Here is a 57,500-nt window from a genome sequence, read left to right as displayed (position 1 = left end):
GAGCATCGCCACCACCAAGATCACGCCAACGGCTTGCATGGCAACCACAATTGTGGCGGACAATAAAATAAGCAACCCATAATGCAAAACTTTGGGCGACAGTCCTGCCACACGAGCATGACTTGGGTCAAAGCAGTACAACAATAAATCCTTGCCTTTTAACAGCACCGCCCCCAAAATCGCCCCACAAATTATCATGGTCTGGATAAGCATTTCACGGCTGATACCAAGCAGATTGCCAAACAAAATATGCTTTAAATGCTGGTCGGTGTCTATTTTGGTAAACATAACAAGCCCTACCGCAAACATGCCTGCAAAGACAATGCCCATGAGCGTATCTTCCTTGATACGGGTGTTATTTTTTAAAAACCCCACCGATATGGCACAAAATAGCCCCGCCACAAATGCCCCAAGCGACATCGGCACCCCAAGCCAAAACGCCACAATCACTCCTGGGAACACCGCATGGCTAATCGCATCGCCCATGAGCGACCAGCCCTTTAACACCACATAGCACGACAGCACCGCACACACCGCCCCAACAACGACCGATGATAATAGGGCGTGTTGCATAAAAGGGTAAGATAGGGGAGTTAGGAGAAGGTCAGTTAGGGGCATTTTTCTTTTACTTTTAAAACATTCTAGAAAATATCACAAAGTTTCCAAAATAGGTGTAGCAGAATTTACAATTTGCTTTAATACCTTAATATAATCATCTTTTTGTTCTAATAATTCATCTTTGTGAGCAATAATAAGTTGTAATTTTTGTATTTCGGATTTTAATTGAATGATTTCTTTTTCTAATTTTTCGTTACCATTATAATCATTATTATTGCCGTGATAATTTTCGCCAATTTGATAGACAATATTTTGATTGTCCATTTTTAATAAATCAAATAATTCCACCCCAAAAATATTGGCGATTTCGTTTAGGCGTTTTAGATTTGGCATACTTTTGCCTTGCTCAATTTTAGCATAGCCATTACGAGTAATGTCCAGCTTTTCCGCCATTTGCTCTTGGGTTAAGTGGTGTTTTTCCCTTAATTCACGAATGTTTTCAAAATCAATCATCTTATGTTCTCAAAAAAATGTTCAAAAGCATACTGTCAGTTGGAAAATGCTAAGTTTTGGTTGGTTTAAAGATTGGTCAAATTATTGTATCATAGGGGAAAATTTTTGGCAAATTAAAAATCAAATACAGGTAAATCTTATGAAGAAGTTAATGTTATTAAGTTTATTGTTAGCAAGCAGTCAAGTGGCAATGACGGTAAATTGGGTGAACACAGGCGTAACAGGAGAGCAAAAACAAATAATTTGGATAGATATTGACAGCATATCAGGTTATTATTTTAATAACTATGATAAAAACAATTACTATGTAACTGCTTGGTTAAAATTTGATTACCCTACTTCTCAAAAACTAAGAGACGGTCGCTCATATCATCAAGTAAAGGAGCTTTGGTATTTTGATTGCTTAGCTGGTAAATCAAATTATGGTGATGTGGTATTTTATGCCAGTAATGGCAATTTGGTTGTTAGTGGTAAGAACAATCATCTATCTACTTATTCATCTAGTAATTGGGATAGGATTGTTCCAGATACAGTAGCAGACGGTTTATCAAAAACAACCTGTAATTTTTATAACATCAAATCAGCTTATCAAACCAAATAAGGAAGCATTATTAAACTTCCACATAATTTTATCTTAATACACCAGTAGAATTATTAGAATATATAAAATGGAATATTTATGAAAGATAATCCTTCTGCAAATCTTGTCGTAGCCTGCATATATCTCACTCCATTTATTGCTTTTTTATTGATTATTTTATATATATTTATCGGTTTGCCATTTCAAAATAAATATAATTTTGAGAAAGAAATACAAAAATATGAAAATATGGCAAAAAATGGAGATATATTAGCACACTTTGAACTGGCTCACTTATACAAACGCGGATATCCTTTTTTTCTTAGTTTAGATTCTGATGTGGATTTACAAAAATCCGCTTACTGGTATGAGCAAGCAGCCCTAAAAGGCGATGCGGAAGCTCAATACAAAATTGCCGAAATCTATCAAAACGGTATTGGTATTCCAACGAATTTAAAAAATGCAAGTTATTGGTATGAGCAATCTGCCATACAAAACAATAGCGATGCACAATTTCAACTTGCCGAAAATTGGAGAAATGGTGCTGGTGTTCCCAAAAATAACAATAACGCAATTTATTGGTACATAAAATCAGCCGAAAATAATAACACTCAGGCAATGGAAAAAATTGGTATCATCTATCACGACGGTTTATTGGGTGTGGCGAAAAATAAGGAATTGGCACTTAGTTGGTTTCAAAAACTTAGAGATATGCCCAATTATACAATAAATAGTGATATAAATGCGAGATTATACTTTCTTGAAAACCCAATAGAGATTGCAAAACCACAGCAACCAGAATTACAAATCCCCCAACAACAATACGCTAATAAAAACAAACACTATCCATCAGAACATTATGGATATAGCAAAGAGCCTACCGCTCAATGCTGGGACGATACTTATTATTACGGTTTTAGTAGGCGTGGTGCTTGCTCTTGGAGTGGCGGTGTCAAATATTGGTTTTAATCTTGCAAGCACCCCTACAAAATTCACTTTTATTTTATAATAAATGATAGTCTAAAAACTCCAACTATTGGTTGGAGTTTTGAATTTAAAAAAACGGCAGTGGTTCAAAAAGTATGCTGTAACAAAAACTAAAAAGACAACTTAACCAAACAGTGGTAATTTACGGTTATGAAGACGACAATTACCATTACTTGCCCAAGTTGCCTATGTCATAGTATAAAGAAAAATGGCGTAAAAAGCTATGGCAAACAAAATTATTTTTGTAAAAATTGCCACAGACAGTTTGTCCAACAGTCAGAACTAAGCTACAAGGGCTGTTATTCGCACATAGACAACAAAATACGCTTAATGCTTGCTCGTGGGTGTAGCATTGCAGATATTGTGGTAATTGAACAAGTGAGCAAAGCAAAGGTGCTAAGTGTACTCACAAACAGCAACCACAAAATCAAACCCAAACAACAACATTACGACACCTTAGAAGTGGATGAGTTTTGGACTTATGTTGGTAACAAGAAAAACAAAGTTTGGCTCATCTATGCTTATGACAAAGGCACAGGTGAGATTGTTGCTTTTGTGTGGGGCAAACGAAACCTTGCTACTGCCAAAAAACTCAAAATACAACTTACCCAACTAGGCATTACTTTCAACAAAATTGCTTGTGATGATTGGGATAGCTTTTTAACTGCCTTTAAGCACTCTTTAAAACAAGTTGGTAAACGCTTTACTGTGGGTATTGAAGGCAATAACACCAGACTGAGAACCTTCGTCAGGCGAGCATTTAGGAGAACTTGCTGTTTTTCTAAAAAGCTAGAAAACCATTTCAAAGCATTTGAGTTGGTGTTTCATTATATTAACTATGGTTGGGTTTAGCATACTTTTTAGACCAGAGCCAAAAAAACTTTTCCTAAAACAGTTTAACGCACTATTTTAGGAAAATCAATTTTCTTAAAATAAACATCATCGTTATTTTAGGAAAACTTATTTCCTTAAAATAAGCACCACTCTTATTTTAAGAAACCCTATTTTTTCTCAAAACCCCAAACTTCGGCGAAAACAAAAACGCCATCACAAACAACATCGTCTGCAAGGACACAATCACACCCCCTGTTGCCCCGTCCAGATAGTAGCTTAGATACACGCCAAGCCCACTTGTGGTTACGCCTAAAAATCCTGCGATTAGAATAAGCGGACGAAATCTGTCGGTCAGTTGATATGCCGTTGCCCCAGGGGTGATGACCATCGCAATCACCAAAATCGCCCCCACCGTTTGCAGTGCCGACACCACGCACGCAGACAACAGACTAAAAAACAGCACTTGATACACTTTGGGCGACAGTCCCACCGATTTGGCATGAATTTCATCAAAAAACACAAGCAATAAATCTTTCCAAAAAACGAGCAAAAAACCAAGCGACACCGCCATGACAATGCCCACTTGTATCATGTCGGTATCGCTAATACCCAAAATATTGCCAAAAATAATCTCTTGAACATTGACAGACGTGGGATTGATAGAGATGATAAACAGTCCCAAGGCAAAAAACGTGGTAAAAATAAAGCCAATCACCGCATCTTCTTTTAGGTTTGTCAAAGATTTAACCCACAAAATCGCCAAAGACGCCAATATCCCCGAAAAAAACGCCCCAATCGCATAAGGCAAGCCGAGAGCATACGCAATCGCCACCCCCGGCACGACCGCATGGGACAAGGCATCGCCAATAAGCGACCAACCCTTTAACATCAAATATGCCGACAAAAACGCACACACGCCACCGACCACAGACGACATCACCATCGCTTTTACCATATATTCATAGGCAAAAGGCTCGGCAAGCAAGGCAAACAGCTCACTCATGGCATATCCTTATTTGGGTTTGAATTTGGTGTGGGGCTGGGCGTTGTGGTGTCGGTTTTAGGGTTGTACAGTTGTACGTCGTCATTTTTTGCCCGTTTTTGATTCATATTGACCTGCCCCACACGGCTCGCCTGTGCGATCTCATCGCAGTGGCTACGCTCGGGCGTGCCGTCATGCACCCCATAAAACACCGCAGGCACTTCATCGTCCGCCAAAATCGTAACCGCACGACTGTCATCGTCATCGTGCAGGTCCTTGCCTGCCAAGCGAATTTGCCGTAACACTCCCCCAAACACCTTCTCCAAATTCTCTTGGGTAAATGTCTCTTTGGTTGTACCACTTGCCAGCACGGTGCGATTTATCATCACCACTTGGTCGCAAAATTCTGGAATCGTCCCCAGATTGTGCGTGGAGATTAAAATCAAATGCCCTTCGCTTCGTAAATCGTCAAGCAGAGCCATAATCGCCTTTTCGGTTTTGACATCAACGCCTGTAAACGGCTCATCAAGCAGGATAATTTTGCTTTCTTGGGCAAGCGAGCGAGCCAAAAACACCCGCTTTTTTTGACCGCCTGACAGTTCGCTGATTTGCCTGTCTTTTAGATGAGAAATATCCACCCGAGCCATGGCGTCTGCTACCTTTTGGCGGTCGATTGCCTTGGGCAGTCGCAAAAAATTCATATGGCCATACCGCCCCATCATCACCACATCATAAACCGACACAGGAAATTGCCAGTCCACTTCTTCGGCTTGGGGAACGTATGCGACAAGGTTTTGTTTTAGGGCGGTGTTAATGGGCAAACCACAGAGCAAAATCTGCCCTGATTGAGGTTTAATCAGTCCCATAATGGACTTAAACAGCGTGGATTTGCCAGAGCCGTTTACCCCCACCAAGGCACAAGTTGTCCCACCTGTTAAGGCAAAATTCATGTCAAAAAGGGCGTGATGACCGTTGGCGTAACGCACGGACAAATCCTGAACACTAATGCTGGCGGTTAAATCGTGAATGTATGTCATAATTGTGAAAAATTGATTTAAAAAAGATAGAAATTTTTGAAATTAGCACAATAAATCAATGGTGGATTTGTAGGGGTAAATTGCAATTTGCCCAATAAAACCCTTAGCATTTGGGCGTTGTATTCGCCCCTACCGCCTAATTTATAAACACTATATTCCCATATTTTGTAAATCAAAAATTTGGCAAGATACCGTATTTTATCTTGCCAAATCGCCTTGTCAATTATTTTTGAGCTTTTGCGTCTTCAAACCCTTTAACCACCGTGCTTGCCGTTACATTTAACAAGTCAAGATAAGTTGGCACTGCACCGTCTTTTTCGCTTAGGCTGTCCACATACAGCACACCGCCATAATACGCTCCTGCTTCTTTGGCGACTTGTTTGGCAGGTTTGTCCGAAATGGTGCTTTCGCTAAATACCACAGGAATTTTGTTGGTTTTGACCGTGTCAATAAGTGCCTTGACCTGCTGGGGTGTGCCTTGCTGCTCGGCGTTAATGTCCCACAGATAGGCTTCTTTTAGCCCATAATCTTTGGCAAGGTAGCTAAATGCCCCTTCAGAGGTAACCAGCCAACGCTCATTTTCAGGAATTTGAGCAAGTTTGGCACGAAGTGGCTCGTCCATGGCTTTGATTTTTTTGGCGTATTCTTCGGCATTTTTGATGTACACGTCTTTGTTTTTGGGGTCGTGTTTGATGAATGCGTTTTTGATATTTTCCACATAAATCAAGGCGTTAGACGTAGACATCCAAGCGTGCGGATTTGGCAAATCCTTATATGAGCCTGCCTTGATAGGTATGGGCGTGATACCGTCCGTTACCACCACCGCAGGAGTGTCTTTGGCATCGGCATAGAATTTTTCAAACCAACGCTCCAAGTTCATGCCATTCCACAAAATCAAATCGGCTTCTTTGACCTTGGCAATGTCCTTTGGGGTCGGCTCATAGTCATGAATCTCCGCCCCTGCTTTGGTAATGGAATGAACGTCTGCTGCGTCCCCTGCGACATTTTGGGCAATGTCTTCAATAATGGTAAAGGTCGTTACCACCGTCATTTTGTCGGTTTGGGCGGTGGGTGTGGGGGCTTGTTCGGTTTTTTGTTCGGCAGGCTTGTCGTTGCCACAGCCGATGAGAGCAAGGCTAAGCCCCAAGCAGGTCGCCCATTTTTTTAACTCAAAAGAAGGTATCATCATAAAATTTCCAACCACATCAATAAATTGAAATTACCCTTATTCCATTGGTTTAAACATACATCAAAAAACCATGTTATAAATAAGGAATTTAGATGATGATAATAATACTCATTAATTGTTAAAAAATCAAGGGGTTTGATAAAATAAATAGGGCGTGCCTGCCTTTTGTATTTGCAATGAAAATGAGGAAAATCGCCCGTTCTTCAAGGAAAAAGTGAAGTTTGATGGTCATTCTATCCAACGAGCTTTTATTATGAAAAACATCCGACCACTTAATCTGATAAATCTTAAGATTTTAACTTAATTTTAAAAATTGATAGTAGTCCAAAAAGTATGCTGAACTAGGTTTTCCGTTCGCCCTGAGCCTGTCGAAGGGTCGGAAAACCGTTATGGTTCGACAAGCTCACCACGAACGGTTTTCTTTGTAGCATACTTTTTGAACCAGAGCCTAAAAATTAAGTGGTCGGATAGCCATTTTTCATGCAAAAACATTGTTTTATTTCTAAAACATTTCTATATTTTAAATTGTGTTATAAAGGTTAGGCACGCCCTACACAAACCAAAAACCCTGCCAATATCATAGCAAGGTTTTTGTCAAATCAAAATTTAACATTTTAAAATGTCAATATTTTTTGATTAAATTATTTTTAATTATTTCACACGTTTTTTACCCGTGGCAAACTCATAGATGAACAGCACGATGATGGCACCAATCACTGACAGCACCAAGCCACCAAAACCGCCCTCAACTGACATGCCCAACACACTCGCCAAAAATCCGCCAACGACCGCCCCGACAATACCTAAAATAACGGTCATAATCCAGCCCATTGAGTCTGCCCCTGGTTTGATAGCACGTGCCAACAGTCCTGCAACCAATCCTACAATGATTGTCCAAATAATACTCATGATGTCTCTCCTATAACTGCCTAGCCCATAAATGCTTTGGCAAATCAATTAAACCATGGTTAAACAATGGTCTTAGAATACCTTTACCAACCTGACCAATTTGCTTTGTCTGCTTTTTACTTGATGTAAAAGTTAAACGAATTGTAAGCCAATCTTACCGCCCACACTACCCCAAAAACGTTAATAATGTAGGACGAATGTCAAATTTTAGGCAGATTTTTGATGATTTGGTTAAAATCTTAGCAAATATGCAATGATTGTGAGTGATTTTTGTAAAAAAGAGCAATAAAAAAGACCTGCCTAAGCAAGTCTTTGTGATGGTTAAGTCAGTATTTCCAAAATCCGCCCATGTATCCCTTCAAATCCGCCATTACTCATGACAACGATGGCATCGCCTGAGCGGACATTTGCCTTGATAAATGCCAAAATTTCATCAATGCTATCAAGTACGACTTGCCCACCCGTCTCGCCAACAGCTTCTTTTAGTCCCCATGACAAGCCTTTTGGCTCATACCAAATCACACCGTCCGCCAATGACGCAGACGGAGCAAGCTCGGCTTTATAAACACCCAATTTCATGGTGTTAGAACGTGGCTCAATGACCGCCCAAATTTTGCGACCTGTGAGTTTTTTCTTAGCACCGTCAAGCGTGGTGGTAATGGCAGTCGGATGATGGGCAAAATCATCATACACTTGCACCCCGCCAATATCGCCGATGAGCTCCATACGGCGTTTTATCCCTGCAAAGTTTGACAGAGCCTTGCACGCTGTCGCCACACTCACGCCCACGCTGTACGCCCCTGCGATAGCCACCAGAGCATTATTGACATTATGCACGCCACTCATGCCCCAAGTTACCGTACCTGTCTCATCGCCTGTTTGTCCGATATGTTTCACGTGAAACACCGAGCCGTCCGCTTGCTCCAAAGTCGCTTGCCAATCTGCTTCATCACCGACGCTTGTCCGCCAAACAGGTGTCCATACGCCCATTTTTAGGGTATCTTCTAAGCTCTCCACGCCTTTTGGCATGATGATTTGACCGCTTGGCGGTATCATGCGAATCATGTGATGAAATTGGGTTTGAATCGCCTTTAAATCAGCGAAAATATCAGCATGGTCGTATTCTAAGTTATTTAAAATTGCAGTCGTGGGACGATAATGAACAAATTTTGAGCGTTTGTCAAAAAAAGCACTGTCATACTCGTCCGCTTCAATGACAAAATAGTCTTGACCCAAATGCGAGCTGTGGGTAAAGGCAGATTTTAAGCGTTCATCATCGGTAGCCACAAGTGGTACGCCACCAATCAAAAAGCCTGTGTCAATCCCTGCATATTGCAAAATCCAAGCAAGCATGGTCGTGGTTGTGGTCTTGCCATGCGTGCCTGCCACCGCTAGGACATGGCGGTATTGTAGGACGTGTTCGGATAAAAATTGTGGAGCAGACGTGTAGCGAAGTCGCTTGTCCAGCATATATTCCACCGCCTCCATGCCACGTTTGCAGACGTTGCCCACCACCACCAAATCAGGGGCAGGGTCTAGGTGAGCTGACTTGTAGCCCTCCAAAATCTCAACGCCAGCGTTGTGAAGCTGGGTACTCATGGGTGGATAAATGGCGGTGTCCGAGCCTGTAACGGTATGCCCAAGCGAACGTGCAATCAGGGCAAGCGACCCCATAAACGTCCCACAAATACCCAAAAAATGAATGTGCATGATGGTGCCTTACTATGATAATTTGGCAAATTATAGCAAATTTTGGTAAAAGACGGTTTTTTTATTTCTTGAATCATCAAACTAACTGCAACACCTTTTGATAATAGACCTCATAAGGTGTTCGCCAATTTAAACATTTTCTAGGTCGCAGATTGAGTTTGGCGACCTTTGTTTGTATGTATTGATTGTCCCACTGGTTAATATCAGACCCTTTGGGGAAATATTCTGTTAATAACCCATTGGTGTTTTCATTGCTTCCTCTTTGCCAAGGCTGTCTTGGTGGTGGAAAGTGGATGGTTGCTTTTAAGTGGTCTGTTATTTTTCGATGTTTGGCAAATTCTTTCCCTCTATCTGGTGTGATTGTATGCACAGGCTGATTCACTAAGGCATTGATGATGGCTTGACTGACCAAGGTTGCTTTTTTGGCTTTGACGGTTGTGCAAATTAAAAAACGACTACATCTATCTACCAAAGTAACAAAACAAGCCTTGATACAAACCCCGATAGATGATTGCATAACTCACCGTTATTTGGCTACCTTCAAGGGCTAAGCGATGCTGTATTTGCTCAGGCGACCATTGATGGTTAAATAGCTTGTCTTGTACCAAGTTAAATACATACGGATTGGTGAGCTTTAAGCTCGGGCGACAGGCTTGTCTTCTTGTTTGGTAAAGACAAGTTGCTTTGATTGCCAAATAATTGTCAACACCGCCATTTCTCTTGATTTCACGGCAAATGGTGGACTTGGCTCTGTTTAATTGTTTGGCAATTATACCCATAGATTTACCCAAAGATAACAAAACCATTATCTTTTCACGCTCATCTATGCTAAGATGTTTGTAAGAAGTGTTCATGCTCTTTAATGCTTTATTTTGTGTGGTGACTTAATAATACATTAAATTGATGAACGCTTCTTTATGTTATTTGGTGTTGCGGTTGGGTTGTGAATTTAAGGCTAAAATAAAAAGACGGAAAAATTTTTCCGTCTTCTCTTTTACCTTAACCTTACATCTGCTTTTTTAGTATCCTGGCAAACCCAACACCCAGTATCACCAAAAACACCGCAAACATGGCAAGGGTCAGCTCAGGTATGCTAAACCCCAACATTTGCCAGTCTATCTCAGCACATTCGCCCGAGCCTTTTAGTACCTCTTGGAACACCTGCAAAATCGGCAAGGTATCGACCCAGTAGTTCAGCCCTGGGCCGCAGGCAGGCACTTCATCGGCAGGCAGGTGTTGAAGCCACACATGACGACCTGCCACCCCAAGCCCCCACAACGCCCCAAGAGCCATACCGCCCCATAGGGTAAGCTTAGCCCAAAGTTTTTTGGGGTTTACAAGCATGCCAACAAAGGCAAACACCCCCATTATCCACACGCCAATTCGCTGAAAGATACACAAAGGACACGGGTCAAGACCCAAATGCTTTTGAAAATAAAAAATCGCCACAAAGGTCGCCACGACCGACAAGGCAAATAAGCACGCACACAGCGTGCGAAAAGTTAGGTGTTTTAACATGGTGCTATCTGTATTGTTGTAAGTATTCATAAAAATCTTGGGTCTCTTCTCGCTCTAACTGCTGTTGGTCGGCAAAGGACTGTATGGCAATGTTGGCATAATTAAAGGCGTTTTCATTGCTGATGGCATAGCCAAGCAGTTCATTTTGGTGCTTTTGTGCCAAAAACTGCCCAAGTTTCCATGTACTGCCAAGCCGTCTTGAATCCGACTCAATCTGTGCCGACAGCGTAAAGTTTGGATTGGTTGCCTTGCCTTGCATGAGTGCCAATGCACTGCGATAGTCGTTGCCCTCGTGATATTCATCAAAAGCGTCCGCAATGGGCTGCATCTCGTTCAAAGTACGCATAATCCATTCATGTAGCTCCTGCTCGCCTTGCTCGGTCGTGATACGCACGCCTTTTTTGCGACCGTGATTGACAACCGTTTCTACATTGTCCGCCAAATACTGCTCTTCATCAGGTAGCAAATCAGGCGACTCGGACAGCAAGCAATACAACGCCAAAATCTCCAAAAAGCACGCCGTAGCGGTCGTGATACCGATGTCGCTATACGGGTCTAGGTCAATGGCACGAAACTCCACATAGGCAATCCCCCGACTTTGTAGGGCGTGCGTGGGTGTCTCGCCTGATTGGGTTACTTGTTTTGGGCGGATGGGACTATAAAACTCGTTTTCAATTTGCAAAATATGGTCGTTAATCTGCACAGGATTGCCGTCTTTGTCGTCCACCCCAATGTCCGTAAAGTCGGCAAATGGCGTACCAATGGCTCGTCTTAGTCCTTTGATGTATTCATCCAAATCGTTGTAGCGAATGTCCAGCTCTTTTTGAACGCTGTTGGTATAGCCCAATTTGCCCATGCGTAAGCTTGTGCCGTTGGGCTGATAGTAAGTGTGCTTGGCGTTGTCAAGCGGTAGAAGGTCATGCGTGCGACCTGTCAAAAAACATCCGCACACGCTCGGGCTTGCCCCAAGTAGGTATAAGACAAGTGGCGTTAGGCGTTTGAAGTTGCGAATTAGCCCCAGATATTTTTTGTTTTTAAAATCTTGTAAATCGGTGCAAACTTCCGCCTTTGCCCATTTGTTAAACAAGTCATCGCCCACCGATAGATTATAATGCAATCCTGCAATGGTCTGCATTTTGCGACCGTATCGCACCCCAAGCCCTGAGCGGTAGAGCGTTTTGAGTTTGCCGATGTTGGACGTGCCATAATCAGCAAGCGGAATGTCGCTGTCATCTGCCGACAACATACACGGCATGGATAACGGCCACATCAGCTCGCCATATTCTAGCGAGCGATGCACCAGCACATGAAGCTCACGAAGCATATCCAAGGCATCTTTGATGGTGGCTTTGGGTGTGGTGATGAGTTCTAATAAGTTTTCAGAATAATCGGTGGTGATGTAGGGATGGGTGAGTTTTGAGCCGAGTTTGGCAGGGTGGAAGACTTTGGAGGCGTGTCCGTTGGGCTGCATACGCAAACCTTCTTTTTCTATGCCACGCTTCATGCCCGCCACAAGGGCTGAGTTAAACCAAGTGGGCAGGGTAAAATGTAAAGATGGATTCATTATATTATCCGTATTAAACTATTAATGTGTCTAGGGGATGTTGAACCTTTACAACACAATTTAACATTTAGAAATTTTGTAGAAATAAAATGATGTTTTTGCATGAAATGGCTAAATCTTGCTTTTATTGCAAATACAAAAGTTCAACACTCCTATTATAATAGAGATGGGCGTATGACTGCAAAGAATTTTTGGAAAAGATGCTTATTCATTTGGTAAAATATATCAATAGAGAACCAAATCGATACATTTGATTGATAAATATTTGGCAATAAATCTCTTTCTAAACTAAAAATAAACCCTTATAAACACTGGGTTTGAAGTTTTTAAAGATCTATAAAAATCGGGGTTTGGAAAGAAGTCTAATAAAAACTCACCCGATATGTTATTATTGGGTGAGTTTTAAGTAGCAACTTAGAATGATAATAACAGAGCTACTAATTTCTCCATTCATCACCCATGCCACAGCTATTATCACGGCATTTTCTACCATTGGCGCTTAGAACAAGTGCACCATCTCTAGCTTGTGTACCAGCTGCACTTGGATTTGCTGTTAATACCCAGTTACCAGAGTCTAGGTCACCGATGGTTACATTATATAATGCAATACCTGAGCGAGGATAGCCCCCAAGCAAATCTTGGATGGCTTGGTTGTTGTTAGCTGCCAAAGCACGGTAACCGCCCCGTCCCACCGCCAGCTTTCTTGCCTCTAACTGCCTACCAATATTTTGTAATTCTGTCATCATGTCTGCACGCTTAGTACGCACAACATAATCTTGATAGCTAGGAATGGCAATGGCTGCCAAGATGGCGATAATCACCACCACAATGATTACTTCTATCAGTGTAAATCCCTGTTGTTTATTCATCACCAAGTCTCCTGCCCTGCAGCATTACAGGTCGTCGTAGCTAGACCTACCACAGTCGGATTAGCACCAGCGCTGGATTTACACTTAAAACCTGTGCTACGCAGTACAAAAGCACTGGCGTTATTAATGCTGCCATTATTGGGATTTGGCGTGGCATGCATCACCCAAGAGCGTCCCGAGCCTACAATGTTGGCATTAATGGCAGGATTTAGACCGACTGCTGTATTATCACCGTCTCTTAACTCAATACGATAGCGAAAGTTATTTTGGTTACTGCCTAACGGCACGAATATAACAGTACCGTTAGGGGTGTTATTATTATCACCGTAACTATGAATCAATCTTCCGTTATTATCGACATCTCTGACAGGTACAAAACCACGATAGGTCATGGCAGATGCTCGCCATCTATCTAAATCCACTTGGATTCTACCCATGGTAGACTGCACCTCTGACTCTGCATTGCGAACAACCATGTTGCGATAGTTAGGAAGGGCAATGCTGGCAAGTATCGCCACAACTATTACCACAATTATCAGCTCCAACAAGGTAAAACCCTGCTCGTGATGTTTAACGAAAAACCTCTGAGTCATATCATCTCTCCGCATTTTGGAAATCGTACCAACGATTCACTCGCAGGTTGTATCTTTCACTGTCAATCTGTGGCTGTGAGGGCAAATCAACACCGACACCAGTATTAACCGATGTACCTGCCGTATCAACGAAACGACCATCTGAACCACCACCTCGGGAAGGGCTAGTGTTTGCCATACTGGCTCTTTCTTGTACGGTTTGAGCACTTAGGAAGGTACGCAAGTTTGTGGTTGTATCACGCTCTGAAGTATAGGCGACGGTTGCCAACTCTTGGATGCCCATACCAGCCGTTGCATAACCTAACGTGCCATTTGCAGATGGTTTTTCGGCAGTATTGGTTGGGCAGACACCCCAAGGCATACAATACATTTGACGCTCTGTTGCACCTATGGTACGAGCTTCACACGTCCCACCACTACCAAACTGAAAATCAGGACTATAGACACTGTTATAGTACACGCCACCTGCAACCATGCCCGGTCCGACCGCTTTTAGGTTCTCAACATCAATACGTCCATCATAACGAATCATGTCATAATACCAACCCATGTGCTCATATACTGGCAGTTTGATGGTGGTATCACCCACTCTAACTTCTTTTTCTTCATTGAGCTTTTTGTCTCTCATGGTTTTGATGAGCGACTCACGGTATTGTTCTGTGTCTTGAGCTCCAGCAATCTCCTTGGTGTCCATTTTTCGTAAATTTGAATTATTTAGGTTGATGCTCATCAATCCATCTGCCCCAATCAACGAGTTGGTTACACGGGTGCTGGCGATATCACGATCGATAATACCATAGATACGGTTTGCGTCTGACAATCCACGGCGACGGCTTAGTGGCGAACTTCTGTCCCCTGAGGCGACATTGACCACCGCAAAACGCTGTGAATCATTAGGATCGGTATAAAAACTTGCAATCGGTGCTTCATAAAAACGATAAGGGATGTGATTTTCGCCCAAACCACCCTCGTTGGCGTTAAATACCCTGACCACACCTCTGGTTATCTTGTTGGTCAGTTCTGTCTCGTTATTTTCGCCTGATAGCTCAATTAAGTCAACACGAAACACCTGACCACCCAAATCGGCAAAATACAGATGGTCAATATAACCGTTATTGTTGCGGTCAAGTGCTGTAATGCCACTCACCACGCTGTGATTCATATAATCCAACCCGCTAGTGGTTGTAACACCTGTATTACCAATGTTCTCACCTTTTGTCCAGCGTCCAACCAGCTGTCCTGTCTCTGAGTCGACCATATAAACCGCATTACCTTTGGTCTCTGCTTTGTTAGCACACGTTGTATCCTTATTGTCAGCATCATTTAGTTTGAACAGGGTGTTCTCATAGCACATGTCATAGCCACCGCCAAAAATCAACACCTCACGCTCAATACTTTCACCTCTACTGCCAGTTCCGGTTTTGATTTTTGCCACAACAGGTTTCGCCCAAATTTGACCCATGCGTTCAAATCCAGCTGTTTTGCTGTCTATGCTAAATAGCATGCTAGGTGCCGATCTATCGGTCAAATCCAAGCCATAAAGACCCTCACCCCCCATACGCAGACCGCCGTAGGCATAGATATGACCTCGCCCCTGAGCTGTTGCATTATTCGAAGCGGCAATTGCATCGGTGGTAATCCGTGTGGGTGAAGCTGAAAAGTCATAGTTGTATTTAGCATTAATCACCCAAGGTGCATCGACCCCAAAGGCAGGCTCGCCAGAAGTGCCTGTTCCTGATGGGCTTAGAGCTCTACGCTGTTTGTCATCTTCAAACATTCTGCGAGGGATAAAACTAAACTCCTCTTCGCCAGTGCTGGCATTTGCCATAAGTAAAGAACCGCTCATGGAGCCATACAGCACGTAGTCCTGACGACCTTGTGTTGATGAGACGTTGCCTGTGCTGTCAAACTGACCTTGGTATGCCACCAATGCTGGTACAGAGTGATGTATACCACCCATGACCGGCTTGCCTACAGGTGCTTTGCTAAACTCACTTTGTAGTTTAGCATTCTGCTGTGCTGGCGTGCCTTGATAGTCTGATTCTAACAAAGACACATTACCAAAGCCCAGGTAATGCAGGATATACGCCTTATCTAAGGCACTGTAGCTCGCTGACAAGGTATCAAAGCCAAATAGCTGACCGTTTTGGACACCTACCTTCTTCATCTTACCAGCATCTTCTACATAGACTGTACGCACGGTATTCTTGTTGTTTGCCGTAGGCGTGGGCAAGCGTGCATAGCTACCCCCTGTGGTAATGGCACCATCGGCGGCATCTCCTTTTTGCCATATATCCAGAGCCCTAGGGTTGGTGGCATAGGGGAAGGTGGAGCCTCCTGCCGTCTGATAGAGTCTGGTCACCCCATCTCTACCATATAATGTGCCGTTTAGCGTGTGGTATTTTTTTAAGTTGCCCGGCCAGGTCGCAGGGGCGTCCGCAATATTCGCCTGTAGCATGGGCAGATAGGCATAAGGCTGCAAGCTGGCGATAGATAATGGGTCAGTTGGCACAGCCACCGTTCCTGAAGGAGCGGCTGAGATACTGCCCGTCACACTAGTTACAAATTCAACAATACTTCTGGCGACATCTTTCGAAGATTCGGCATAATAAAAACCGCCCTGACCATACCCATGACCACGCTCACCCAGATAACATAGGTTTTTCGCATCACGGTTTTTGATGCGAGAGCAGTCATAGATATTTCTGGTGCTTTTTTCACCTGTGAAAAGATCCACCACCTCCTTGTTGGTCTTATATCTACCTGCATCTTCGAAGACCTTACCAAAACCGACCGTGGCTGTCAAAATCGGCTTACCCACCTTGTTATCTTTACTGGTCAATACCTTGGCAAACTCGCCAATACACTCCCACTGAGGATGACCGATGGTGCTTCTAGCGCTGGCATAGCCACTACCAGCACTAATGATATCTCTAGGTTTGCCATTAATAGAGCAAAGTCCACCATTTAAAGACAGACGGTTCGCCCCCAAGGCAGCATTCATGATGGAAGTGGTGGCATTGTCAGCAACGCCATTACCGCTGGCGTTGTTGGGCTCACCATCTGTCAGAAAGTAGATGCCTTGACCGTCACATTGACTACTACCAATCGGGGAGGCATAAGTGTTGTCTTTGATGGCATTTGAGTGTGCCATGTTAAAACCACTGCCTGTAGCCCCCTTGGGTAGGGTTTCTTTTTTATAATAAAAAGTTGTCCGTCCATTACTATATTGATAATTCGCACCAAGATCAGCTAATAGCTGTCGGCTAAATGTTGCCCTCATAATACCATAATTCGGACATGTGGTGTCTAGCCGACCTTCTTTGGGCTGTGGTGCAGTACAGCGAATCATGGGAGTACCGTTCGCTGGGTTGTTACCATACGTTACCAAAGTATAAAAGTCCGCCATCTCTGTTGAGCCACTCGTGGTCGTCCCTAGCATATACGCCCCCGCTTCGGCATAGGCATGAGCGGTGGGTGTGTTGGTGCTGGCTGTCAGACCCGCGATGATTTTCGCCATCGCCAGTCTGTGCTCATAAGTCAGCTCAGAGACAGGATAAGAGATGACCCCGCCACCATCAACGTCACTTCTATAAAAAAAGTTACCCAGCCCGATCTTATACTGCATATAGTCAGCCCCAAAGCCTGTGGCTGGATCGGCCAGCAGTGGCATGATGGCATCTTTTAGACGTGCCATACGATCATAATACGCCGTCGAGGTGCAGTAGTTTCTTGTATAACTGACACGCTCGCCAGGACTGCCATCATCTTTTTTGACAACAACTGAGTTACTGTCAGACCGAATATATCGAGCATTGGGACATCCTTTACCAGGATAATCAACGCCCACACTGCCTGGACCCATCGATCCTGAGTTATCCAGCATCAGCATGACTGATGAGCCACCACCTGTAGGTGCTTCATAGATTTCTAGGTCGCCAATGCGTTTTTCGACAGTATTGGCATGAGATTGTAGTGTCGCTGCACTCATGACCGTCATGGTGGCGATAATGGCGTGACTAAGCTGTTTTATTGAAAATTTTTTCATCATATATTACCTTGGTATTTTAATAATAACTACTCTTAAGATTCTTATGGTGTAGGTGCCCGACAGGTGCCGTCTGCAGCAAGCTGAGCATTGTCGCAGACATCCGCCTCTCTTTCAAAGCGCAGAGTAGCTTCTTCAACGATGGCTTTGGCAGGGACACCTTGCTCTTGGAGACAAGTGGTTAAATTTCTTGTACCGAAGTTATTGCCATAGTTGGCATTCGTAATATCACCGACCGCCATATCCATACAATTCCTAATATCAGCACTGCCAGCACTGGACAAGCCAGGCAACATAGACACACTGTGCATGGCAATGCGAGAGCTGGGCGACGTTAAGCCTGCACCAGTCTGCTCGCCTTCTAATGCTAACTTAAAATTATCACTATCGGCAGTCTGACTGGTTAATCCACGGGTTACCACCTGAGTCATAACAGTGTTACGCCCCGATATATAGTCTTGGGCATTATTGGGGTTGCAAGCACCATCATTGGTACGCATGGTGCCGCCACCTGGCAGTAACACACGAGCTCTCTCGACATCAAAAAATGTCTGTGCATTGGGTGTGTAGCAAAAACGCACTTGATGGTCTACTTTCTCATTAGGGTCCGCATTGGCACCACCGATGGGAATGAAGTAGCCAAGCACACCTCTAGTCTGAGACATCATCTGGGGGCGAAGCACGTGATTATTATCGCCAGCTACCGTCTCGATATGAGCCAATACAGAGTCAGATGAGTTTAACATCAGCACGTCAGCTTGTTCATTGGTGGCAACACGTAAATCCAAACTACCCTGACGCACCGCTATCATGCCTGCAATCGCAATCAAAAGCAAAAATAAGAGCACAGCAATCAGTGCCACCCCAGATTCAGAGCGATTTACCATAGTACCACCTTTATTATATTGTTGTATTGTCATAGTCGCACCAAGACATGATTAAGAACGACCACGTGAATTACGTAGCATGATGTTAGTCTCATAGACACGACGAATAAATCTGCCTTGATCAGCTTTCATCCCAACTTGATTACCTAAAATAGTATAAGTTGGATTTTCTGGAGCATCAATCGATGAGACACTACCTTTAGTCAAAAGACCAAGCTGAATGGCGATGATTGCTGTGTTAGCTCCCATACCATTATATTCTGTCGGCGTCACATAATGAATACCGTCACCATTGGCAACACCAAATCTCACCTGAAAATCATCAATGCCTGAGACAATCAACGCCCCGTCATCGCCAAAGCGATGGATGTTATTCTGCTCGGTGGCACCCGTTAGAATGGTCGCATCTGCCGTCCCCTGACCACCATCTTCAACGATGACATCAGAGACATATAGACCAGCATCACAGCGAAGCTCTAAGGTATCGCCATTGGCTCGGACAAAGTATCGCTCGATAATAATCTGACCATCAATGGGCCCGACAGGGTTACCTGGCATTTCTAAAACACCCGTTCTAGGCCCTAACACCAAATTACCTTCACAGTCACGCATGTTCACAGGTGCTCTATACTGAATGGTTAGCTGATCACTACCACCACCATTGGTGTTTGTCGTGGTAGCATCTAATGCATCTCGACTAAGAAGATCAGTGGTAAGATTGCCTAACGCGCGAACAGCCTCAGCATTAGCGCCACCTGCTAATACGCCACTGTCCACAGCACTGGCCTTGGAAGCCTCTGACAGACCCAAACCCGCCATACGGATATTATTCTCAATATGTTGCAGACCAAATACATTGGCATCTAGGATACTAGAACCCGCTTCTTGGACAGTGGCTGTACGTACGCTGATCACATATACCTGACCAACTGCTGCGATGATAAGCAAAGCTAACACAAGAGAGATCATCAACTCTATGAGAGTAAAACCTTGTTGTTTATTCATCATTAGTAAGTCTCCAATACAACACAGCTTGAACCACGATTGTAGGTGCCTTGATCAGAAATACAGTCTTCATTGCCACCACCAACGGTCGGAGTTGTCTCTCCCCAGCTTGCAATCAGACAAACACGCACCAATCCTGCACCAGGACAGTCCAAAGCGTTTAGCATCATTTGGTTATCTGCAGCCAGTCTCATGGCTTGATGGGCAGTATAATCCACCTGCTGTGCTGCAGTGCAAGCGGATGTTGCACAGTTTGTGCCAGGTGCAGCTGGTATGGCTGCTGCATAAGTGGCAGGGTTTGCACTAGTGCCATGTGCAGCGATGGCATCACGATATCTTTGCTTCATGTCTGCGGTAGGATGCAAACGCATGTCCTCTGCAATATTACGTACTGCTACCATGGCATCGCTACGAATAAGCGTCTCATCTGTTGCCTTTACCGCTCTCATCTGCATGGCACTAAACCCAAGCACAGCAACAGCAAGCAGTAGTAATGATACTATAACCTCTACCATGCCCAAGCCATGTTGGCCAATACAGGTATTCTGTCTTAACATTGGCTATTCTCCGAACGTAAGCTAACATTACCATTAACATCAACCGCCACCACTCGTCCTGCACGAGTTCTTTCACTATCACAAGCAACCGTAAAGGTCGATGCTGGATTAACTCGCTTGTTTGCTAAAAATACCACCGTGGCAGCACCGCTTGATGTTGTTACTGGCGTTGAGGTGTTGATATTAAAATTCTTTAATGTGGTACCCGCTACCGTCAATGTCGCATTATTTCCCGTCAGAGTAAGTGTCACATCCTGTCGGCGCATCATACTCTCTGCACGTGCCTCTTTCATGGCAGCGACAATGGTTTGGGCGGTAGATTTATTACGCTGACTCTCTAATGACCTATTGATATTTGGAGCAGCAATAGTGGCTATGACACCTATAATTACAACAACAATGATTAGCTCAACCAAGCTAAACCCCAACTGTTTAGATGGTACCACATGACCACATCTAGATACTGAAAAGGACACGGTGTATTCCTTATAATTTTGCCGAATTGTCATACAATCTCAGCTTTTTAGGACAAAAATACAAATATAAATACAGATAAAAGAATTGTTGCAAAAATATTCCACATATCGCAAATTTTAGGGGAATAGGGCTTTTACTTTCATTATTCATACAAAAAACATACAAATACAGCCTGTTTATGCTAAAGCTCATATTATGCAACAATCCATTGACGGTCTGTAGGATTTTTATTTTTTGCGAATTTATTTTGTTATTATACAACTAGGGCACCCCAAAATACCAAATATAGCGACCAACCGACAAATAATTGGCATTATTGGCAAAGTGATTGTTTGAAAATAAAAAACACCTGCCAAAGACAGGTGTTTTTTAATCATTATCTTAATTCGAATTAAGAGAAGTCTAATTCAGTTTCAAAACCTTTTAGGCTGTGACGAGCCATTGCTAGATTTGATTTTTGACGATCAAGCACTAGGTACAAAAATAGATTCTCGTTACGTACTAGTGGACGGAGAAGGTGATATTGACCGCTTAGAGTAATCAGGATGTCTTCAATAGACTCGTTAAGACCCAATGCTTTTGCAGTTTTACGCTTAGCACGTACCACTTCAGTGTTACCAGCAGCAGCTAGTTCTAGGTCAACGCCAGTACCCAAAGCAGCTAGGGCAAGACCTGATTCGCTATCAACCAATGCTGCTGCGATGAAACCGTCGATGTCGCTTAGACCGTCAAGAGATAATTTAGCCATGATGCTATTCCTTAAAAAGCAAATTAATATTGAGATTAATGACGATTTAAGTAATAGTTATCAATAATTAAATATTTTAAAATTAACAAGTTAATTTAAAATTTTAATGACTATTAACAAATTTCTAAAAATCGTCATATCATAACAAAATCATGTATTAGCATTTTGTTATGTGTGTATTAAACCACACCAAGAAATAAAATGCAAGCATTATTTTGAAATTTTGTGCGGAAAAAATAGAAAAATCAATTTTTTAATAAAAATTTATATAAAAATCAATTACTTTTATAATGTACACTCTACAAAATGAAAAAGTGCTACGGTTTCCGTTCGTGGTGAGCCTGTCGAACCATGACGGAAAATAGCTCAGGGCGAACAGTTTCCGTGGTAAAATTCAATTTTGTTAGCTGTATGGTTTTTTTAAAAGATTATTTTTAATTTTTAAAACTATTGATTTAAGCAAACACCCAATATGGCTCAAGACATGCCTAATATAATAAATGATAATCATATACAATATCTTACCATCAATCCACCCTAACCCAAATCGGCATGGTCTGTGAATATTGGCTCGTGCCATAGCTCCCACGTGTGGTGTTGTCGGTGCGAATGTCGCCGATTTTTGTCCATTGTCCACGGTGTAGCATGATGTCATTGGATAGATTTTGGATGCTAAGCGTGCCTGTGCGTGCCGACTGGTGTAGACTTAGGCGGATTTGACCGTTTGGTGAGACGGTCGCTTTGGCAGAAAAACCATCTGTGAGCGCCACCCAAGACGCACCAAAATTCACCCACACTCTGCCATATCGCTGATGAGCTTGCCCACCTACAAGCCCGATGAGCGTGCTTTGAGTGATAGACACAGGCGAGCCTGACAGGGTTTGTACGGTGTAGTGCTGATTTGTGGTGCTTTGGCTTTGGGTGTTGTGATATTGCCCGTTTATCCACACCTGCCGAGAGATGCCGACATTGACATGACCGCCTTGACTGCTTTGGGCGGTTTGGTTGTTTAGGGCAAGCGAGATGTTAAGCTGGGTGGGGGCAACATCCACTTGACGGACAAGGGCGGAGATACGCTCATAGTCGGCAGGGGTCGCCTTGATGATGAGTTTGTCTTGATATAGCCGTGCCGTGCCACGATTGCCAAGCTCATCTTGGATGATGTCAAGTAGGGCAGGGCCGCCATAGGTGTGAATGACATACATTTGGGTGTTGGCGTGGGCGAGCGTGGCAAGAAAGCTTAAAATGATGAGTGGTTTTTTCATAAAAAATAAAAGGTTAAAATGGCTTTTTAAGTAACTTTTAGCTATTTTAACCTTTTTTAGAAAGGAGCTTGTAGGTTTATTGTGTGCAAAAATTACCAGTCAAACCATTTGACAAGCCATTTATTTCAACCCAAGCACGTCCTGCATGTCATACAGCTGTGCAGGTTGGTTATGGAGCCACAAGCCAGCTCGTACTGCCCCATTGGCAAAGGTCATACGGCTTTGGGTTTTGTGGGTAATCTCGACAATCTCGCCATTCATGATAAATTCCACAGTATGTTCACCGACAATCTCACCTCCACGCACCGCATGAATGCCAATCTCGCCATCGGTGCGTTTGGCTTGCCCTTGTCTGCCATAGACAGCGGATGTTTTGAGCGTTTGTCCACGGGCATCTGCCACCGCATTTGCCATCATGAGAGCCGTGCCGGACGGTGCGTCTAGCTTATGTTTGTGATGATGTTCGATGATTTCGACATCTGCGTCCATGCCTAGCACTTTGGCGGTGGTGGCAAGTAGATTTAACGACAAATTCACCCCTGTGGAGTAGTTGCCAGCATAGACGATAGGGATGTGTTTGCTTGCCTCATGCAGTTTGGCTTCTTGGGCTTCGTCAAGCCCTGTTACTCCCATGACAAGGGCGACTTTGTTGGCGATACACGCCTCTAACACCTCATCTAAGGCATCGGGCAAACTAAAATCGATGAGCACGTCCACCCCTGACAAATCTAGCGTAGAGAGTGTAACCCCACATTTACCCACGCCCACAAACTCGCCTGCGTCCACGCCGATAAGGCTAGATATAGAACGGACAAATGCTCCCGCTAGGTTGGCTTTGGGGTTGTCTAGTGTGGACTGGATGAGCATACGCCCCATGCGACCTGATGCACCCATGATTGCGATGTTTAGTGCCATGATGATTTTCCTTGGGATTAAAGTTTAAGATGATTTGATGATAACCAAAAATTTGCCAAAAGTAAATTTAAAAAATAAGATTTTGGCTCAAAAAGCATGCTACAAGGGAAAACTATTGCCTGCTCATAACGGTTTTCCGACCCGTAGGCATGGCTCAGAGCGAACGGAAAACCTAGTTTGGCATACTTTTTAGGCTACCACCAAAAATAAAAAACACGGTAAAATTTTACCGTGTTTTATTTGAAAGGTTAGGTTTAATCAAAAATGTCTTTAACTTCATCTTTGATTTTATCAAAAAAGCCTTTTTTCTTGGCACTTACTCCGTTGTCGCCATTTAGGGTTTTGGCGAATTGTTCGAGCAGGGATTTTTGTTCGCTTGTCAAGTTAGTGGGTGTCTCAACGATAATGCGACAAATTAAATCGCCCTGCATGCCACCACGCACGGTCGTTACACCCTTGCCACGCACACGCAGGAGCTTGCCACTTTGGGTGCCTTCGGCGACTTTGATTTTTAGGCGACCACCGCCTAACGTGGGGATTTCTACTTCATCGCCAAGTGCGGCGGTGGCGATATTGACAGTAATATCAAGGTGCAAATCCGCCCCATTTCTGATAAAGATGTCGTGCGGTCTGACATGAATCTCGACATATAGGTCACCATTTGGCATGCCACTGTCGCCCGCTTCGCCCTTGCCTGATAGGCGGACACGGTCGCCATTGTCCACGCCGGCAGGGATGGAGACTTCTAGGGTCTGAGATTTGTGCTGTTTGCCTTTGCCATGGCAGTTGTGGCAGGGGTTTTTGATTTTTTTGCCAGTGCCGCGGCAGTCAGGGCAAGTTTGCTGCATGACAAAAAAGCCCTGTTGGACACGCACCTGACCATGTCCGCCACAGGTAGGACAGCTGACGACATCGCTGGCAGACTTCGCCCCTTTACCATCGCAGGTCTCACAGTGAACGCTCGTGCTGTATGTGATTTCTTTTTTACAGCCAGCCACCGCTTCTTCTAGGGTGAGATTGATTTGGTAGAGCAAATCCGCTCCTTTGCTAGCACGAGAAGAGCCACGAGAGTTGCCAAACATATCACCAAAGATGTCGCCAAAACCGCCACCGCCACTAAAACCACCACGAGCCCCACCGCCAAAGAAACTGCCAAAGATGTCGTTTAGGTCATCGGCACTAAATCCGCCAGCATTGCCAAAACCACCGTTATTCATGCCCTGCTCAAAGGCACTGTGTCCCATGCGGTCATAAGTGGCACGTTTTTGAGCATCCGAAAGCACTTCATACGCCATCGTCGCTTCTTTAAACTTTTCTTCGGCACTTGGGTTGTCTGGATTTTTGTCGGGGTGATATTTCATCGCAAGACGGCGGTAGGCTTTTTTAATCTCTTTATCGTCTGCCGACTTGTCCACGCCCAAAATGGTATAAAAATCTTTACTCATGTGTTGTCCTGATTGGCTTTTGGCTACTTAGGCGACCCAAAAAGGTCACGATTTGCAAAAATAAAAACTTGCCTATTTATGGTGCTTTTATGCCATTTATCAAGCGTGATTGGTGTGATTTTTTACCAATTTTCAAAAATTTATGGCAAAATACCCCACATCATCCCTATTATCATCATGTGTTTATGAAAATCACCAAACTGCTCTTGGCACTTGTCATCATCGCCCTTGTCATCGTGGCAGGCTCGCCCTATTATAAGCTCTACACCCTAAAAAACGCTTATGACAATGGCGACTACGCCCCCATTATTAACAGTATAGACTTTGAGACACTACGCCCAAACCTAAAACATCAGCTCATCACCAAAACCGATAACTGGCTCGGCTCTAACGACGTGGTGCAGGGTTTGCCACTCTTTGGCGGACTGCTTGGGCTAGATGGTGCCAAGCTTAATACCATCGCCCACAGCTTTATCAATACTGCCGTGGATAAGGGCATTACCCCTGAGAATCTAACTCGGCTTGCCCAAGGCGACGTTCAGCCTGAGATTGAACCCATGCTTGTGGGCATTGCCTTATTTGGCGGTTATGTTGATACCGAACGACTGCTCACCGACTACATCAGCACAGGCGACATGAACATCGCCATCAATAATCAAAAAACCGCCATCGCTACCAAGGCAAGCGATAACATCGGACAGCCAACCCAGCCCAAGCTGTCGTACTGTGGTATCAACTGCTTTGAAGTTGATACCACCATCAAAGATAAGCCCTATACCATCATCATGCACCGCCATCAAGTGCTAGACTGGCAGATAGTTAATATTGTACTGCCTTGATTTGTCAGACTGAACGTGCAAAACAAAACCGCCATTAAGACGGTTTGATTGCTACCAATCCAAGAATCCTCAAACTAAATCGAAAAAGACGAGCCACAGCCACAGGTAGTCGTGGCGTTGGGATTGTCCACGACAAAGCGAGAACCTTCAAGCCCTTCGATATAGTCAATCGTTGAGCCGTGTAGATACTGATAGCTAAGACTGTCCACCACGAGCGTGGCATCGCCATTGTCAAAGGTGGCATCATCATCGTCTAGCTCATCGGCAAAATCAAAGCCGTAGGAAAAACCCGAACAGCCACCGCCTGTGACATAGACCCGAAGCATGAGCTCATGATTGCCTTCGGCATCTTTTAGTTTTTGTAATTTTTTGGCGGCATTGTCGGTTAGGGTCATGACATTTTGCATGGTTTTTCTCTTTTTAAAATTTTTACAATTCTTAGGGATGATTATACCATAATAAGCCCAAATTTTAGCGATACAAGGTATAATGGATAATTTTTATAATTTGCACAAAAAACCATGATAGAACTCTCCCAAGTCGCCGTCCGCCGAGACGGTCGCCTGCTGTTTAGCGGGGTCAATCTACAACTTCATCAAGGTCAAACTATCGGACTCACTGGCAACAACGGCACGGGCAAATCCACGCTGTTCGCCACACTCTTAGGCGAGCATGGCACGGACGCGGGCAGTGTGTCCATGCCAAAAAACTGGCAAATCGCCCACATGGCACAAGAAGTCCACGCCAGCGAGCAGACCGCCCTAGACTATGTATTATCAGGCGATGATGAATGGTATCGTCTTAACGACAAAATCCAAAACCAATCCGCCTTATCCGAGCATGACATCGCCCCCATTTACCAAAGGTTTGATGAGATAGACGGCTATCGCACGCCGTCTAAGGCAAGTCAGATTTTGTCAGGGCTAGGATTTGGCGAGCATGAACATACCCGTATGGTGCGTGAGTTTTCGGGCGGTTGGCGTATGCGATTAAACCTAGCTCGCACGCTCATGCACCGAGCAGACGTGCTACTGCTTGACGAGCCGACCAACCATTTAGACTTAGATGCGATTTTGTGGCTCGAAGATTGGCTTGGTAAATTTGACGGTCTCATCATCGTTATCAGCCACGACCAAGCCTTTATGGATACCATTTGTACGCACATCGCCCACATTGAGCAAGAGAGCATCACGCTCTACACTGGCAACTATGCCCAATTTATCCGCACCCGAGCCGAACGCTTAGCCCAGCAACAACAAACCTTTGAACGCCAAGAAGCGATTAAGGCTCACCTTGAAAACTTCATTCGCCGTTTTGGGGCAAAAGCCACCAAAGCCAAACAAGCCCAAAGCCGTGTCAAACAGCTTGCCAACATGACCGACATCACTCCCGTCATGGCGGACAGTGAGTTTAGTTTTGCGTTTTATCCACCTACCGCCTTATCATCACCGCTCATCAGCCTAGATAATGCGTCTATCGGCTATGATAAGCCCTTGATAAATAGGGTCAATTTGCAAATCACGCCCGACACACGGCTTGGCGTGCTTGGGGCAAATGGGGCAGGCAAAAGTACACTGATTAAGGCACTTGTGGGCGATTTACCGCTACTTTCAGGCACGCACCGAGCGTCTGATAATCTCATGCTTGGCTATTTTAATCAGCACCAAATGGACGCATTGGACGAATCTGCCACCCCGCTCATTTTGCTTAGGCGACTGGCTGGCACGACATCGGACGCGGATTTGCGGGCGTTTTTGGGCAGTTTTAATTTTCGTGGCGATAAGATTGACACACCTTGCCGTCTGTTTTCTGGGGGCGAAAAAGCACGGCTAACCCTCGCCCTTATCGTCTGGCAACGCCCCAACGTGCTGGTGCTGGACGAGCCGACCAACCACCTTGACCTATCCATGCGTAACGCTCTCATGCTCGCCCTACAAAACTTTGAGGGGGCGTTAATCCTAGTCTCGCACGATAGGGATTTGGTGATGAACGTCTGCGACAATCTCATGCTGGTGGCGGACGGACGAGCGGACGAATTTACAGGCGACATGGCGGACTATGCTGAGCATTTAAGACAGGCTCGCCTTGCCAAACTTGCCCAAAACAAGGCAGAAAATAAAGAGACCAAAGCCAACACCACCACGGCCGTCAGCGACAAACCTGCCCTATCCAAAGAAGAAATCCGCAAAAAAAATGCCGAAAACCGCCAAAAAACCGCCCCACTTCGTAAAGAGATTGAAAAACTCGAAAAAGAGCTAGATAAACTCACCAGCGAGCTTGGCGAGATTGAACACGCCTTATCCGACCAAAGTCTGTACGATGATGACAATAAGGATAAATTGCTAAATCTACTTGCCAAACAAAGCGAATGGCAAAAACAAGTGGCGGACATCGAAGAGAATTTACTGTTAAAAATGGACGAACTTGAAACGTTGGAGAATGCTTTGTCGTGAAAAAACAGCCCCCCAAACACGATTATTATGCCATTTTAGGCGTGCCAAAATCCGCCAGCACGGACGACATCAAGCACGCCTACCGTCAGCTTGCCAAACGCCACCACCCCGACCGTGCAGGCGAAGGCGGACAAATCGTACTAATAAACGAAGCCTACGCCACCCTAAAAGACCCCAAAAAACGTGCCGAATATGACGTGTATCACGCCGTCTATTTTAGTGCGGTAGGCAAATTGACCCAAAAAATCAACCAAGAAATCCAAAAATCGCCCACTGTTATGGCAAATTTGCAAAAATTTGAAACAAACGCCCAAAGATTTGCCAACTTTGCCGAAAAGCGTATCCACGAATTACAAAGAGATTGGCAAGCGGATAAGGGCATTTTTAAAAATGCCAAAGCCCTACTTGCCAAAGCCCAAACCATCATCGCCCAAACTGCCAAAGAAGCGAGCAAACCCCCAAAAGACACCTTCCCCACGCTCGTCATCAGTAGGGAGCTTAGTCAGCAGGGCGGACAAATCACCTTTACCCATCAAGGTCGCACCGTTCGCACCACACTCCCGCAAGGTCTAACAGACGGCTCACAAATCAAGCTCACGATTGGGGGTGTGGGGGTGTGGTTTGTGATACGGATTGCCAATTAACATACATGGATAGAAAAGTGCTAACGACTGGATTTTTACCCAAAAATTTTATAAACTAAACCAAATTCATCAGCACCCAAACCCCATGCCTTACATTGCCTACCTTGACCTAGAAATTGACACCCATACCAAAAAGATTATGGACATTGGGGCGGTTTTTGCCGATAAAAATCTACATACTGCCAAAATTAGTGAGATTATCAACCAAATAAAAGACGCAGATTTTATCTGTGGGCATAATTTTTTAAATCACGATTATACTTATATTCAATCGGATTTGCAAAGCATTAATAAAAATCCCACAGACATTATTGATACGCTCTATTTGTCCGCCTTATTATTTCCAAAAAGACCGTATCACGCCCTAAATAAAGACTATAAAACCGATTTTGAAAACTCCAACAATCCTCTAAATGATTGTATGATTATAAGAGAGCTGTTAGAACAAGAAATCATCGCTTTTCATCAATTATCAGAAAATTTAAAAATCATCTTTTATCAGTTATTAAAAGAAAAAGCAGGGTTTGCACCATTTTTTAAAATTGTTAATTTTAATCAAGAGTGCTCATCAATCGTTACGCTCATTAAAAATCACTTTCAACATAAAATTTGCGAGCATTCCATCTTAAATGAGTTTATTCAAAAATATCCGATTGGACTGTGTCATGTTTTGGCACTCATTGAGTGTGATGAACGCCATTCTATTAACCCAAGCTGGGTGTTATATAAACACCCAGAAATTGAGTATATTTTTAATGAACTTCGTGCCACACCGTGTCATAAATCCTGTGTTTATTGTGATGAGAAATTAAATGCCAAAAAAGCACTGGGTAAATATTTTGGTTATGATGATTTTAGAAGTTATGATGATAAGCCATTACAAGCACAGGCAGTACAGTCTGCCATTAATGGTGAGTCTTTATTAGCGGTATTTCCCACAGGGGGCGGAAAGTCCATTACTTTTCAAATTCCTGCATTAATGGCTGGAGAAAATAAAAAAGGCTTGACGGTTATTATTTCGCCCTTGCAATCTTTAATGAAAGACCAAGTGGACAATTTAGAAAGTCGTGGTATTACCGAAGCAGTTACCATTAATGGACTGCTTGACCCCATAGAACGCCAAAAAGCCATTACTCGTATTAAAGACGGCACGGCAAGTTTATTATACATTTCGCCTGAAAGTTTGCGTTCTCGCACCATTGAAAATTTAATTGCCAGTCGTACGGTTGCTCGTTTTGTCATTGACGAAGCTCACTGTTTTTCGGCGTGGGGGCAAGATTTTCGGGTGGATTATTTGTACATTGGCGAATTTATTAACCGCATTCAAAGCCAAAAAATGGTTGGGCTCAATATTCCTGTGTCTTGTTTTACCGCCACTGCAAAACCACAAGTCATTCTTGATATCAAACATTATTTTAAAGAACAATTGGATTTGGAATTAAAATTATTTTCGGCAAGTGTTGAAAGAAAAAATTTGCAATATCAAGTCATTCCCCAAAATAATGAAGAACAAAAATACCAAACACTGCGAGAACTGATTCAAATTTATGACTGTCCAACGATTATTTATGTTTCTCGTACCAAAAAAACTGCAGAGATTGCCACGCAATTATCCCAAGACGGATTTAATGCCTTGCCCTATCACGGCAAAATGGACAGCGAATTAAAGATATTTAATCAAAATAGCTTTATCACGGGCGAAACGCAAATAATGGTGGCAACTTCTGCGTTTGGAATGGGCGTAGACAAAAAAGATGTGGGCTTGGTGGTGCATTTTGAAATATCCGATTCTTTGGAAAATTATGTGCAAGAAGCAGGACGTGCAGGACGAGATGAAAATATACAAGCCAAATGCTATGTGTTATTTTCCAATGATGATTTGGATAAGCATTTTATTTTATTAAATCAAACCAAAATATCACAAAAAGAAATCGGGCAAATATGGCGTGCCTTAAAAGAAAAGTTTGCCAAAAATAAAGCAATGTCCATTTCCGCCCTAGAAATCGCCCGCCAAGCAGGATGGAATGATGAAATTAATGACATAGAAACTCGTGTTACTACCGCGATTAATGCCCTAGAAGAATCTGGTTATGTTAAGCGTGGGCAAAATATGCCAAAGGTTTTTGCCAATAGTATTTTGTCGCCCAATACCCAAACCGCCATTGAAAAAATCAACAATTCTACTTTAATTGCTTTTGATGATAAACAAACCGCCATTCGTATTATCAAAAAACTCTTTTCACAAAGAAGTCAAAGGCAATTAACCGATGAACAAGCAGAATCCCGAGTGGACTATATTGCTGATGTTTTGGGATTACAAACCGAAAAAGTCGTCAAACTCATTACTTTAATGAGAAAAGAAGAAATCTTAGCCGACCAACAAGATTTACAAGCCTATATTCCTAAAAATAGCCGAAGTTATCCGATTGTTAATAAAATTAATGAATTGTATGGCATTGAGCTTTTATTATTGGAACAATTTCAACTGGGCGAAGGGGTATTATGCACAAGCCTAAAAGCACTCAACCATAAATTTGCCAATCAATATCATCATGATAAAATCAGTCCAAAAACCATTAAATCTTTACTTACTTTTTGGAAAATAAAAAACTGGATAAAACGAGCCGAAGAGTCTTATCAAGAAATCAATTATGAGCTAAATCATTCTTATGATGATATTTTGGCTTTTATGCAAAATAAAAAAGAAAAAGCCATTTGGCTTGCAGGTTATTTATATCAACTGGCACAAGCACAAAATAAAGAAAAAAGCGATAAAAGTAATGAGACTTTGCCCGTTGATTTTTCATTGGGAGAATTACAATCGGCTTTTTATAATGGTCAAAAATCCAAAATTAGCTTTGATGAGTTAGAAGACGCTTTATTTTATATTTCCAGAATGGGATTAATTAAAATTGACGGTGGATTTTTGGTGATGTATCAACGGCTACATTTAACACGCCTAGAAATGGATAATAGAAAACAATACACCAAAGACGATTATAAAAAACTCTATCATTATTATAAAACTCGCCGTGAGCAAATTCATATTGTCGGTAAATATGCCAATTTAATGACCGAAAATCAAGAATCCGCCCTACAACTTGTCAATGATTATTTTAGCCAAGAGTATCAAAAGTTTTTAAAAACCTATTTTAAAAACAGCGATGTTTTAAATAAAAATATGACCGAACAACGCTTTAATGAGTGGTTTGGTAATCTATCAAGCGAGCAATTAGCTATTATTAATGACAATCAAAGTCAGCATATGGTGGTATTTGCAACCGCAGGCAGTGGCAAAACAAGGGTGCTGGTGCATAAATTGGCAAGTCTTTATCAAATGGAAGACATTAAACACGAGCAATTATTAATGCTCACCTTTTCTCGTGCCGCCGCCATAGAATTTAAATCGCGTTTGGTGGAGCTTTTAGGTAATGCAGGACGATTTATTGAAATAAAGACTTTTCATTCTTATTGTTTTGATTTATTGGGACGGGTTGGTGATTTGAAAGACGCCGATAAAATCATTAAACAAGCGATTGATAAAATTAACAAGGGCGAAGTAGAAGAAAGTCGTATTGCCAAGTTAGTGTTGGTCATTGATGAAGCCCAAGATATGAATAAAACCCAATTTGAGTTAATTCAAACTTTGATGGCAAAAAATGAAGAAATGCGAGTGATTGCGGTGGGTGATGATGACCAAACCATTTATACTTTTATGGGGGCAAGTCCTGATTATATGGGGCGGTTGTGCGATATGGGGGCGACACGCCATTATCTAACGCATAATTATAGAAGTCAAAAGCACATTGTGGATTTTTGCAATCATTTTGCTAAAAATATTCACAACCGTTTAAAAAGTGAAGAAATCATTGCTGTTAATAATGCACAAGAAAAAGTAAAAGGCGTACATTATTCTGGCGATGTTATGCCTTATTTAATAGAACAGGTAAAGCAAAAAATCTTGCTGGGTGGCAGTATTGGCATATTAACCCAAACCAATGAAGAAGCGATTTATATTGCAGGACAATTAAGACAGCACAATTTACCGTGTAAATTGGTGCAGTCCAATGACGGATTTAAGGTAAAAGATTTATTAGAAGTACGGGTATTTGACCATTATTTAAAGATTGCAGAACATCAATCTTTAATTGATGATACCACTTGGCAATCCGCCAAAGAAAAAACCAATAACGAGCGTTGCAAAAACAGTAAAAATCTATTTTTACTAAACAATTTAATCAATGCTTTTGAATTGGCAAATCCCAATCAAAAATATGTGTCAGATTGGCGTATTTTTATAGAAGAATCAAGATTGGAAAACTTTTATCACGTAGAAACGGGCGGTATTTTTGTTTCTACCATTCACAAAGCCAAAGGACGAGAATACGACAGTGTTTTTGTATATTTGGACAATCCTAAATACCAAACAGACGATGAAAAAAGGGTGCTATATGTTGCGTTTTCTCGTGCCAAACAGCATTTAAGTATTTTAAGCAATCAAAAAGGGCTATTTGAGTTATGCCAAAATATTGATATGGCAAATTATACGCATACCAAGAAAGAAGTAAAACAGTTAGCACTATATTTAACCCATGAAGATGTAAATTTGGGTCATTTTAAAGAAAAACAAGAACTGATTAAAAATTGCTTGAATGCTGGTGATGCCTTATTTGCAAATGATACTGGTGTATTTTATGACCAAAAACAATTGTTTGCTTTTTCTAAATCGAAGTTTATTCCCAAGCTAGGTAAATATTTAAAGAAAGGCTATTATGTTATTGGCAGTGAAATAAATTTTATTGTTTTATGGTATGATAAAAATACCCAAAAAGAATATCGTATTATTTTACCAATTATTTATTTACAAAGTTATTGATATTAAGCAATTAATTTTATACAAATCTTTAATTTATTTTACATTGAAAAATTATTACATTTGTACTAAAATAGCTACTTTATTAATCAGCCATTATTAATATGATGACAACCACCTTTCACCCACCCATTTGGCTTAAAAATCCCCACCTACAAACCATTTTGCCCCGCTACATCGTCAAATACACGCCCAATTATACACGCAAGCTCATCAAAGATTCTTTGAATGAAAGCGATGTGGCGTTTGATTACCTACTGACTGACGATGTCAAGGTGGACGGCAAATACCAAAAACCACTCATCGTGCTATTTCATGGCATGGAAGGGTCAAGCCAAAGCCATTATGCCAAGTCGCTCGCTTTTGCAGTACACGGGGCAAATTGTCATTTTGTGGTCGCTCATTTTCGCTCGTGTGGCGGTGTGGCGGTCTCAGGCAAGGTATTTTATAACGCAGGGGATACTGGCGAGATTCATCATAATTTGACACATTTACAAAACGAATTTGCCCACATCTATGCCGTTGGCGTGTCTCTTGGGGGCAATGCCCTTGCCAAATACATGGGCGAATATGGCACAGACGTGATTTGTCAGCGTGCGGTGGTGGTATCCGCTCCTGTGGACTTGGCAAGCAGTTCAGTGGCTATGGAGCGACTTTTAGGGCGACACATTTACACGCCATACCTGCTAAACCCCATCATTAAAAAAGCCCTAGACAACCATCTCACCACCGATGAGATGAATATTCTTAAATCCGCCAAACGCTTGGGTGATTTTGACAATGTTTTTACCGCTCCCCGTCATGGCTTTCGCTCCAAAAACGACTACTATCGTCAGTCGTCTGCTTTGCCTTTTCTTATCCACATCAACAAACCCACGCTCATCATCACAGCCCAAGACGACCCATTTTTGGGCGTAACTGCCGAACGCTCGGACGTGTCTGATGATGTGCGTCTATTGGACACCAGATATGGTGGGCATATTGGGTTTTTGGATTATGATTATCGCACTCGCTCGTTTGATACGGGCTTTATCGGTCGGCAGGTGATGGGGTTTTTTGGGGTGGGACAATGAGACGACTTTTCTTTTTAGCCACAACGATTTTACTCATTGAGCTGTTTACTTACATCGGAGCAAAGGGCATATTTTGGCTTATCAAACCTTATCTACCCAATTACCCAATGCCAAAACGGCGGTGTTTGTGGGTATGTTTGTCATCACGCATTTGTTTTTGGTTACGCTGTTTGTGGGCATGTTCCGCTTTGGTATGAGTTATATGGCGGTGCTGTGGCTTGGTGTGCTAAGTATCATCATGACCACACTGCTTGTGATTGCCATAAAACACATCTCATCTTTTGGTACTATCATGGGCGGGGTAGATGGGGTGATGGTGCGTACCTTTGGCGTGGCAAGCTTTATTGGATTGGTTGGCTTGTCCGTTTATAACGCCTACACGCCTGTGGTGCGACATCTATCCATACAGATTGACAAACCGATGAATCCTGTCAGGGTCGCTGTGGCAAGCGACACCCATTTGGGTTCTTTGGTCGGCAGTCGCCAGCTTAAACGTTTGGCAGACATTTTAAAACGTGAAAAAGCAGACGTACTGCTCATGCCGGGCGACATTATGGATGATGACACGCATGTTTATCATGGCGAAAAAATGCACACCGCTTTTGACAATTTGGTCAAATCAGTCAATGGCAATCTCATCGCAAGCCTTGGCAATCACGACCTGTATAACGCCAAAGAACGCCATGCCATCGTACAGGCGGTGCGTGATAGCGGAGCGATACTGCTTGATGACACCGCTCAGATGTTTATTATCAATGACGTGCCAATGACGATTATCGGGCGATATGATGACCATTACGCCGACCGTCTGCCCACGCACGAGCTCATGCGTGGCGTGGATACTCGCTATCCTGTGATATTGCTTGACCACAGACCAAGCGAGATTGTCCAAAATGTACAGCTACCCATAGACCTACAAGTATCAGGGCATACCCACAACGGACAAGTTTTCCCTGCCAATTTTATCGTCAAAGCCATCAACCGTGTGGCATACGGACACGAAAAAATCAACGGCACGCATGTGGTGGTCTCATCAGGCTATGGCTTTTGGGGCGTGCCGTTGCGCTTGGGCTCACAAGCAGAAGTATGGATAATTGACATGCGTGGCAAGTGAGAGTTTAAAACAAAAAGGGCATGACGCCCTTTTTTTTGATGGTTATGTTTTTAAATGCTAAATCTTACCATGACATTGCTTATACTTTAAGCCACTACCGCAGGGGCAGGGGGCGTTACGGTTGATATTGGCAGGGATAAAGACATCATCGATGCTTTGGGGTGCTGTGGTATCGCTCACATCTGCCATGCTTTGGTTGGTGTCAGTGCCAGTATTGGCGTTGGTATTAGTGTTGGTATTGACGTGACCGTTTGGCGAAAGGTTCGGCATGGATGCCGCACCGCCCAGACTGACCGTGATACGCTGAACGTTTTGGGTGGCTCGTGGGCGACTCTCATCGGTGACAATCTCGCCTTCTAGCCCCATGTCATTATGCTCGAAATGCAGTCGCATCATCTCGGCTTGACGGCGACGTTCTTCTTCCATTTGGGCAATCTCTTCTGGGGTTGCGATATGCACCCGTGCCAAGTCCTGCACCACGTCTGATTTAATCGCCCCAAGCATGGACTGGAACAAATCAAAAGATTCACGCTTGTACTCTTGCTCAGGATTCTTTTGGGCGTAGCTACGCAAATGAATGCCTTTACGGAGCTGATCCATTTGGGTCAAATGCTCTTTCCAATGGCGATCAAGGTTACGGAGCATAAAATCACGCTCCAATCGGGCAGCGTTTTGCTCGCCCATAGACTCACGTTTTTTCTGATAATGGGCGATGGCAAAATCAATAATCTTAGCACGCAAGCCCTCTTCATCAAGACGGCGGTCAGCATCTAGCCAATCATTAATCGGCATATAATAGCCAAAGGCGTCCTCAATCTCATCTTCTAGCCCGTCAATGTTCCACTGGTCATCGACCGAACCCTCTGGCACGAACTGCGTGATAAGAGCGTTATACACCTCATGGTGCATAGCTTTGATGGACTCTTGTAAATCAACCTCTTCTAGCAAGCCATCACGCTGTCCATAGATAACCTTACGCTGTTCGTTAGCGACATCATCATATTTTAGCAAGCTTTTGCGAGCGTCAAAATCACGAGCTTCTACCTTTCCCTGTGCGTTCTCAATCGAGCGAGACACCATTTTATGTTCAATGGCTTCGTCCTCTTTTAGCCCCATGGCACGCATCATCGACACCACACGGTCGCCTGCAAAAATCCGCATCAAGTCATCTTCTAATGACAAGAAAAAGCGAGACTGACCAGGGTCGCCTTGTCGCCCTGCACGCCCACGAAGCTGGTTATCAATGCGGCGTGATTCGTGGCGTTCAGAGCCGATGATGTGCAGACCCCCTGCCGCTTTGACCGCTTCGTTGCGAGCTTGCCATTGGCTTTGTAACTCGCTCTTTTGGGCATCGGTGAGTGCGTCCAAATCCTCTATCTCCGCCTGCCAGTTACCACCTAGGATAATATCCGTACCACGGCCTGCCATATTGGTGGCAATGGTTACCGCAGACGGTCTGCCTGCTTGGGCGATGATTTCGGCTTCTCGTTCGTGCTGTTTGGCGTTTAGGACGTTGTGTTTAATGCCAGCTTGGTCAAGCAAATACGACAGCTCCTCACTTGCCTCAATGGTTGCCGTACCGACCAGCACAGGTGCGCCCTTGGCAGTGATTTGGCGAATCTCACGGATAATCCCTTGATATTTGCCCAATTTGGATAAGAAAATTTGGTCGTTTAAATCCACACGAGCAATCGGACGGTGCGTTGGAATGATGACCACATCAATGTCATAAGTCGATTTAAACTCCGCCGCTTCGGTATCTGCTGTCCCTGTCATGCCAGAGAGCTTGTCATACAGACGAAAATAGTTTTGGAACGTGGTGGTCGCCATGGTTTGGTTTTCGGCTTGAATTTCCACGCCTTCTTTGGCTTCTACCGCTTGGTGTAGCCCCTCGCTCCACCGTCTGCCCGGCATGGTACGCCCCGTATTTTCGTCCACAATGACAATCTCATTATCATCAGAGATGATATAATGCACGTTTTTAATAAACAGATGATGAGCCCTAATCGCCGCCTGCACATGAGCCAGTAGAGGCAAGCGAGCAGGACTGTATAGGCTTTCGTTTTCGCCAAGCTCGCCCACTTCCACCAAAAAATGCTCAATTTTCTCATAGCCCTTTTCGCTAATCTCAATGGCTCGGTTTTTCTCATCAATCCAAAAATCCTCCGCCACGTTGTTTTTATTATCCTCTTCGTTGTCGGATTTTTTTAGGCGGGGAATGATGTTGTTAATCAAGGCATACAGATGAGCCGAGTCCTCGGCTTGCCCTGAGATGATGAGCGGTGTCCGAGCCTCATCAATCAAAATACTGTCAATCTCATCGATGATACAGTAATTGAGCGGACGCTGTTTTTTCTCATCTTTGCTAAACACCATGTTATCACGCAGATAATCAAAACCGTATTCGTTATTGGTGCCATAAGTGATGTCGGCACGATAAGCATCAAATTTCTCATGGGGGGGCTGTTGGCTATAAATCACGCCCACCGTCAGCCCCAAGAAACTAAACAGCCCACGGTTTAGCTCAGCATCACGCCCTGCCAGATAGTCGTTCACGGTTACGACATGCACGCCCTTGCCACTGATGGCGTTTAGGTACATGGCAAGGGTTGCCATTAGGGTCTTACCCTCGCCCGTTTTCATCTCGGCAATCTTACCCTCGTGCAAGGTCATGCCACCGATGAGCTGGACGTCATAGTGTCTCATGCCGTTCACACGTTTGGACGCTTCACGGCACACGGCAAACGCCTCGGGCAAGAGCTTATCAAGACTCTCACCATTGGCGTGACGGCTTTTAAACTCATCGGTTTTTTGGCGTAGCTCATCATCAGACAGTGCTGAGATTGTGGGTTCAAGGGCGTTAATCTTGTCCACCTGCCTTTGCATACGCTTTAATTCACGTTCGTTTTTGGTGCCGAATACAGCACTGATGGCTTTTGTTAACATGGTTTTTTTCCAAATTGCACAGGGCAAAATATTTTATAACAGCAACTTTAATTAGGGCGTGTTGAACTTTTATATTTGCAATGAAAAATGAGAAAAATCGCACGTTTTTCAAGGAAAAAACTTGAGGCTGTGAGTTTTCTATCAGGCAAGTTTTTATTATGAAAAACATCCGACCACTTAATCTGATAAATCTTAAGATTTTAACTTAATTTTAAAAATTAAGTGGTCGGATAGCCATTTTTCATGCAAAAACGATTAGTTTTTCTAAAATATGTCTATATTGTAAATAGTGTTATAAAGGGTAGGCACGCCCTAGTAATACAATCAAATTATATGGTAGTCAATTTTAAAAAATCAACCAATCAGCTCACCAAATGCCTTATCCGCACACACAAGTGTCCGCTCAATGTCGTCATCGGTATGGGCGATGGACATAAAGGACGCTTCAAAGGCAGACGGAGCAAGGTATATGCCCTGTTTTAGCATGGCATGGAAAAACTGGTTAAAGCGTTTGGTGTCGGCGCATGCCACGTCATTAAAGTTTTTGGGCAATTCTTTGGCAAAAAACAGCCCAAACATACCGCCCACATGACAGCTTGCAAAATCTATGCCGTGTTTGTCGGCAAGTGCTTGTAAGCCGTTTACCAGTTTGGCAGTTTTGGCGGTCAATTCTTCATAAAAATTCGGACGAGTTAATTCATCAAACATCGCCTTACCTGCACGCATGGCTAAGGGGTTGCCAGACAATGTCCCTGCTTGGTAAACACCGCCCAAAGGAGCGATACATTCCATAATCTCACGCTTACCGCCAAATGCTCCCACAGGCAAGCCAGCCCCGATGATTTTGCCAAAGGTGCTAAGGTCGGGGGTAATGCCAAAATGGTTGCTTGCTCCACGCAGTCCCACACGAAAGCCCGTCATCACTTCATCAAAAATCAACACCACCCCGTGCTTGGTGCAAAGCTCACGCAGGGTGTTATGAAATTCTTGGCTTGGGATAACCATGTTCATGTTGCCCGCTATCGGCTCTAAAATCACGCACGCAAATTCATCGCCAAATTTGTCAAAGGCAGAACGCAACGCATCAATGTCATTATAAGGCAAGGTTACGGTATGCTTGGCAAAATCAGCAGGCACGCCCTTGGATGTCGGCTCGCCAATGTCCAGCATACCAGAGCCTGCCTTGACAAGTAGGCTATCTGAATGCCCATGATAGCACCCTTCAAATTTGACAATCTTGTCTCGCCCTGTGTAGCCACGAGCCAGACGAATGGCACTCATGGTCGCCTCCGTCCCTGATGACACCATGCGAACGAGCTCAATGTGTGGAATAATATCGGCAATCAAATCCGCCATGGTCGTCTCAAAGGGTGTGGGAGCCCCAAAGGACAAGCCGTCATCACAGGCGAGCTTTACCGCATCGATGACCTTGGGGTGAGCATGTCCCAAAATCATGGGCCCCCACGAACCCACATAGTCGATGTATTCACGCCCTTCGGTGTCGTACATATACGCACCCTTGGCACGGCTCACGAACACAGGCGTACCGCCCACTCCTGCAAAAGCGCGCACGGGCGAGTTTACACCCCCTGGAATGTGGCGTTTGGCTTTTTCAAATAAGACTTGGTCGGCGGTAAGTGTCATGGCAGTTCCTATATTATTAATAAAAAGAAAATGAACAAATCAGCCTATTTTATCATTTTTTGGCATGACTGTCTGATTTGATTTTGCTTAATGGGTGTTTGGTAAGAGATTGGAAATATTCATTCGTTTTGTTAAAAATAGAAATTTACAAAAATACTGATGAATTTTACACAAAAATGCTATTTTTTATTTAAATTTTTCAAAAAAACCGATATAATAGTACAACAAATAACACAAAAAATATTTATCGTAATATTTATTTACATAAAATTACAATAAATTGAGCAAAAAGCAAACATCAGTACCACGGAGATTTGACATGGTCATGAGCATGAGCCCCAATGATTTTGTCAATAAGAAATCAGTTGCCCCCATGAACGACAACAAACACCCCACCAAGCAAGAGCTTGACACGCTGACCGTCCAAAATATGGACGACAAAAAGCACGACTCGCCCCTTGTGGCGTTTTTAAAAAAACACCAAACCTTTTTGACACTCCAATGCGTGCTACTTATTTTGCTTGGGGTAAGTTTTTTATTTTGGTGATTTAACACTGGCAAATCTACCCCAAAACCCTGCCCAGTCGCAGGGTTTTTTATAAAGCTAGATTTTGCTTTGATGTAAATTCCCACCGCTCGCCTGTGATGGGGTCGTTAAATACAAGGTGTTTGGCAAGTAGTTGCAAAGGATTGATAAAGTCATCTTTGGGTTTATGACGGACTGATGGATAATAAGGGTCATGACAGATGGGTATGCCAAGATGGTTTAGATGAACTCTTAACTGATGAAGTTTGCCCGTCGTAGGGCGAAGCTCGTATTTGGCAAGGTCGCCTTTGACCGCCAAAATATCAATGTGCGTGTGGGTATTGGCAGGTTTTTCAGCATTGACGCGCATGACATAAAACGGCTCGCCACGCTCCAAGTGCAAGCGAACATCTATCGGAATTATTAAGTTATGATTAACAGTGGCGATGGCGTGATACACTTTGGTAATGGCATGATGAGCAAATAAGGCTTGATACTGATGGCGTGTGGCGACATTTTTACTGATGAGTATCAGCCCTGCCGTCTCTCTGTCTAGCCTGTGAATGGGAGACAAATCGGCATTGCCCGTATCGGCTTTTAGGCGAGCAAGCAGGGTCTGTTTGACATAACTGCCCGATGGCGTTACCGCCAAAAAATGGGGCTTATCTACCACCATGAACTCATCATTTTCAAAGAGAATCTGATGATCAAACGGCACTGCAATCTCATCTTGTAGGGCTCGATAATAATAAATCGTCCATCCATGCACATAAGGCGTCTCTGCCGTCAAAGGGGCGACACCGCCTGTCATCTTATCTGAAATATCTCCCCAAACATCGCCACTGTCAAAGCGTGCCTGCCACTCATCAGGGCTGATATGGGGGAATTTTTGACATAAAAACGCCAGTAGGCTCTCGGGCTGATTGTTTAATTTTTCTAAATAAAGACGACTTGGAGAAATACCGTCTTTCATGGGCGGTGTGGTGTGGGGCATGGTGTGTTTTTTGATTACGTTATTTGGCATTGTTAAACTAAAATACATAATTCAAAGTTCCATTCCACTTAGCAAACAGTAAGTTCAAAGTGTTTTCTATCATTTTCTCGGATTTAGAATAACATTTTGATTTTCTTCTAAATCTTGCTGTGAAATGCCTAATGGGACTATTATAGCCCTCTATGGTAAAAGTTTGAGCTTTGCTTGTCATATGTTTTGATTTTGGAATGACTTCAAGGTAAGATTTCCAGTAGTCACTACAAAACAGTTGAATGTTATGGATGTTCAATTGATTGTAAAGCTGTTTAAAGGTGTTGGTGTCTCGTCTGCCACAAACAAAACCTAAGATTTGTTTTGTTGTTCTGTCAATGGCAAGCGGGGTCCAGCAAGCGTTTTTTATGCTTGGTGTAGCTATGAATCTCATCAAGCTCAACGATATCTATCGCTTGATTGCTATCTTGTTTGATTTGATGTTGTTCGCCAAGTTTTTTAACCCATTGATAGACTGTGCCATAACTAATACCTAATATGCGACCAATTGAACGAAAGCCCAAACCTTCTAGATACATATTGATTGCCATTTGCTTGGTTGCTTCGCTTTTATGATGCGTTGGTTTATGTACTGAAAAGTAATGATTGCAACCTTTGCACTTATAGCGTTGTCTGCCATTGTTAAAACCTGCTTTGACAAAGTGTTTGTGCTTACATTTAGGACAACTATCAAATGTTTCGTTCATTGGTTTTTACTCTATGGTAAAGTATTGAGTTATTTTAACTTATGTATTTGTTTTTAATAATACCCGTTATCTTAACGCCATTTTATCATATTTATGATAGCGTGATGAGCTTGATATATCTAAATTTATAGATATAGTGATATATTATTTTTAGATTATCTGTATTCATGAAATCCACCGACATTTTTAAAGTGCTTGCCAACGATGTCCGCTATCAGATTTTGCTGTGGCTCAAAGACCCTGCCACGCATTTTGGGGCGGACGCTTTACGCTGTGACGAAACGGGTTTTGACGGTGGGATTTGTGTGGGTGTGATTGCCGACAAATCAGGGCTTGCCCAGTCGGTGATTTCAAGCTACTTAAATAGCCTACAACAAACAGGGCTAATAGAGAGCAAACGCCTTGGCAAATGGACGTATTACCGCTACTGCCCAAGCGGTGTGGACGGCTTTATCCGCCAAGTGCGTGATGAGATTGGCAGGTTGTCTCATGAAAATAATTTGCCTTTTGCGGTGTGTTGATAATTGAGCGAATGTGATTTGCCCCTACACCCATCTTAATCAAATAACCCCAAAAATTTTGCCAAAACATATCTAAATTTTTATAAATGTAAAAGCGAGAAAAACCATGACCGATTTGTCTATTTTAAATCTAGCCCCCTTACGAGACGGCGAGACTTTTAACCAAGCGATTGATAATTTGGTAGAACTTGCACAGCTTGCCGAACGCACAGGCTACACTCGCTACTGGATTGCCGAACACCACAATATGCCCTATCTGGCAAGTTCCGCCACGAGCCTACTTATCCAGCGTGTGCTTGACAAGACAAGCACAATCCGAGTCGGGTCGGGCGGTGTCATGCTCCCCAATCATTCGCCCTTTGTCGTTGCCGAGCAGTATGGCACGCTGGCAAGCCTATATCCTGACCGTGTAGATTTGGGGCTTGGGCGAGCCCCTGGTACTGACCCTGCCACCGCCCGAGCCATTCGCCGTCATCAAGACGATTTTGCGATGAGTTTTCCTAGTGATATCAAAGAGTTGCAGTTTTATTTTGGCAATGACGACAGCGACAAAGTGCGAGCCTACCCTGCCAAAGGGCTAAACGTGCCACTGTATATCTTGGGTTCCAGCCCTGAGAGTGCGTATTTGGCGGCAGAGCTTGGTTTGCCTTATGCCTTTGCGTCTCATTTTGCCCCACGGTTTTTGGTGCAGGCGGTGGAGATTTACCGCAGGGAATTTAAGCCATCTGACGTGCTTGACAAGCCCAAAGTTATCGTTGGGCTAAATGCCATTGTTGCCGATACCGACAGCGAAGCGAAGCTCCTTTCTACCACCAGTTTGCAGTTTCTCTTAAACGTGGTAACGGGCGAACGCTCAGGCATGAAACCGCCTACCTCTGACATCGAGAGTCGTATTCCACCGCATATCCTATCTATGGCAAAGAGCATGACGGCATGTAGCGTGATTGGCTCGCCACAGACGGTCAAAGCTCAGTTAGAGCAATTACAAAGCCAAGTCAATGCCGATGAATTTATGGCAGTAAGCTATATTTATGACAAAGACAAACAAGCTCGCTCGTATGAATTGCTTGCTGATGTGGTAAAAGATTGATGTTTTAAATAAACTTCCTGTAAAACTAGTTTTCCGTCGCCCTGAGCTATGCCTGCGGGTAGCGGAAAACCATTATGGGCAGGCATAGCTCACCACGAACGAAAAACCGTAGTACTTTTTCATTTTATAGAGTGTATTTGGATAAAGAACCCAAAATCCAATACATGTTACAAGGGCGAATGTGATTCGACCCTACCGTTCAATTTAAAAACACCAATTTATCAATTAACCATTTTATTTTAAAGAGAAAAATTATGAATGACACCACCCCACTTTTTACCCCGTTTACCCTAAATAATGGCGTAGAAATCAAAAACCGCCTTGTCGTAGCCCCAATGACCCACCATGCGTCCAACCCTGACGGCACACTGTCCGATAAAAAGTGGGCGTTTTTGGCTTATTTATCACAGCGGCGACTTTGGTACACCCAAGCGGTAAAGCCTTTGTCAGGCAACCGTCCGCCTATAATGAGAGCCATTTGGCAAGCCTGACCGAAACCGCCAATATCATCAAAAAAGGCGGTGCAAAAGCGATTTTGCAAATTCATCATGGCGATTATCAGTCGCTTGCCCAGTTTGGCGAAGTCATCGCCCCGTCTGACACGGATAACGGCAAACAGTCCGCCAAAGCCATGAGCGTGGACGAGATACAGGCGGTCATCACAGGCTTTGGCATGGCAACCGACCTTGCCATACGAGCAGGGTTTGATGGCGTGGAGATTCATGGGGCGAATAATTATCTTATTCAGCAGTTTTTCTCACCCCAAGCCAACAAGCGAGATGATGAATGGGGCGGAAGCTTGGAGAACCGCTTGCGTTTTCAACGGTCAATGAAACAAAAGCCAAACACAACAAGGCAGAATTTATCGTAGGCTATCGTTTTTCGCCAGAAGAAGCAGGCGATGATGGTTTGACAATGGCGAACACGTTTGATTTGATTGATGCTCTGGTAGATGAGCCTTTGCAATATTTGCACGTCTCGTTGTGGGATTTTTATAAAAAGGCAAGACGTGGGGCGGACACCAATTTGACTCGCATAGAACAGCTCCATGCCCGCATTGGTGGCAAGTTACCGCTCATTGGCGTGGGTTGTCTGCTCTCTGCCGATGATGTGGTACGTGCGTATGATACAGGCTGGGCAGAATTTATCGCTGTGGGTAAGGCAGCGCTAACCAATCCCAATTTTGCCACACTATTAAAGACAGGCGACACCGACAAAATCGCCACGCACATCGACCCCGAGCGTAATAACGACATCTACAAAATCCCAAACCAGCTTTGGGCGTATCAGCAAAAAGGGCTTGCCTATCTACCGCCATTAAAGGGTAAAGAATGGCAACCTTTGGATATATAATCAAATAAGGGCGAAATGATTCGCCAATCCAATCTTTTATTTTTATAAACCCAACTCGGAGACACCCATGACAAATTCACAAGCAATTCATTTGGACGATTTAAACCTTGATGAGCTGGACTTTGATACCATGCTTGGCGATTTGGCGGACGTGAGCGTGGTCGGCGGATTTGATGGCGGCAATGATGACGGCTGTGAAGGCGGTGCGTGTAAGATTTAGATTACCCAAATCTTTTGACGATTTAATCAGGTCTTGGAATACAAGAGCTGATTAAATCACTTTAAAATCAACAATCATTACTTCCAAATACGCTACCCAAATGATAAAAACCTTGCTATACTAACCTTATGGCAATTATCATAACGTAAATCATGAGCGACAACACCAATAATCAAAACTGGCAAGAATTTCAAGAACTTAGCAATCAACGCATCTTATCAGAACAGCCTGATAATACAGTCACCACCAGCACAATCAAACCACACCAACTCACACCTTCGGAACAAAATACCGCAGTTTTTGATACGCAAGGCATGGCACTCATCTTTGGCATTGGGGCTTTTATCATTTCGCTTATCTGTCTTTATACTGTTCTTAAAAACTCCAAAAACAACCAACAAGACAAACCTAATAAACCAAGAATAAAACGCAAAAGCTCAACTCCGTTTGGCATTCGCCCAGAATTTTTGGAAGAAGCCAAAGGTGAAAGACAACACCGAATTACACAGCGTAAAAAATACGGAATATTTGACAAAGACGGGAAACGCTTAAAATAAATGCCTATTGTCACTTTTGATTGATTTTTCATTGATTATTTCCGTCATAACCCACACAAACAGCAACAAGCAAAAAACAGTAAAACCCCCATAAATTTGTTATAATATTCTTTTAACTTGAAGAATAACAACATGAAACTGACCAATTATAGCGATTATGCCCTGCGTTCTTTGATTTATCTGGCGGTAACGCCCAAAGATGGTGGGCTTGCCAACATTGACGACATCGCCCAAGCCTACGACATCTCAAAAAGTCATCTCACCAAAATCATTCATCAGCTGGGTAAATTGGGCTACATTGAGAGCGTGCGTGGCAAAGGTGGGGGCATTCGCCTAGCCAAAGACCCGAGCAAGATTAACATCGGGCGACTCATTCGCCATACCGAGAGCGATTTTGGCATATTAGAATGCTTAGATGACAACTCCAAAAACACAGACGGCAAAATCAGCTTAGTCAATATCGGCGATGATACCAACAGCTGTATCATCTCGCCTGCCTGCCTTTTAAAGGGCATGTTTTATAAAGCCATGCTTGCCTTTGTGGCGGTGCTAGATGGCTACACCCTTGCTGACGTGCTGGCCAATGACAAAGAGTTATTGACACTTCTGGATAAAAATATGGGATAGGTATTTGTAAGCATATGCTGACAAAACTTTGCGATTTTTGCGTATTTTCTTATGGTCGTCATTTTGGCATAATACATCCATCAGCAAGGAGATGGCAAATGGATAAGCCAACATGGATGAACGCTGATATTATGGATAAACCATGGAACACCGCAAGTAGCAAAACCACATAACAAAAGCCACAAATACCCCCATTTGTGGCTTTGTTTTTGTTGTTAGATTTGTACATGACAAAACAAAGGTGGGCAACCCCACCTTTATTCTTAATGACTAACCCAAACTATTTAAGCCCCGCCTGCTGTAACAACGCCCCAAAACTTCCTACTTTGGCAGGTTCGTTTTTAGGTTTGTTAAATTCACGTTTTGGCTTATTATTGGGCTTGTTGTTTGGTTTGGTATTTGACTTGTCTTTAAATTCTTTATCCGCTTTATCGGACTTTGAGACGTCTTTTTTGTCAGGCGATTTCATAGACAGTCCAATGCGACCTCTTGGCTCGTCCACCAACAGCACACGCACTTTGACGATGTCTTGGGGTTTGACTATGTCCGCAGGGTCAGCCACAAAACAGTCGGACAGCTCAGAGATATGCACAAGCCCGTCTTGGTGTACGCCAATATCCACAAAACAGCCAAACGCAGTTACGTTCGTTACCACACCTTCTAGCTCCATGCCGATTTGCAAGTGCCCCATTTCGCTCACGTCATCACGGAATTTGGCGGTTTTAAATTCGCCACGGGGGTCATGGGCAGGTTTGGCAAGCTCGGCAAGCACCGTGGCAAGCTGGCTAAAATTGTCCGTGCTGTCATTTAGCGATTTGGCAAGGGTCTCGTTGCCCAGCACGTCCGACAGCGATTTGTCCGCCTTACGCAAAATCTCATAAACAAGTCCATAACTCTCAGGGTGTACGCCTGTTGCGTCTAGTGGCTCAGTGCCGTCTTTGATACGCAAAAATCCTGCCGACTGCTCAAAAGTCTTTACGCCCAAGCGTGGTACGGCTTTTAGCTCTTCACGGTTTTTGAATACCCCATTGGTACGGCGGTAGTTCACGATTTGTTGGGCGACATTTTTGTTCAGCCCTGCGATATGGGCAAGAATAGCAGGGCTTGCCGTGTTCACGTCCACGCCCACTGCATTCACACAGTCTTCGGTTACTTTGTCAAGGCTAGATTCTAGCTCGGCTTGATTGACATCGTGCTGATATTGCCCCACGCCGATTGCCTTTGGCTCAACCTTGACAAGCTCGGATAAAGGGTCTTGCAATCGTCTGGCGATAGACACCGCCCCACGCACCGACACATCAAGCTCGGGTAGCTCGTAACTTGCAATCTCACTTGCCGAATACACGCTCGCCCCCGCCTCACTCACCACCACCGCTTTGGCAGATAGGCTGTTCTCGCTAATGACCGACCTCACAAGCTCGTCCGATTCACGGCTTGCTGTGCCGTTGCCAATGGCGACAAGCTCCACGCCATAATCAGCAATGAGTTTGGCAATCACCGCCTTTGCCTTGTCGGTCGTGGGGTCGGTAAAGGGGTACACGGTATCGGTCGCCACGACATCGCCTGTGCCGTCAATCACCGCCATTTTTACACCATGACGGATACCAGGGTCCACGCCTAGAATGACTTTACGTCCAGCAGGGGCGGTCATGAGTAGGTGTTTTAGGTTTTGGGCGAATACGCCAATGGCGTGCGTCTCAGCGTCCAGTCGTCTTTCGGTCAATAGGCGATGCTCTATCTGTGGTCGCCATTTGGCATTCCACAATCTGTCTGCCGTCTCGCTCAAAAACTGCCCACGCTCGTCCGTATCGCTCGCCCCAAAAGCGGTTTTGATTTGATTGACAAACGGCTCATCTTCGCCAAGCACGGATAGGACAAGCACGTTTGCCTGTCTGCCACGAAGCATGGCAAGTAGGCGATGATTGGAGAGCTTGGCAAAGGTTTCGGTATGGTCAAAATAGTCTTTGAATTTCTCGCCTGCTTCTCGTTTTTCTTCACCCACAAGCTCTGAATGAATGCTTGCTGTGGCGTTAAAGCCCGTCCGCACCTTGTCAAACAAATCCAAATGGAGCGACCATTCATCAAGAATAATCGCTTGCACGCCTGCCAGTTGTAGCTCACGAGTGCTATAATCCACATCAAAGCTCTCGCCCTGCTCGTCCGTTACCGTGCTAACAGGCGTGTAGTCGGACAGAGCAGCGTCCAAGCTCTCTCCTGCCAAAATCCGCTCAGCAATCAGGCGAAGTCCTGCCAAAGTCGCCTTAGCCGACAAGGTACGGCGTTTTGGGCGGTAGGGTTCATAAATGGCGTCAAGCTCCAATTTACTCATGGCGTTTTTGACACGCAGGGCAAGTTCGTCCGTGAGGGCGTTTTGGGCGGTCAAAAGGTCAAGTACTTTGTTACGGCGAACCTCCAAATCCCGCTCGTGCGTTAGGGCTTTTTCTAGGGTGCGAAGCATATCATCATCAAGTCCGCCTGTCTTATCCTTACGATAACGGGCAATGAATGGCACGCTCACCCCTTCGTCTAATAAGTCGGCAAAGGCTTGAACCTGCTCGGCACGCACGGCATGGTCTGTGGCAAGTTTTTGGTAGATGGCGGTGTGGTTGATGGCATTAGGGCTTGTGGCTTGGGTATCCATAATATCCTACTGTATGAGAATGATAAATGTGCTATTATAACAAGTTTTGGGGGTGTTTGATAGGCACAAATCCACGCCCCGATTTGTCTATTTTCATCCATTTTACACAAGGTACCACCATGATTACGTTTGTCATTTTGCTGATATTGGGTGTGCGAGCATTGATAAAGGGGTTTGGGGCATGATTTGCGTTTGTAAGCATATACTTACAAAACTTTGCGATTTTTGCATATTTTCTTACAAGATAACTTTTGGCATAATACACCCATCAGCAAGGAAGACGGCACATGGATGCGCCACCACGGATGACCGCTGACACATGAACCACGGATGATAGACGGACTACAAAACCCATACGATAAGCCCTAACGCAAGTTGGGGCTTTATCGTTTTCAAAAACTTCTATCTATACCCATCACTTTTTCATTGATTTTTAAAAATTTTGCGTTACAATCTATCTTTTTATCACCTGCTTAAATAATGAACAAACGTATCACTCGCCGTGATTTTTTAAACGGCTCAGCCCTACTCATCACCTCCCTTGCCACAGGCACACTAACCGCTTGCAGTGATGACACTCCCACGCCACAGGCAGACTCTCCCAAAACCAGTGGCAACACCCTACCACCAACCGCCAAAACCAGCTCCAACTATCCACCCGAACTGACAGGCTTGCGTGGCAATCATGCAGGCAGTTATGATGTCGCTCATGAGATGGCATGGAAAAAAGTACAGTTTGATGTCTCAGGCGAAAGCGTATCAGAGACGGTAGATTTGGTCGTGGTCGGGGCAGGCATTAGCGGGCTTGCCAGTGCCTATTTTTACCAAAAAAAGTTTCCCAGTGCCAAAATCTTAGTATTAGACAACCATGATGACTTTGGCGGTCATGCCAAACGCAATGAGTTTAGCGAGAGTGTTGATGACAAAGACATCTTTCGACTCAGTTATGGCGGTAGTGAATCCATCGATACCCCAAGCGATTATAGCGATGAAGCCATGGGACTGCTTAATGAGCTTGGTATTGATGTACAAAAATTCTACACCTATTATGACCAAGATTATTTTAAAAACCTAGGCATGAACAAGCAGGGCGTGTTTTTTAACAAAGCCATCTTTGGACAAAGCGTGGTACTGCCCGATGAGCCCAATGCTGACAACGCCACAGAGCTGTTTGCCAAAGCTCCTTTATCAGATACGGACAAAACCGCCTTGATAGAGCTATACACCACTCCCAAAGACTATTTGGGCGACATGACACTGGGCGAGCGAGAAGACTATCTACAATCCATCAGTTATGATAAATTTTTAAAAGACCATGTCAAACTCCCCCAAGGAGCGATGGCGTATATGGAAGAGCTTTGTTTGGAATACTGGGGATTTAACATTGATGGTCTGTCAGCTTATGATGCCTTTTATGAAGGCTATGCAGGACTTGAATTATCAGGGCTAGAAGCCGATAACGATGGCGAGAGCGAACCTTATATTTTTCACTTTCCTGATGGCAACGCCTCCATCGCTCGCCTACTGGTCAAAAAGATGATACCCGCAGTTGTCGCCAACCCCGACCACGCCAACGGCAAAAGCGAGATGGAAGTCATCGTATTGGACAAATTTGACTACACCAAGCTTGACACACCCGAGCAGTCTGTCAATATCCGCCTAAATGCCACCGCCGTCCAAGTCAAAAACATCGAAACCGACGACAAAAAAGGCGTGATGATAGGCTACAAAAAAGACGGTAAGCTCCACCGTGTGGACGCTCATCACTGCATCTTAGCATGTCAGCATGGCATGATACCATTTATCGATAACGACCTACCTCAAACGCAAAAGGATGACCACTTACAAAACATCCGAGTGCCAATGATTTATACCAAAATCTTGGTCAAGGATTGGCAAGCCTTTAAAAAGCTCGGTGCATGGCAGTTTTACGCCCCCAAAGCCCCTTATTGCTTTATCATGATAGATTATCCTGTAAGCATGGGCGGTTATCACTACCCCAAAGACCCGAGCGAGCCTATGGTTATTCATATGGCACGCATTGCTGTACCTTATGGTACAGGCAAAGACGTGCGTGAAGCTTGTAAAATCGGACGCTCCGAGCTGTACCGAGCCAGTTATCACGACCTAGAAAAGCAAGCCCTTGACCAACTGCGTGAGATGTACGACGTAGTAGGAGAGAATCTTGACGACAAGATTCTTGCCATCACCATCAACCGCTGGGGGCATGGATACAGCTATGAACGCAACGTCTTATTTGACAAAGATGATATTGCTGAGAAAACGCTAGATAGCGTCAAACAAGCTCATGGTAATATCCACATGGCAAACTCTGATGCCAACTGGATGCCTTATGCGGACGGGGCAATAAACCAAGCGTGGCGAGCCGTCCAAGAGATTAAGGCATAAGTGGAAAAGCCTTAATAAAACAAAAGAGCTTGAACACCAAGCTCTTTTTATCGCTTATTTATTACACATTCTTGTTTCACGTGGAACACTCATCTGGCGTGATATCACCCTGTTTCACGTGAAACTTTTTAAAGGTCCTTGGCTCATGCAGGGCTGATAGTTTTTGGGCGACCATCTCCGTCGTCTCATCTTGCAAACTGGTTATCATGAGCTGACAAGGCAGTGACAGTAGTGTGTCTAGTAGTACATTCATCGCCCCCACATCAAGCTCTGCATCAATATCATCAACAAGCACCACAGGCTGTACCTGCTGATACGCACACATCACTTGTAGTTGTGAGAGTCTTAGGGCGATGATGAGCAGTTTTTTCTCGCCCCGAGAGAGTACATCCACCGCCTGACTTTTGATGTGTCCGCCATCACCAGACTGCTTTAACATCACCATCACATCAGCACGGTGAGCCCCCACGCGGGTATAGCCCAGCTCCATGTCAGAGCCCAAGCGAGACGCTAATATAGAGAGTAGTCCTGTCTTATCATCAAAGCCTGCTTGATAAGACAGGTAAATATCACCCTGATAATGTGGTAGTAGTCGCCCCATCATCTCATCAAAGCACACCTGCCACCGCTCAAAGACCGCCTGCCGACATTGGTGTAGCTTGTCTGCATGATACGCCAGTTGACTGTCCCATGCCCGCACTTCGCCCGCTCGCTCACGCACACGGGGCGATTTTAGTAATAGATTTCGCTGTTTAAGCAGTCGCTGATAGGCAAGCCACTCTCCATAAAACTCCTGTTTCACGTGAAACGTCAGCCAGTCCAACATCTGCCGTCTGGCATGACTACCCTCTTCTAACACCGTCATCCCACTAGGGTCAATGGGCAACACTGGCAAGGCATAAGTCAGTGGACTTTGGGTTGTCACGGTTTGCCCATTGAGTTTTAACACCGTCGTTGCCAGCTGTCGCTCATCTAAGTTTTTTTGCACTGCTAACATGTCAGACTCTGTCATCGCCCACACCGTGCAGGATTTTTGATGATGACTGATGTAACGTTTGGGTTCATGATGACGAAAAGTTTTACCCCGAGACAACAAAAACACCGCTTCTAAAAGCGATGTTTTGCCACTGCCATTACGACCCACGAACACATTACAATCAGCGAGTGTCAGACTTATCTGAGCTAGGTTGCGTACGTGGGTGATTTGAAGCTGTGTGATCATGCCCTGCCCATCACACACGCATGGGCATGACAACATATTGATAATTGTGGTCATCGCCCACTTGATAAATGCGTGTCGGACTGGTCGGATGTACCATTTCTAGGCGAATGTCACCCTCTAGCACATTTAGCACAGCTCGCAAATAGGACTCATTAAATGAAATCTCAATCGGCTCACCTGTGTAATTGACCGCCACCTCTTCTCTGGCTTCGTCTTGCTCACGGTTGGTTGAGATGACATCCACCGTCTCGCTTTTAGCAAAGTGCAGTAACACGCCAGGGGAGTCTTTGGTGTTTACCACCGCCACCCGACGCAAAACCTCGACCATGCTGTCTTTATTAAAAATGGCGATTTTATCGTTATTGGTTGGCATGACACGGCGGTAATCGGGGAATTTACCCTCAATCAAACGGGCGGTCAAAGATATCATCATCTGCCCGCCAAAGTTTAAACTGACGGTCAAAAAGTCATTATCTAACCCCAAAGTTACCATGTCGCCATTTTCTTCGGCGGTTTTTAGTAGGTCGGTCAAGAGTTTTTCTAACCCACTGACCGCCTTACCCGGGATGATGACTTTGGTTTCATCATGACTGTCCGCCAAGGTCTGATACGCCACTGCCAAACGATGTCCATCGGTTGCCACTGCGGTCAGTTTGTCACCCTCAATCTCAAAGAGCAGTCCTGTCAAGTAGTGACGTACGTCTTGGGTCGCCATGGCAAAGCGGGTGTGCTTGATGAGATTAAATAGAGTGTCACGTCCGATTTTAACCAGCTTTTCTGAGCGTGGCTCGCCAATGCTTGGATAATCCTGAGCAGGTAGCGTGCTGAGCATGTATTTACCCTTACCACTGGTGATGTAACAGCGACTGCCCGCCACTTCAATGCTGACCATGTTATCAGGCAGAGCTTTACAAATACCAAAGAACTTATCCGCAGGAATGGTTACCGCCCCTGCCGTCACGCACGCCCCCTCGGGCAGACTGATGACATTGGTCAGCTCCACCTCCAAATCGGACGCGGTCATCGTCAGGCTTTGTGGTTCTAGCACGAGTTTTAGGTTGCCCAAAATCGCCATTTGGTGATGATTATCCACCGCCTCAATGATGAGCGTCATGGCTTTGATGAGCAGGGCTTTATCAATGACTAATTTCATAAAAATCCTTAATATTTACAAAAATGTAGGGCGTGTTGAATATTGGTATTTGCAATAAAAAATAGGAGAAATCGCTCGTTTTTCAAGGAAAAGTTCGCAGTTGATATTACAATATCAACAAGGATTTTGACTTCGAGCCACAATCCGACCACTTAATTTTAAAAATTAAGTTAAAATCTTAAAAATTTATATGATTAAGTGGTCGGATAGCCATTTTTCATGCAAAAATTGACAAAAGCGTTAAATTTTCATCGTTTTCATAAATAATGTTATCAATGTTCAGCACGCCCTAATACATCTATTATAACAAACTTCACACCGCATTTCATGATGGCTATTACCATCAAGCAAATTCAAGCGTGGCAAGTAAGGCCTGATAGTCTTTTTCTACCGATGACTCCTCAGCTCGCAGTTCGCTAATTTTCTCGCAAGCATGCATGACCGTGGTATGGTCTCGCCCGCCAAACACTTGCCCTATCTCAGGAAAGCTGTCTTGGGTCAGCTCACGCACCAATGCCATCGCCATCTGACGAGGGCGAGCGATGTTGCGAGCCCGTTTTTTACCAATCAAATCTTTGACCGACACGCCATAATACTCCGCCACTAGGTCACGAATGTTCTCTGCATTGACCGCCCTTGCTCGTGCTTCAATACGGTCTTTGATGGCGTGACGCACCAGCGAGAGTGTCACCTCACCGCCCACCAATAGAGCATTGGCACGCACTTGGTTTAACGCCCCTTCTAATCGGCGGACATCGGGGGGCATGTTTTGTGCCATAAAAATCGCACAGTCTTTGGGCAGCTCCATGCCAAGCAAAGTCGCCTTTTTTTGCAAAATTTGCATACGCATTTCAATGTCAGGCGGTTCAATGGCAAGCGACAATCCACCCTCAAAGCGTGACAAAAAACGTGTGTCAAAATCCTGCATTTGTGACGGTGGTCTGTCAGACGCCAAAATCAGGCGTTTATCACCTTTGGTGAATTCGCCAAATAGCGTCATCAAAAACTGCGAGACTTTCGGGCCGTTTTTGTTGTTAATCATGTGCACGTCATCAACGATGAGCAAATCTGCTTGACAAATCCGCCGAAGCAAAGAATCCGCCCCACCCTCACCCCCACGCAAGGCGTTAATGGTCACCTTAAAAAACTGATCTTTACTAAAATAACACACCAAAAGCCCAGCACGCTCATAACGATGAGCCACCGCATGCATAAGATGAGTCTTGCCCAGCCCTGATGAACCATAGATAAAATACAAATGCGTGTCGTGCTTGGCAGCCTTATCGGTCAGATTTTTGGTTAGCTCTTGGCAGGCGTTATATGCCAGTGCATTGGATTTGCCCTTGACAAAATTTTCAAAGGTAAACCGCTCTTCTAAGGGTTGGCTCTCCTCGATGCTTGTCGGTTTTTTGGATGATTTGGGCTTTTGTTTTTTAGGGGCTTTATCTGCCTTGTCGCTTTTTGGTACAAGGGGCATGACCCGAAGGGCGACACCTGACACATCCTGACCACCACCATCTGCCAGACGTGCCACCACCGCACAGATTTTGTCATAATAATGCGTCTCAATGCGACGGATAAACACATCATTAATGGCGAACAATACCAGCATCTCATCAGCAAATACAGGCTTTAAGGAGCGTAGCCACTGATTAAGCTCACCCTCTTTTAGCTCATGTTTTAACTCAGATAAGCACGACTGCCAAAACAGCTCAGCATCGACATCATGCTTTTGAACATCGCCAATCATGTCGTCATCACCCACCCCATTATCCGCCACGCCTTTGTCATCGACAGCAGGGGTGTCATTTTTCTGACCAACACTCACATCCATACCAGCACCCACCTTATCAGACGGTAGATGTTCTGGCATAACTTCATCAAATAGCGATATGTTTTGCATGATAAATTAACTCAAATAACAAACTTGGGTAAGCAAAATCTAACTGAAAACGAATTTAAGTGATTAGCCAGAACACAGCCAGCCCACTTTTCATGTTTACATTCACTCAAACATCATTATAAACTAAAAGTTATGATTTAAAATCATCATAACGATAAGTTTTTGATAAAAATAATTAAAATACAAGTCAGGCGAAAAATCCTGCAATTCTTGGTAATTGTATGATTTTTAATCAAATACCAACTTGCCCGCCCTTAAATGTTTGCCTATAATACCACAAATTTGACATTTTGCAACGATAATTTTTCTGTGGATAAGTTTGTGGATAAATTTGTTGATAAGTAAAACAAAGAACTTATTCACATTTTACCCACAAGTTATATACAGGTTTATAAACAATACAAATATATGATTTTTATAAAATTTTAATACTTATCCACAGAAATATTAAACCCTTATTATTATTATTTTTTATATTAAAATAAAAAATAAGCCAGTAGAAAATCTGTGGATAACTTTTAAAATAATTTAAAAGTTATTACATTTTGACAGTCAGAACAAATCACATGTCATAATACAAACCATCAAAAAAACCAAACTTTTAAAAAATAACTTGACTTTGATTCATCTTTTTGGTAAAGTACGTAGGTTTTTCGCCAAACATCAATAATGACATATTGGATATAATCCAATACTCAACTGTTTGGTTAAACATAACCCATCACAAAAAACGGCTTCTGCAGAGCCTGTGATACAACCTTAAGGTAAATT

Annotated in this window: 46 protein-coding genes and 3 pseudogenes (1 of these 49 running past the window's edge); 18 read left to right on the top strand and 31 right to left on the bottom strand. The window is 43.9% G+C overall.

Going from position 1 to position 57,500, the window contains the following annotated elements; all coding sequences use genetic code 11:
* Together LP107_RS00250 and LP107_RS00245 are read right to left on the bottom strand one after the other, a co-directional pair.
* Positions 1-618: the 5' portion of a metal ABC transporter permease gene (locus LP107_RS00250; protein WP_181879504.1), read on the bottom strand. It extends 213 nt beyond the left edge of the window; 618 of the gene's 831 nt are visible here — the first part of the coding sequence; it begins with the start codon at positions 616-618; the stop codon falls past the left edge of the window.
* A 33-nt stretch (positions 619-651) separates the two neighbouring features.
* Positions 652-1,071, bottom strand: coding sequence for a helix-turn-helix domain-containing protein (locus LP107_RS00245; RefSeq protein WP_264676049.1), 420 nt, complete (start codon positions 1,069-1,071; stop codon positions 652-654).
* A 46-nt stretch (positions 1,072-1,117) separates the two neighbouring features.
* Between LP107_RS00245 and LP107_RS00240 the strand changes: the two genes are divergently transcribed.
* From LP107_RS00240 to LP107_RS00230, 3 genes are all read left to right on the top strand, one after another.
* On the top strand, positions 1,118-1,672 hold the full coding sequence (locus LP107_RS00240; protein ID WP_228157736.1) for a surface-adhesin E family protein: 555 nt from the start codon (positions 1,118-1,120) through the stop codon (positions 1,670-1,672).
* Positions 1,673-1,750: 78 nt separating this feature from the next.
* Positions 1,751-2,620, top strand: coding sequence for a hypothetical protein (locus LP107_RS00235; RefSeq protein WP_264676050.1), 870 nt, complete (start codon positions 1,751-1,753; stop codon positions 2,618-2,620).
* 168 nt (positions 2,621-2,788) lie between these two features.
* Positions 2,789-3,490: an IS1 family transposase gene (locus tag LP107_RS00230; RefSeq protein WP_078275358.1), complete on the top strand. Its 702-nt coding sequence runs from the start codon at positions 2,789-2,791 to the stop codon at positions 3,488-3,490.
* Between the two features lie 139 nt (positions 3,491-3,629).
* On the opposite strand, the gene LP107_RS00225 is transcribed toward LP107_RS00230, so the two are convergent.
* The 20 genes and pseudogenes from LP107_RS00225 to dnaJ form a co-directional block, all read right to left on the bottom strand.
* The gene (locus tag LP107_RS00225) at positions 3,630-4,475 is read right to left on the bottom strand and encodes a metal ABC transporter permease (RefSeq protein WP_276001878.1); all 846 of its coding nucleotides are present in this window, start codon (positions 4,473-4,475) and stop codon (positions 3,630-3,632) included.
* A complete protein-coding gene (locus LP107_RS00220; RefSeq protein WP_078274982.1) occupies positions 4,472-5,491 on the bottom strand; it encodes a metal ABC transporter ATP-binding protein in 1,020 nt (339 codons plus the stop codon). Before LP107_RS00220 ends, LP107_RS00225 begins: the two co-directional genes overlap by 4 nt.
* Before the next feature lie 223 nt (positions 5,492-5,714).
* Positions 5,715-6,680 carry a metal ABC transporter substrate-binding protein gene (locus LP107_RS00215; RefSeq protein ID WP_228157735.1) on the bottom strand — a complete coding sequence of 322 codons (966 nt, stop codon included), beginning with the start codon at positions 6,678-6,680 and terminating at the stop codon, positions 5,715-5,717.
* 651 nt (positions 6,681-7,331) lie between these two features.
* Positions 7,332-7,589 (bottom strand): GlsB/YeaQ/YmgE family stress response membrane protein, encoded by a 258-nt coding sequence (locus LP107_RS00210; RefSeq protein ID WP_078274981.1) that lies wholly within the window; start codon positions 7,587-7,589, stop codon positions 7,332-7,334.
* Positions 7,590-7,910: 321 nt separating this feature from the next.
* The gene (gene mpl / locus LP107_RS00205; RefSeq protein ID WP_112741668.1) at positions 7,911-9,299 is read right to left on the bottom strand and encodes a UDP-N-acetylmuramate:L-alanyl-gamma-D-glutamyl-meso-diaminopimelate ligase; all 1,389 of its coding nucleotides are present in this window, start codon (positions 9,297-9,299) and stop codon (positions 7,911-7,913) included.
* A gap of 76 nt (positions 9,300-9,375) precedes the next feature.
* A pseudogene (locus tag LP107_RS14385) lies at positions 9,376-10,153 on the bottom strand (IS30 family transposase).
* A gap of 151 nt (positions 10,154-10,304) precedes the next feature.
* Positions 10,305-10,847: a disulfide bond formation protein B gene (locus LP107_RS00190; RefSeq protein ID WP_228157734.1), complete on the bottom strand. Its 543-nt coding sequence runs from the start codon at positions 10,845-10,847 to the stop codon at positions 10,305-10,307.
* Positions 10,822-12,381: a glutamate--cysteine ligase gene (gshA, locus tag LP107_RS00185; protein WP_112741667.1), complete on the bottom strand. Its 1,560-nt coding sequence runs from the start codon at positions 12,379-12,381 to the stop codon at positions 10,822-10,824. The genes LP107_RS00190 and gshA overlap by 26 nt, the downstream gene beginning before the upstream one ends.
* 437 nt (positions 12,382-12,818) lie before the next feature.
* The gene (locus LP107_RS00180) at positions 12,819-13,250 is read right to left on the bottom strand and encodes a type IV pilin protein (protein WP_112741666.1); all 432 of its coding nucleotides are present in this window, start codon (positions 13,248-13,250) and stop codon (positions 12,819-12,821) included.
* Positions 13,250-13,843 (bottom strand): prepilin-type N-terminal cleavage/methylation domain-containing protein, encoded by a 594-nt coding sequence (locus tag LP107_RS00170; protein ID WP_158079701.1) that lies wholly within the window; start codon positions 13,841-13,843, stop codon positions 13,250-13,252. Before LP107_RS00170 ends, LP107_RS00180 begins: the two co-directional genes overlap by 1 nt.
* A gap of 1 nt (position 13,844) precedes the next feature.
* Positions 13,845-17,891, bottom strand: a complete 4,047-nt coding sequence (locus LP107_RS00165; protein WP_264676052.1) for a pilus assembly protein — start codon at positions 17,889-17,891, stop codon at positions 13,845-13,847.
* Between the two features lie 44 nt (positions 17,892-17,935).
* Positions 17,936-18,778, bottom strand: a complete 843-nt coding sequence (locus tag LP107_RS00160) for a hypothetical protein (RefSeq protein ID WP_264676053.1) — start codon at positions 18,776-18,778, stop codon at positions 17,936-17,938.
* A 51-nt stretch (positions 18,779-18,829) separates the two neighbouring features.
* Positions 18,830-19,693, bottom strand: coding sequence for a PilW family protein (locus LP107_RS00155; protein WP_264676054.1), 864 nt, complete (start codon positions 19,691-19,693; stop codon positions 18,830-18,832).
* A gap of 18 nt (positions 19,694-19,711) precedes the next feature.
* Positions 19,712-19,783: pseudogene (locus LP107_RS14565) on the bottom strand (prepilin-type N-terminal cleavage/methylation domain-containing protein); the annotation flags it as partial.
* 2 nt (positions 19,784-19,785) lie between these two features.
* Positions 19,786-20,340, bottom strand: a complete 555-nt coding sequence (gene pilV, locus LP107_RS00150; protein WP_115368888.1) for a type IV pilus modification protein PilV — start codon at positions 20,338-20,340, stop codon at positions 19,786-19,788.
* Positions 20,334-20,849: a GspH/FimT family pseudopilin gene (locus tag LP107_RS14560; protein WP_115368887.1), complete on the bottom strand. Its 516-nt coding sequence runs from the start codon at positions 20,847-20,849 to the stop codon at positions 20,334-20,336. The genes pilV and LP107_RS14560 overlap by 7 nt, the downstream gene beginning before the upstream one ends.
* Positions 20,850-21,208: 359 nt before the next feature.
* A complete protein-coding gene (locus LP107_RS00140; protein WP_029103448.1) occupies positions 21,209-21,565 on the bottom strand; it encodes a hypothetical protein in 357 nt (118 codons plus the stop codon).
* Between the two features lie 527 nt (positions 21,566-22,092).
* Positions 22,093-22,830 carry a hypothetical protein gene (locus tag LP107_RS00135; protein ID WP_078274972.1) on the bottom strand — a complete coding sequence of 246 codons (738 nt, stop codon included), beginning with the start codon at positions 22,828-22,830 and terminating at the stop codon, positions 22,093-22,095.
* A gap of 120 nt (positions 22,831-22,950) precedes the next feature.
* Entirely contained in the window at positions 22,951-23,745 is a 795-nt protein-coding gene (gene dapB, locus LP107_RS00130) for a 4-hydroxy-tetrahydrodipicolinate reductase (protein WP_078274971.1), read from the bottom strand.
* Between the two features lie 254 nt (positions 23,746-23,999).
* Positions 24,000-25,190, bottom strand: coding sequence for a molecular chaperone DnaJ (dnaJ, locus tag LP107_RS00125; protein WP_112741660.1), 1,191 nt, complete (start codon positions 25,188-25,190; stop codon positions 24,000-24,002).
* Between the two features lie 89 nt (positions 25,191-25,279).
* On the opposite strand from dnaJ, the gene LP107_RS00120 reads away from it, so the two are divergent.
* Positions 25,280-26,029 carry a DUF2939 domain-containing protein gene (locus LP107_RS00120; RefSeq protein WP_112741659.1) on the top strand — a complete coding sequence of 250 codons (750 nt, stop codon included), beginning with the start codon at positions 25,280-25,282 and terminating at the stop codon, positions 26,027-26,029.
* Positions 26,030-26,103: 74 nt separating this feature from the next.
* On the opposite strand, the gene erpA is transcribed toward LP107_RS00120, so the two are convergent.
* Positions 26,104-26,436 (bottom strand): iron-sulfur cluster insertion protein ErpA, encoded by a 333-nt coding sequence (gene erpA / locus LP107_RS00115; RefSeq protein WP_062500809.1) that lies wholly within the window; start codon positions 26,434-26,436, stop codon positions 26,104-26,106.
* Positions 26,437-26,550: 114 nt separating this feature from the next.
* On the opposite strand from erpA, the gene LP107_RS00110 reads away from it, so the two are divergent.
* The 5 genes from LP107_RS00110 (at position 26,551) to LP107_RS00090 (ending at position 36,186) form a co-directional block, all read left to right on the top strand.
* Positions 26,551-28,482, top strand: a complete 1,932-nt coding sequence (locus tag LP107_RS00110; protein ID WP_078274968.1) for an ABC-F family ATP-binding cassette domain-containing protein — start codon at positions 26,551-26,553, stop codon at positions 28,480-28,482.
* The gene (locus tag LP107_RS00105; RefSeq protein ID WP_112741658.1) at positions 28,479-29,126 is read left to right on the top strand and encodes a J domain-containing protein; all 648 of its coding nucleotides are present in this window, start codon (positions 28,479-28,481) and stop codon (positions 29,124-29,126) included. The genes LP107_RS00110 and LP107_RS00105 overlap by 4 nt, the downstream gene beginning before the upstream one ends.
* Before the next feature lie 85 nt (positions 29,127-29,211).
* On the top strand, positions 29,212-34,002 hold the full coding sequence (locus tag LP107_RS00100) for a RecQ family ATP-dependent DNA helicase (RefSeq protein WP_078274966.1): 4,791 nt from the start codon (positions 29,212-29,214) through the stop codon (positions 34,000-34,002).
* A 101-nt stretch (positions 34,003-34,103) separates the two neighbouring features.
* Entirely contained in the window at positions 34,104-35,072 is a 969-nt protein-coding gene (locus tag LP107_RS00095; RefSeq protein WP_078274965.1) for a YheT family hydrolase, read from the top strand.
* Positions 35,073-35,145: 73 nt separating this feature from the next.
* A complete protein-coding gene (locus tag LP107_RS00090; protein ID WP_112741657.1) occupies positions 35,146-36,186 on the top strand; it encodes a metallophosphoesterase in 1,041 nt (346 codons plus the stop codon).
* A gap of 57 nt (positions 36,187-36,243) precedes the next feature.
* Here LP107_RS00090 and secA read toward each other — a convergent pair whose 3' ends face one another.
* The gene (secA, locus tag LP107_RS00085; RefSeq protein ID WP_078274934.1) at positions 36,244-39,132 is read right to left on the bottom strand and encodes a preprotein translocase subunit SecA; all 2,889 of its coding nucleotides are present in this window, start codon (positions 39,130-39,132) and stop codon (positions 36,244-36,246) included.
* 354 nt (positions 39,133-39,486) lie between these two features.
* Positions 39,487-40,776 (bottom strand): glutamate-1-semialdehyde 2,1-aminomutase, encoded by a 1,290-nt coding sequence (gene hemL, locus LP107_RS00080; protein WP_078274933.1) that lies wholly within the window; start codon positions 40,774-40,776, stop codon positions 39,487-39,489.
* Positions 40,777-41,107: 331 nt separating this feature from the next.
* On the opposite strand from hemL, the gene LP107_RS00075 reads away from it, so the two are divergent.
* Positions 41,108-41,323 carry a hypothetical protein gene (locus tag LP107_RS00075; RefSeq protein ID WP_147287302.1) on the top strand — a complete coding sequence of 72 codons (216 nt, stop codon included), beginning with the start codon at positions 41,108-41,110 and terminating at the stop codon, positions 41,321-41,323.
* Positions 41,324-41,372: 49 nt separating this feature from the next.
* Here LP107_RS00075 and LP107_RS00070 read toward each other — a convergent pair whose 3' ends face one another.
* Both LP107_RS00070 and LP107_RS00065 read right to left on the bottom strand, forming a co-directional pair.
* Positions 41,373-42,326: a pseudouridine synthase gene (locus LP107_RS00070; protein WP_228157733.1), complete on the bottom strand. Its 954-nt coding sequence runs from the start codon at positions 42,324-42,326 to the stop codon at positions 41,373-41,375.
* Positions 42,327-42,333: 7 nt separating this feature from the next.
* A protein-coding gene (locus LP107_RS00065) for an IS1 family transposase (protein ID WP_228157684.1) occupies positions 42,334-43,033 on the bottom strand; the annotation gives its coding sequence in 2 pieces (ribosomal slippage) (positions 42,334-42,688 and positions 42,687-43,033; 702 coding nt in all).
* 167 nt (positions 43,034-43,200) lie between these two features.
* On the opposite strand from LP107_RS00065, the gene LP107_RS00060 reads away from it, so the two are divergent.
* The 7 genes and pseudogenes from LP107_RS00060 (at position 43,201) to LP107_RS00030 (ending at position 47,401) form a co-directional block, all read left to right on the top strand.
* Positions 43,201-43,554 carry an ArsR/SmtB family transcription factor gene (locus LP107_RS00060; protein ID WP_112741656.1) on the top strand — a complete coding sequence of 118 codons (354 nt, stop codon included), beginning with the start codon at positions 43,201-43,203 and terminating at the stop codon, positions 43,552-43,554.
* Between the two features lie 106 nt (positions 43,555-43,660).
* Complete coding sequence (locus LP107_RS00055; RefSeq protein WP_112741655.1) at positions 43,661-44,644, top strand: LLM class flavin-dependent oxidoreductase; 984 nt, start codon at positions 43,661-43,663, stop codon at positions 44,642-44,644.
* A gap of 254 nt (positions 44,645-44,898) precedes the next feature.
* A pseudogene (locus LP107_RS00050) lies at positions 44,899-45,515 on the top strand (oxidoreductase).
* Positions 45,431-45,997 carry an oxidoreductase gene (locus LP107_RS00045; RefSeq protein WP_264676055.1) on the top strand — a complete coding sequence of 189 codons (567 nt, stop codon included), beginning with the start codon at positions 45,431-45,433 and terminating at the stop codon, positions 45,995-45,997. Before LP107_RS00050 ends, LP107_RS00045 begins: the two are co-directional and overlap by 85 nt.
* 67 nt (positions 45,998-46,064) lie before the next feature.
* On the top strand, positions 46,065-46,217 hold the full coding sequence (locus LP107_RS00040; protein ID WP_162860328.1) for a hypothetical protein: 153 nt from the start codon (positions 46,065-46,067) through the stop codon (positions 46,215-46,217).
* Between the two features lie 152 nt (positions 46,218-46,369).
* Positions 46,370-46,774 carry a hypothetical protein gene (locus tag LP107_RS00035; RefSeq protein WP_078274929.1) on the top strand — a complete coding sequence of 135 codons (405 nt, stop codon included), beginning with the start codon at positions 46,370-46,372 and terminating at the stop codon, positions 46,772-46,774.
* A gap of 132 nt (positions 46,775-46,906) precedes the next feature.
* Positions 46,907-47,401, top strand: coding sequence for an Rrf2 family transcriptional regulator (locus tag LP107_RS00030; RefSeq protein ID WP_078274928.1), 495 nt, complete (start codon positions 46,907-46,909; stop codon positions 47,399-47,401).
* 280 nt (positions 47,402-47,681) lie between these two features.
* Here LP107_RS00030 and LP107_RS00025 read toward each other — a convergent pair whose 3' ends face one another.
* A complete protein-coding gene (locus LP107_RS00025; protein ID WP_264676056.1) occupies positions 47,682-50,042 on the bottom strand; it encodes a helix-hairpin-helix domain-containing protein in 2,361 nt (786 codons plus the stop codon).
* A gap of 480 nt (positions 50,043-50,522) precedes the next feature.
* On the opposite strand from LP107_RS00025, the gene LP107_RS00020 reads away from it, so the two are divergent.
* Complete coding sequence (locus tag LP107_RS00020; RefSeq protein ID WP_078274926.1) at positions 50,523-52,451, top strand: NAD(P)-binding protein; 1,929 nt, start codon at positions 50,523-50,525, stop codon at positions 52,449-52,451.
* Between the two features lie 76 nt (positions 52,452-52,527).
* Here the strand turns inward: LP107_RS00020 and recF are convergent, their stop codons facing one another.
* The 3 genes from recF to dnaA all read right to left on the bottom strand — a co-directional run bounded on the left by recF (position 52,528) and on the right by dnaA (position 56,729).
* Positions 52,528-53,673 carry a DNA replication/repair protein RecF gene (gene recF, locus LP107_RS00015; protein WP_078274925.1) on the bottom strand — a complete coding sequence of 382 codons (1,146 nt, stop codon included), beginning with the start codon at positions 53,671-53,673 and terminating at the stop codon, positions 52,528-52,530.
* Between the two features lie 10 nt (positions 53,674-53,683).
* A complete protein-coding gene (gene dnaN, locus LP107_RS00010; RefSeq protein ID WP_078274924.1) occupies positions 53,684-54,826 on the bottom strand; it encodes a DNA polymerase III subunit beta in 1,143 nt (380 codons plus the stop codon).
* 343 nt (positions 54,827-55,169) lie between these two features.
* Positions 55,170-56,729 carry a chromosomal replication initiator protein DnaA gene (dnaA, locus tag LP107_RS00005; protein ID WP_244893693.1) on the bottom strand — a complete coding sequence of 520 codons (1,560 nt, stop codon included), beginning with the start codon at positions 56,727-56,729 and terminating at the stop codon, positions 55,170-55,172.
* Between the last annotated feature and the right edge of the window lie 771 nt (positions 56,730-57,500).

The organism is Moraxella bovis (assembly GCF_025985205.1).
Lineage (GTDB): Bacteria > Pseudomonadota > Gammaproteobacteria > Pseudomonadales > Moraxellaceae > Moraxella > Moraxella bovis.
The sequence above is the reverse complement of the archived record's forward strand: the minus strand, read 5'-3'. Positions and strand labels throughout refer to the sequence as shown.

What these genes read in the sequence shown, in the direction of transcription:
- LP107_RS00245 (WP_264676049.1), bottom strand. Translation starts at nt 1,071, where the DNA reads ATGATTGATTTTGAAAACATTCGTGAATTAAGGGAAAAACACCACTTA.
- LP107_RS00240 (WP_228157736.1), top strand. Translation starts at nt 1,118, where the DNA reads ATGCTAAGTTTTGGTTGGTTTAAAGATTGGTCAAATTATTGTATCATA.
- LP107_RS00235 (WP_264676050.1), top strand. Translation starts at nt 1,751, where the DNA reads ATGAAAGATAATCCTTCTGCAAATCTTGTCGTAGCCTGCATATATCTC.
- LP107_RS00230 (WP_078275358.1), top strand. Translation starts at nt 2,789, where the DNA reads ATGAAGACGACAATTACCATTACTTGCCCAAGTTGCCTATGTCATAGT.
- LP107_RS00225 (WP_276001878.1), bottom strand. Translation starts at nt 4,475, where the DNA reads ATGAGTGAGCTGTTTGCCTTGCTTGCCGAGCCTTTTGCCTATGAATAT.
- LP107_RS00220 (WP_078274982.1), bottom strand. Translation starts at nt 5,491, where the DNA reads ATGACATACATTCACGATTTAACCGCCAGCATTAGTGTTCAGGATTTG.
- LP107_RS00215 (WP_228157735.1), bottom strand. Translation starts at nt 6,680, where the DNA reads ATGATGATACCTTCTTTTGAGTTAAAAAAATGGGCGACCTGCTTGGGG.
- LP107_RS00210 (WP_078274981.1), bottom strand. Translation starts at nt 7,589, where the DNA reads ATGAGTATTATTTGGACAATCATTGTAGGATTGGTTGCAGGACTGTTG.
- mpl (WP_112741668.1), bottom strand. Translation starts at nt 9,299, where the DNA reads ATGCACATTCATTTTTTGGGTATTTGTGGGACGTTTATGGGGTCGCTT.
- LP107_RS00190 (WP_228157734.1), bottom strand. Translation starts at nt 10,847, where the DNA reads ATGAATACTTACAACAATACAGATAGCACCATGTTAAAACACCTAACT.
- gshA (WP_112741667.1), bottom strand. Translation starts at nt 12,381, where the DNA reads ATGAATCCATCTTTACATTTTACCCTGCCCACTTGGTTTAACTCAGCC.
- LP107_RS00180 (WP_112741666.1), bottom strand. Translation starts at nt 13,250, where the DNA reads ATGAATAAACAACAGGGATTTACACTGATAGAAGTAATCATTGTGGTG.
- LP107_RS00170 (WP_158079701.1), bottom strand. Translation starts at nt 13,843, where the DNA reads ATGACTCAGAGGTTTTTCGTTAAACATCACGAGCAGGGTTTTACCTTG.
- LP107_RS00165 (WP_264676052.1), bottom strand. Translation starts at nt 17,891, where the DNA reads ATGAAAAAATTTTCAATAAAACAGCTTAGTCACGCCATTATCGCCACC.
- LP107_RS00160 (WP_264676053.1), bottom strand. Translation starts at nt 18,778, where the DNA reads ATGGTAAATCGCTCTGAATCTGGGGTGGCACTGATTGCTGTGCTCTTA.
- pilV (WP_115368888.1), bottom strand. Translation starts at nt 20,340, where the DNA reads ATGTTAAGACAGAATACCTGTATTGGCCAACATGGCTTGGGCATGGTA.
- LP107_RS14560 (WP_115368887.1), bottom strand. Translation starts at nt 20,849, where the DNA reads ATGACAATTCGGCAAAATTATAAGGAATACACCGTGTCCTTTTCAGTA.
- LP107_RS00140 (WP_029103448.1), bottom strand. Translation starts at nt 21,565, where the DNA reads ATGGCTAAATTATCTCTTGACGGTCTAAGCGACATCGACGGTTTCATC.
- LP107_RS00135 (WP_078274972.1), bottom strand. Translation starts at nt 22,830, where the DNA reads ATGAAAAAACCACTCATCATTTTAAGCTTTCTTGCCACGCTCGCCCAC.
- dapB (WP_078274971.1), bottom strand. Translation starts at nt 23,745, where the DNA reads ATGGCACTAAACATCGCAATCATGGGTGCATCAGGTCGCATGGGGCGT.
- dnaJ (WP_112741660.1), bottom strand. Translation starts at nt 25,190, where the DNA reads ATGAGTAAAGATTTTTATACCATTTTGGGCGTGGACAAGTCGGCAGAC.
- LP107_RS00120 (WP_112741659.1), top strand. Translation starts at nt 25,280, where the DNA reads ATGCCATTTATCAAGCGTGATTGGTGTGATTTTTTACCAATTTTCAAA.
- erpA (WP_062500809.1), bottom strand. Translation starts at nt 26,436, where the DNA reads ATGCAAAATGTCATGACCCTAACCGACAATGCCGCCAAAAAATTACAA.
- LP107_RS00110 (WP_078274968.1), top strand. Translation starts at nt 26,551, where the DNA reads ATGATAGAACTCTCCCAAGTCGCCGTCCGCCGAGACGGTCGCCTGCTG.
- LP107_RS00100 (WP_078274966.1), top strand. Translation starts at nt 29,212, where the DNA reads ATGCCTTACATTGCCTACCTTGACCTAGAAATTGACACCCATACCAAA.
- LP107_RS00095 (WP_078274965.1), top strand. Translation starts at nt 34,104, where the DNA reads ATGATGACAACCACCTTTCACCCACCCATTTGGCTTAAAAATCCCCAC.
- secA (WP_078274934.1), bottom strand. Translation starts at nt 39,132, where the DNA reads ATGTTAACAAAAGCCATCAGTGCTGTATTCGGCACCAAAAACGAACGT.
- hemL (WP_078274933.1), bottom strand. Translation starts at nt 40,776, where the DNA reads ATGACACTTACCGCCGACCAAGTCTTATTTGAAAAAGCCAAACGCCAC.
- LP107_RS00075 (WP_147287302.1), top strand. Translation starts at nt 41,108, where the DNA reads ATGAGCCCCAATGATTTTGTCAATAAGAAATCAGTTGCCCCCATGAAC.
- LP107_RS00070 (WP_228157733.1), bottom strand. Translation starts at nt 42,326, where the DNA reads ATGCCAAATAACGTAATCAAAAAACACACCATGCCCCACACCACACCG.
- LP107_RS00060 (WP_112741656.1), top strand. Translation starts at nt 43,201, where the DNA reads ATGAAATCCACCGACATTTTTAAAGTGCTTGCCAACGATGTCCGCTAT.
- LP107_RS00055 (WP_112741655.1), top strand. Translation starts at nt 43,661, where the DNA reads ATGACCGATTTGTCTATTTTAAATCTAGCCCCCTTACGAGACGGCGAG.
- LP107_RS00045 (WP_264676055.1), top strand. Translation starts at nt 45,431, where the DNA reads ATGGGGCGGAAGCTTGGAGAACCGCTTGCGTTTTCAACGGTCAATGAA.
- LP107_RS00040 (WP_162860328.1), top strand. Translation starts at nt 46,065, where the DNA reads ATGACAAATTCACAAGCAATTCATTTGGACGATTTAAACCTTGATGAG.
- LP107_RS00035 (WP_078274929.1), top strand. Translation starts at nt 46,370, where the DNA reads ATGAGCGACAACACCAATAATCAAAACTGGCAAGAATTTCAAGAACTT.
- LP107_RS00030 (WP_078274928.1), top strand. Translation starts at nt 46,907, where the DNA reads ATGAAACTGACCAATTATAGCGATTATGCCCTGCGTTCTTTGATTTAT.
- LP107_RS00025 (WP_264676056.1), bottom strand. Translation starts at nt 50,042, where the DNA reads ATGGATACCCAAGCCACAAGCCCTAATGCCATCAACCACACCGCCATC.
- LP107_RS00020 (WP_078274926.1), top strand. Translation starts at nt 50,523, where the DNA reads ATGAACAAACGTATCACTCGCCGTGATTTTTTAAACGGCTCAGCCCTA.
- recF (WP_078274925.1), bottom strand. Translation starts at nt 53,673, where the DNA reads ATGATCACACAGCTTCAAATCACCCACGTACGCAACCTAGCTCAGATA.
- dnaN (WP_078274924.1), bottom strand. Translation starts at nt 54,826, where the DNA reads ATGAAATTAGTCATTGATAAAGCCCTGCTCATCAAAGCCATGACGCTC.
- dnaA (WP_244893693.1), bottom strand. Translation starts at nt 56,729, where the DNA reads ATGCAAAACATATCGCTATTTGATGAAGTTATGCCAGAACATCTACCG.